The 57,671-nt window shown below is 58.9% G+C and carries 46 protein-coding genes and 1 pseudogene; 23 read left to right on the top strand and 24 right to left on the bottom strand.

The window, feature by feature from the left end; all coding sequences use genetic code 11:
• The first annotated feature begins 366 nt into the window (after positions 1-366).
• A complete protein-coding gene (locus D8U18_RS15815; protein WP_131107963.1) occupies positions 367-1,332 on the top strand; it encodes a TerC family protein in 966 nt (321 codons plus the stop codon).
• Positions 1,333-1,388: 56 nt separating this feature from the next.
• On the opposite strand, the gene D8U18_RS15810 is transcribed toward D8U18_RS15815, so the two are convergent.
• A complete protein-coding gene (locus D8U18_RS15810; protein ID WP_131107962.1) occupies positions 1,389-1,757 on the bottom strand; it encodes an SH3 domain-containing protein in 369 nt (122 codons plus the stop codon).
• A gap of 373 nt (positions 1,758-2,130) precedes the next feature.
• On the opposite strand from D8U18_RS15810, the gene D8U18_RS15805 reads away from it, so the two are divergent.
• Positions 2,131-4,032, top strand: a complete 1,902-nt coding sequence (locus D8U18_RS15805; protein WP_131107961.1) for a potassium transporter Kup — start codon at positions 2,131-2,133, stop codon at positions 4,030-4,032.
• Positions 4,033-4,209: 177 nt separating this feature from the next.
• On the opposite strand, the gene D8U18_RS15800 is transcribed toward D8U18_RS15805, so the two are convergent.
• The 3 genes from D8U18_RS15800 to D8U18_RS15790 form a co-directional block, all read right to left on the bottom strand.
• The gene (locus D8U18_RS15800) at positions 4,210-5,136 is read right to left on the bottom strand and encodes a MurR/RpiR family transcriptional regulator (RefSeq protein WP_131107980.1); all 927 of its coding nucleotides are present in this window, start codon (positions 5,134-5,136) and stop codon (positions 4,210-4,212) included.
• A gap of 69 nt (positions 5,137-5,205) precedes the next feature.
• Complete coding sequence (locus D8U18_RS15795) at positions 5,206-6,318, bottom strand: succinylglutamate desuccinylase/aspartoacylase family protein (protein WP_056856795.1); 1,113 nt, start codon at positions 6,316-6,318, stop codon at positions 5,206-5,208.
• Positions 6,319-6,376: 58 nt separating this feature from the next.
• Positions 6,377-7,153, bottom strand: a complete 777-nt coding sequence (locus tag D8U18_RS15790) for an ABC transporter substrate-binding protein (protein WP_056856794.1) — start codon at positions 7,151-7,153, stop codon at positions 6,377-6,379.
• A gap of 381 nt (positions 7,154-7,534) precedes the next feature.
• On the opposite strand from D8U18_RS15790, the gene D8U18_RS15785 reads away from it, so the two are divergent.
• A complete protein-coding gene (locus tag D8U18_RS15785) occupies positions 7,535-9,208 on the top strand; it encodes a cyanophycinase (RefSeq protein WP_131107960.1) in 1,674 nt (557 codons plus the stop codon).
• Between the two features lie 497 nt (positions 9,209-9,705).
• On the opposite strand, the gene D8U18_RS15780 is transcribed toward D8U18_RS15785, so the two are convergent.
• The 8 genes from D8U18_RS15780 to D8U18_RS15745 all read right to left on the bottom strand — a co-directional run bounded on the left by D8U18_RS15780 (position 9,706) and on the right by D8U18_RS15745 (position 17,744).
• On the bottom strand, positions 9,706-10,599 hold the full coding sequence (locus tag D8U18_RS15780; RefSeq protein ID WP_056856791.1) for a LysR family transcriptional regulator: 894 nt from the start codon (positions 10,597-10,599) through the stop codon (positions 9,706-9,708).
• Between the two features lie 82 nt (positions 10,600-10,681).
• Positions 10,682-11,737 carry an alpha/beta hydrolase gene (locus tag D8U18_RS15775; protein ID WP_056856790.1) on the bottom strand — a complete coding sequence of 352 codons (1,056 nt, stop codon included), beginning with the start codon at positions 11,735-11,737 and terminating at the stop codon, positions 10,682-10,684.
• 49 nt (positions 11,738-11,786) lie between these two features.
• Positions 11,787-12,731 (bottom strand): alpha/beta fold hydrolase, encoded by a 945-nt coding sequence (locus tag D8U18_RS15770; protein WP_177435027.1) that lies wholly within the window; start codon positions 12,729-12,731, stop codon positions 11,787-11,789.
• Positions 12,732-12,858: 127 nt separating this feature from the next.
• Positions 12,859-13,632, bottom strand: a complete 774-nt coding sequence (locus tag D8U18_RS15765) for a carboxymuconolactone decarboxylase family protein (protein ID WP_131107958.1) — start codon at positions 13,630-13,632, stop codon at positions 12,859-12,861.
• A gap of 232 nt (positions 13,633-13,864) precedes the next feature.
• A complete protein-coding gene (locus D8U18_RS15760; RefSeq protein WP_131107957.1) occupies positions 13,865-14,338 on the bottom strand; it encodes a cupin domain-containing protein in 474 nt (157 codons plus the stop codon).
• Between the two features lie 59 nt (positions 14,339-14,397).
• Positions 14,398-14,976 carry a flavodoxin gene (locus D8U18_RS15755; protein ID WP_131107956.1) on the bottom strand — a complete coding sequence of 193 codons (579 nt, stop codon included), beginning with the start codon at positions 14,974-14,976 and terminating at the stop codon, positions 14,398-14,400.
• Positions 14,973-15,962 (bottom strand): aldo/keto reductase, encoded by a 990-nt coding sequence (locus D8U18_RS15750; protein ID WP_131107955.1) that lies wholly within the window; start codon positions 15,960-15,962, stop codon positions 14,973-14,975. The genes D8U18_RS15755 and D8U18_RS15750 overlap by 4 nt, the downstream gene beginning before the upstream one ends.
• 168 nt (positions 15,963-16,130) lie before the next feature.
• Positions 16,131-17,744 (bottom strand): mechanosensitive ion channel domain-containing protein, encoded by a 1,614-nt coding sequence (locus tag D8U18_RS15745; RefSeq protein WP_131107954.1) that lies wholly within the window; start codon positions 17,742-17,744, stop codon positions 16,131-16,133.
• Positions 17,745-18,100: 356 nt separating this feature from the next.
• On the opposite strand from D8U18_RS15745, the gene D8U18_RS15740 reads away from it, so the two are divergent.
• Positions 18,101-19,930, top strand: a complete 1,830-nt coding sequence (locus D8U18_RS15740; RefSeq protein ID WP_131107953.1) for an amidohydrolase — start codon at positions 18,101-18,103, stop codon at positions 19,928-19,930.
• Here the strand turns inward: D8U18_RS15740 and D8U18_RS15735 are convergent.
• From D8U18_RS15735 to D8U18_RS15725, 3 genes and pseudogenes are all read right to left on the bottom strand, one after another.
• Positions 19,924-20,328, bottom strand: a pseudogene (locus D8U18_RS15735) (AraC family transcriptional regulator); the annotation flags it as partial. The gene D8U18_RS15740 and the pseudogene D8U18_RS15735 overlap by 7 nt on opposite strands.
• Before the next feature lie 66 nt (positions 20,329-20,394).
• On the bottom strand, positions 20,395-21,558 hold the full coding sequence (locus tag D8U18_RS15730) for a serine hydrolase (protein WP_241664332.1): 1,164 nt from the start codon (positions 21,556-21,558) through the stop codon (positions 20,395-20,397).
• Positions 21,559-21,738: 180 nt separating this feature from the next.
• On the bottom strand, positions 21,739-23,556 hold the full coding sequence (locus D8U18_RS15725; RefSeq protein ID WP_347237905.1) for a DUF1302 domain-containing protein: 1,818 nt from the start codon (positions 23,554-23,556) through the stop codon (positions 21,739-21,741).
• Positions 23,557-23,899: 343 nt separating this feature from the next.
• On the opposite strand from D8U18_RS15725, the gene D8U18_RS15720 reads away from it, so the two are divergent.
• From D8U18_RS15720 to D8U18_RS15710, 3 genes are all read left to right on the top strand, one after another.
• A complete protein-coding gene (locus D8U18_RS15720) occupies positions 23,900-25,447 on the top strand; it encodes an AMP-binding protein (protein ID WP_131107951.1) in 1,548 nt (515 codons plus the stop codon).
• Between the two features lie 13 nt (positions 25,448-25,460).
• Positions 25,461-26,624, top strand: coding sequence for an acyl-CoA dehydrogenase family protein (locus D8U18_RS15715; RefSeq protein WP_130905058.1), 1,164 nt, complete (start codon positions 25,461-25,463; stop codon positions 26,622-26,624).
• 110 nt (positions 26,625-26,734) lie between these two features.
• Positions 26,735-27,991: an MFS transporter gene (locus D8U18_RS15710; RefSeq protein WP_130905131.1), complete on the top strand. Its 1,257-nt coding sequence runs from the start codon at positions 26,735-26,737 to the stop codon at positions 27,989-27,991.
• A gap of 36 nt (positions 27,992-28,027) precedes the next feature.
• Here D8U18_RS15710 and D8U18_RS15705 read toward each other — a convergent pair whose 3' ends face one another.
• Positions 28,028-28,981 carry a LysR family transcriptional regulator gene (locus D8U18_RS15705; RefSeq protein ID WP_130905057.1) on the bottom strand — a complete coding sequence of 318 codons (954 nt, stop codon included), beginning with the start codon at positions 28,979-28,981 and terminating at the stop codon, positions 28,028-28,030.
• A 256-nt stretch (positions 28,982-29,237) separates the two neighbouring features.
• Here D8U18_RS15705 and D8U18_RS15700 point away from each other — a divergent pair, with 256 nt between their 5' ends.
• From D8U18_RS15700 to D8U18_RS15690, 3 genes are read left to right on the top strand one after another with little or no spacing between them, the layout of a single operon-like run.
• Entirely contained in the window at positions 29,238-30,566 is a 1,329-nt protein-coding gene (locus D8U18_RS15700; RefSeq protein ID WP_131107979.1) for a DUF1329 domain-containing protein, read from the top strand.
• Positions 30,566-30,952 carry a DUF202 domain-containing protein gene (locus tag D8U18_RS15695; protein ID WP_130905055.1) on the top strand — a complete coding sequence of 129 codons (387 nt, stop codon included), beginning with the start codon at positions 30,566-30,568 and terminating at the stop codon, positions 30,950-30,952. The genes D8U18_RS15700 and D8U18_RS15695 overlap by 1 nt, the downstream gene beginning before the upstream one ends.
• Entirely contained in the window at positions 30,945-31,238 is a 294-nt protein-coding gene (locus D8U18_RS15690; RefSeq protein WP_130905054.1) for a DUF202 domain-containing protein, read from the top strand. Before D8U18_RS15695 ends, D8U18_RS15690 begins: the two co-directional genes overlap by 8 nt.
• A gap of 18 nt (positions 31,239-31,256) precedes the next feature.
• Here D8U18_RS15690 and D8U18_RS15685 read toward each other — a convergent pair whose 3' ends face one another.
• Together D8U18_RS15685 and D8U18_RS15680 are read right to left on the bottom strand one after the other, a co-directional pair.
• A complete protein-coding gene (locus D8U18_RS15685; protein WP_131107950.1) occupies positions 31,257-33,218 on the bottom strand; it encodes an alkyl sulfatase dimerization domain-containing protein in 1,962 nt (653 codons plus the stop codon).
• 100 nt (positions 33,219-33,318) lie between these two features.
• Positions 33,319-34,236, bottom strand: coding sequence for a LysR family transcriptional regulator (locus tag D8U18_RS15680; protein ID WP_131107949.1), 918 nt, complete (start codon positions 34,234-34,236; stop codon positions 33,319-33,321).
• Between the two features lie 80 nt (positions 34,237-34,316).
• Here D8U18_RS15680 and D8U18_RS15675 point away from each other — a divergent pair, with 80 nt between their 5' ends.
• Genes D8U18_RS15675 through D8U18_RS15655 form a run of 5 tightly spaced genes read left to right on the top strand, consistent with a single transcriptional unit; the run spans position 34,317 to position 40,167 of the window.
• A complete protein-coding gene (locus tag D8U18_RS15675; RefSeq protein ID WP_131107948.1) occupies positions 34,317-35,555 on the top strand; it encodes a 3-hydroxyacyl-CoA dehydrogenase in 1,239 nt (412 codons plus the stop codon).
• The gene (locus tag D8U18_RS15670) at positions 35,552-37,327 is read left to right on the top strand and encodes an acyl-CoA dehydrogenase C-terminal domain-containing protein (protein ID WP_131107947.1); all 1,776 of its coding nucleotides are present in this window, start codon (positions 35,552-35,554) and stop codon (positions 37,325-37,327) included. The genes D8U18_RS15675 and D8U18_RS15670 overlap by 4 nt, the downstream gene beginning before the upstream one ends.
• Positions 37,328-37,358: 31 nt before the next feature.
• Positions 37,359-38,522, top strand: a complete 1,164-nt coding sequence (locus D8U18_RS15665) for an iron-containing alcohol dehydrogenase (protein ID WP_131107946.1) — start codon at positions 37,359-37,361, stop codon at positions 38,520-38,522.
• On the top strand, positions 38,522-38,986 hold the full coding sequence (locus D8U18_RS15660; protein ID WP_130932139.1) for a thioesterase family protein: 465 nt from the start codon (positions 38,522-38,524) through the stop codon (positions 38,984-38,986). Before D8U18_RS15665 ends, D8U18_RS15660 begins: the two co-directional genes overlap by 1 nt.
• Complete coding sequence (locus D8U18_RS15655) at positions 38,983-40,167, top strand: acetyl-CoA C-acyltransferase (RefSeq protein WP_131107945.1); 1,185 nt, start codon at positions 38,983-38,985, stop codon at positions 40,165-40,167. The genes D8U18_RS15660 and D8U18_RS15655 overlap by 4 nt, the downstream gene beginning before the upstream one ends.
• A gap of 109 nt (positions 40,168-40,276) precedes the next feature.
• Here the strand turns inward: D8U18_RS15655 and D8U18_RS15650 are convergent, their stop codons facing one another.
• Entirely contained in the window at positions 40,277-41,191 is a 915-nt protein-coding gene (locus D8U18_RS15650) for a LysR family transcriptional regulator (RefSeq protein WP_131107944.1), read from the bottom strand.
• 228 nt (positions 41,192-41,419) lie between these two features.
• Between D8U18_RS15650 and D8U18_RS15645 the strand changes: the two genes are divergently transcribed.
• Together D8U18_RS15645 and D8U18_RS15640 are read left to right on the top strand one after the other, a co-directional pair.
• Positions 41,420-42,760: a nucleobase:cation symporter-2 family protein gene (locus D8U18_RS15645; RefSeq protein WP_131107943.1), complete on the top strand. Its 1,341-nt coding sequence runs from the start codon at positions 41,420-41,422 to the stop codon at positions 42,758-42,760.
• Positions 42,761-42,792: 32 nt separating this feature from the next.
• The gene (locus tag D8U18_RS15640; protein WP_130905044.1) at positions 42,793-43,302 is read left to right on the top strand and encodes a nucleoside deaminase; all 510 of its coding nucleotides are present in this window, start codon (positions 42,793-42,795) and stop codon (positions 43,300-43,302) included.
• 78 nt (positions 43,303-43,380) lie between these two features.
• Here D8U18_RS15640 and D8U18_RS15635 read toward each other — a convergent pair whose 3' ends face one another.
• Positions 43,381-43,935, bottom strand: a complete 555-nt coding sequence (locus D8U18_RS15635; RefSeq protein ID WP_131107942.1) for a YdeI/OmpD-associated family protein — start codon at positions 43,933-43,935, stop codon at positions 43,381-43,383.
• A gap of 649 nt (positions 43,936-44,584) precedes the next feature.
• Between D8U18_RS15635 and D8U18_RS15625 the strand changes: the two genes are divergently transcribed.
• From D8U18_RS15625 to D8U18_RS15605, 5 genes are all read left to right on the top strand, one after another.
• On the top strand, positions 44,585-46,147 hold the full coding sequence (locus D8U18_RS15625) for a sensor domain-containing diguanylate cyclase (RefSeq protein WP_131107941.1): 1,563 nt from the start codon (positions 44,585-44,587) through the stop codon (positions 46,145-46,147).
• Positions 46,148-46,265: 118 nt separating this feature from the next.
• On the top strand, positions 46,266-46,964 hold the full coding sequence (locus D8U18_RS15620) for a potassium channel family protein (protein WP_130906504.1): 699 nt from the start codon (positions 46,266-46,268) through the stop codon (positions 46,962-46,964).
• Between the two features lie 924 nt (positions 46,965-47,888).
• Positions 47,889-48,671 (top strand): enoyl-CoA hydratase/isomerase family protein, encoded by a 783-nt coding sequence (locus tag D8U18_RS15615; protein WP_241664331.1) that lies wholly within the window; start codon positions 47,889-47,891, stop codon positions 48,669-48,671.
• Between the two features lie 207 nt (positions 48,672-48,878).
• On the top strand, positions 48,879-50,450 hold the full coding sequence (locus tag D8U18_RS15610; RefSeq protein ID WP_131107940.1) for a gamma-glutamyltransferase: 1,572 nt from the start codon (positions 48,879-48,881) through the stop codon (positions 50,448-50,450).
• Between the two features lie 113 nt (positions 50,451-50,563).
• A complete protein-coding gene (locus tag D8U18_RS15605; protein WP_131107939.1) occupies positions 50,564-51,256 on the top strand; it encodes a GntR family transcriptional regulator in 693 nt (230 codons plus the stop codon).
• Here D8U18_RS15605 and D8U18_RS15600 read toward each other — a convergent pair.
• The 4 genes from D8U18_RS15600 to D8U18_RS15585 are packed head-to-tail and all read right to left on the bottom strand — an operon-like array spanning position 51,253 to position 57,034.
• Positions 51,253-52,482, bottom strand: coding sequence for an amidohydrolase family protein (locus D8U18_RS15600; RefSeq protein ID WP_131107938.1), 1,230 nt, complete (start codon positions 52,480-52,482; stop codon positions 51,253-51,255). The genes D8U18_RS15605 and D8U18_RS15600 overlap by 4 nt on opposite strands.
• Positions 52,479-54,971, bottom strand: a complete 2,493-nt coding sequence (locus D8U18_RS15595; RefSeq protein WP_131107937.1) for an ATP-binding cassette domain-containing protein — start codon at positions 54,969-54,971, stop codon at positions 52,479-52,481. Before D8U18_RS15595 ends, D8U18_RS15600 begins: the two co-directional genes overlap by 4 nt.
• On the bottom strand, positions 54,968-55,837 hold the full coding sequence (locus D8U18_RS15590; protein ID WP_130931509.1) for a branched-chain amino acid ABC transporter permease: 870 nt from the start codon (positions 55,835-55,837) through the stop codon (positions 54,968-54,970). The genes D8U18_RS15595 and D8U18_RS15590 overlap by 4 nt, the downstream gene beginning before the upstream one ends.
• Positions 55,838-55,840: 3 nt before the next feature.
• Positions 55,841-57,034 carry an ABC transporter substrate-binding protein gene (locus tag D8U18_RS15585; RefSeq protein WP_131107936.1) on the bottom strand — a complete coding sequence of 398 codons (1,194 nt, stop codon included), beginning with the start codon at positions 57,032-57,034 and terminating at the stop codon, positions 55,841-55,843.
• Positions 57,035-57,221: 187 nt separating this feature from the next.
• Between D8U18_RS15585 and D8U18_RS15580 the strand changes: the two genes are divergently transcribed.
• Complete coding sequence (locus D8U18_RS15580; protein WP_056856778.1) at positions 57,222-57,620, top strand: nuclear transport factor 2 family protein; 399 nt, start codon at positions 57,222-57,224, stop codon at positions 57,618-57,620.
• Positions 57,621-57,671: the final 51 nt, after the last annotated feature.

The raw sequence follows: 57,671 nt of genomic DNA, 5'->3' as shown, positions 1-57,671 counted from the left end.
GGGTTGTTGGCCAGCGCCCCCAGCACTTTCGCTTGTCCCACCATTGGCGATCTTTTATCGCCTCACTACCTGGATCGACACTATCAATATACGCCTGCATCACCGGCTTGCCAGTTGCCAGGGCTGGTGAAGGATGTAGCAGACCTTTTCATCACGACCGCGCAGTAAACGGGGCTGCTGGAACCGCGGGCCATGCCACCCGCCTTGACCATGGAGCACAACCAATGCGATTGCCGGCAGTTCAGCACCTGAATCAACACTTCGTAAAAAACGAACTATTGGCAATGAATAAACGATTTTTGCTGATGTAACAGGCTCGTTAGCATGACTCCTCCAGCCTATTGCTGCTTCATGCGGAGACAGTCAATGACCGCCATCAGCGTCGGCCAATCCTGGATGTGGGCCGCCTTCATCGTATTCGTCCTTGCCATGCTGGCCCTCGATCTGTTCGTCTTCGGCGGGCGCAAGGCGCATCGTGTTTCGGTGCGCGAAGCGCTGGCCTGGGTCATCGCCTGGATCAGTCTGGCGCTGGTCTTCGCCGTCCTGCTCTGGTGGTATCTGCGCAGTATGTTCGGCGCCGAAATCGCCCAGCGTACAACGCTCGAATTCCTGACGGGCTACCTGATCGAGCAGTCGCTGTCGATCGACAACATGTTCGTTTTCGTGATGATCTTCGGCTACTTCGCCGTGCCGCCAGAGCTGCAACGCCGCGTCCTGCTCTATGGCGTGCTCGGCGCCATCATCATGCGCGCCGGTATGATTTTCGCCGGTGTCTGGCTGGTGCGGGAGTTTGCCTGGCTACTCTATGTCTTTGGTGCTTTCCTCATCATCACCGGCATCAAGATGCTGATCTTCGCCAACCAGCAGCCAGACCTCGAAAAGAACCCCTTGCTGCGCTGGCTGCGTAGCCATCTTCGCATCACCGATGGCTTTCATGGCGAGCGCTTCTTCGTACGCCAGAACGGCCTGCGCTGGGCGACGCCGATGTTCCTGGTGCTGGTACTGATCGAGGCCAGCGACCTGGTCTTCGCGGTCGATAGCATCCCGGCTATCTTCGCCGTCACCACCGACCCCTTCATCATATTCACCTCCAATATCTTCGCCATCATGGGCCTGCGCGCACTGTATTTTCTGCTTGCCGACCTGGCCTACCGCTTCCACTTGCTCAAATATGGCCTGGCCATCGTACTGGTGTTCATCGGCGGCAAGATGCTGGTCGCGCCGTGGTGGCACGTGCCGATCCAATGGTCGCTGGCGACCGTCGGCGGCATCATATTGGTTTCGGTCCTGTTGAGCCTGACTATGACGAAGAGCAAAACGCTGCTCGACTGACCGAGCGTTGTCGCGCAAGGCAGCGAGCCCGTGGCAGCGCTGCTGGAAGTGACACCTTATGGTGGGCCGGCGGCTTCGCGCAGATACCTGCCGTTTACCCAACCGGTAAACTTCTGCTTGAGGCCAGCCTCGATTTGGCACCAACGACTGGAACCCACCGGTTTGCAGCCCAGGTTGCGTACCCGGTCGCCGATCACTAGCGCGCCGACGATCTGCTTGCCGACACCGGGCTCGCTGCGCACGTTGAGAGTTTCGCCGCTTGAGAGGTTTGCGACGTCCCAATAATCGGGGCCACCGGAAAACCCGTCAGCGTAGTCGGTCGTGATGTCCGCCTTGGGTTGCCGGGGTTCCTGGTGAACACCTTGGGCAACCACGCAGGTCGCACCGAAGAGCGCCACAACCGCCATGAACCCGATAATTCGCATCCCCGTACTTCCTCATTTAGTTTGAGTGGACATCTGGTCTGTGGGGCAACGGCAATCAGCGTACCGCGATCAACTGAAGAAATTAACCGGCCTAGCCACTGCATGGATTTCCTCGACGCGGTGTGACATCTGCCATTGAGAAAATGAACCCTGCGCGATGGTTTCGTTCCGCGAACCGGGAGCGCATAAAGCCAGATTCCTGCTGTGGTGCTGCAACTTTTTTACGCTTTCTTTACGGTCAGCATTTCTGCCCGCAACGATACTGGCGGCGTCTTTTATAACGTCCATGAGCCCGGCTTTTTCAAGGGCCGTGGAAAAGTGTATTGCCCAAGGATGGCGTGCAGATATTCCCTGTTAATTGAGAGATGCCGCCTTGAGTGAAACAGCGACCCTTGCACACGAAAACTCTTCAACCAAAACGTCAGGCGTGGGCATGCTCGTCGCTGCTGTCGGCGTCGTTTACGGAGACATCGGCACCAGCCCCCTTTATACGCTTAAGGAAGTGTTTTCCGGTCACTACGGTGTTCAGGTCAATCACGACGGCGTGCTAGGCATTCTGTCGTTGATCTTTTGGTCGCTGATCTGGGTCGTCTCGATCAAATACGTGTTATTCATTCTGCGAGCAGACAACCAGGGCGAAGGCGGCATTATGGCGTTGACCGCCTTGGCTCGCCGTGCGGCAGCGCCGATTCCGCGCATGAGTAAGGTGCTGGTTCTGCTCGGTCTGTTCGGGGCAGCACTGTTTTACGGGGATAGCATGATTACCCCGGCAATTTCGGTGCTTTCTGCGGTTGAGGGGCTTCAGCTGGCGTTTGACGGAATAGAGCACTGGGTGGTGCCCTTGTCGGTGATCGTGCTGGTGGCACTGTTCCTGATCCAGAAGCATGGAACGGCGCGTATCGGCATCCTCTTTGGCCCAGTGATGGTGCTGTGGTTTGTGGTGTTGGGTGCACTTGGAATCTACGGGATTTTGCAACGCCCGGAAGTGCTACAAGCCCTCAATCCTGCTTGGGGCGTGCAGTTTTTCATGGTTCACCCAGGCATCGGCGTTGCGATTTTGGGTGCCGTGGTGCTGGCTTTGACCGGTGCAGAGGCACTGTATGCCGACATGGGTCACTTTGGCCGCAAGCCGATTTCCCGTGCCTGGTTCCTTCTGGTGTTGCCAGGGCTGGTGCTCAATTATTTTGGCCAGGGTGCCCTGATCCTTGAGAGTCCGGAAGCTGTACGCAATCCGTTCTATCTGCTCGCGCCGAGCTGGGCACTGCTGCCGATGGTGGCGCTTTCGACACTGGCGACCATTATCGCTTCTCAAGCCGTGATCTCCGGCGCTTTCTCCCTTACGCGCCAGGCCATCCAGCTAGGCTACGTCCCTCGGATGTTTATCCAGCACACCTCAAGCCAGGAGCAGGGGCAGATCTACATCGGCACGGTTAACTGGGCGTTGATGGTTGGTGTGGTGCTGCTGGTGATCGGTTTCGAGTCGTCCAGTGCATTGGCAGCTGCCTATGGGGTCGCTGTGACGGGCACCATGTTGATCACCACCATTCTGTCTTCGGCTGTCGTGCTGCTCCTCTGGAAAACGCCACGTTGGCTGGCCATCCCGATGCTGCTCGGCTTTCTGCTGGTCGATAGCCTGTACTTCGCGGCCAATGCGCCGAAAATATTCCAGGGGGGCGCGTTTCCGGTCATTGCCGGTATCGGCCTGTTCATCTTGATGACCACTTGGAAGCGGGGGCGAAAGATCATCGTCGAGCGTCTGGACGAGACCGCGCTGCCTCTGCCGTTGTTTATCAGCAGCATTCGTTCACAGCCTCCGCATCGGGTGCAAGGCACCGCGGTTTTTCTGACGGCAAGGGCCGATGCGGTTCCCCATGCACTCTTGCACAACCTGCTGCATAACCAAGTGCTGCACGAGCAGGTGGTGTTGCTCACCGTAGTGTCCGAAGACAGCCCTCGGGTACCCGCTGATCGACGGTTTGAGGTAGAAGCCTATGGCGAAGGGTTCTTCCGTGTCAGTCTCCATTTCGGTTTTATGGAAGAGCCTGACGTACCCTTGGCCTTGAGTCTCTGTCACTTGAATGAGCTGGATTTCAGCCCGATGCGCACGACCTATTTCCTCAGCCGGGAGACGGTGATCCCCACCAAGCGCATTGGTATGGCGCGCTGGAGAGAGAGCCTGTTCGCGTTTCTGTTGAAGAACGCCAACAGCAATTTGAAGTATTTCAAATTGCCACTGAACAGAGTGATTGAATTGGGAACTCAGGTAGAAATGTGAGGGAAGGGCAGCAGGTGCTCGGATTTACTGCTAGTGCATTAAAGTCCATGCAATTGCGCACAAACGACCCGATCCTGACTGTCGTCTCTATTGCGACCAATTCACTCGCCGAGCTTTCGCCACTTAAGTTACATTGCTGAGCGTCAATTGTGCCGCGACGGCCATTTCTCACAGGTATTAACGGCTGAGCGGCTTTCTCTTCGAGCTTGGCTTGCTATTGGCAGAAACATGCAGGTAGGACAGCACGCTTTCAGTCAGCTCGGCAGAGAGCCTGACTGCTTCCTTATTTCGCGTCATGACGGCGGCAACCAAGCCCTCGATCAACGCCAAAACAGCCGAGTTTGAGCTGATGAGTACTGGATGATTCGCCGCAGCAAACAGTGCGTGATGCGCGATGTTGGCCAAAGGCGATGCTGGCGAGTCGGTGATGGCTAGCACCGAGGCTCCCCGTTCTTTGGCAAATCTCGCTAATTGCAGTGTGTCTTGGGAGTAACGGGGCAGCGAGATCGCCAGAAGGACGTCGGCGGGCGTGATGGATGCCAATCGATAGGCTGCGTTCTCGTTGCCACCTTCCATACTGATTGCCTGCGCATCGGCAATAAAGGGAATCAGGTTGGAGGCGGCAAGTCCTGCCATGTAGGCACTGTTTCCAAAACCAAGGATGTAGATTTTACGCGCCTGGATGAGTGCACTGACAAAGGCTTCGAACACTTCTGAGGAATTGTTGGTGTTGGTCGTGCTCAGGTTACTGGTTGCGATTTGAAGTTGCTCGGTCAAACCGAATTCCCCCAAGGGCCGGTGGGCCATTTCATTGCGCAACTTGTCGACGGGCGAAACCATGTCTTGCAACGTAGCGACCAACTCGACTTTTAATTGCGTGTAGCCCTTCAGGCCTATCGCCCGAGCAAGTCGATTGACTGCTGCCGGCGAAGTCAAAGACTCCTGGGCCAGCTCTTCGATGGTCAGGGTTGCGGCCTTCAGTGGATGACGCAGGATGAAGTCAGCCACCTTGCGCAGTGACGGTTGCAAATCCGGCACAGCCTCGGCGAGGTTGCGCATGATGGGCGCTGTATAAACGGCGGCATTGCGAGGAGTTTGAAGCATAAGTTGGGTCGGCCTATCGATCAGTTGCCCCAGTGTATCTGAAGCGAGCGAAATCACGGGAGTGCCGCCTCAATCGGTCAAGAGTCGGCCATGACGAATGGGGTCGCTGCCTGTGACCTTGGCCAGCCACAGGCCGGGTTGGGCAAATCGCAGGCGCTCACGGGCGTAGAGCACGCCGTTGGTAGTAGCGCAAACCCGTGTATGAAGGTCAGTGATTGGATCGAAGACTTCAAAGAGCGCGTCCCCTTTGTTTACTCGTGCACCCAACGGTTCCAGGAATGAAACGACCCCGGCGTGTGGTGCATAAGCATATTGCGCCCCTGCAAATGGCGTGGCTTCACAGTAGGAGGGGGGGACATATGGCCATTCGCCGCTGATCATCTTCAGGTCGCCCAGGTACGCCAGAATGGCTTCTGCATGGGCTTGGGCAGCGACGTGACCGGTGTCCGCCATACCGCCCAGTTCTATGGTCGTTGCCATGCAAGCCATCGGAATGGATGCGTCTGGAAATTGCCTGGCCAACTGGAGCCAAGGGGTGGAGCATGCTTCGTCAAAGGAATCGCCGCCGGCCGCTTCGGCCAGTAAAGCCGCGCCGGCGCCGAGTCGGTTTGCTAATGGCTCAAGTGAGTCCCAAAGCTGCGGCAGGCTATAAAGCAGAAGAATTGACTCGAAGTCGCAATGCAGATCAAGCACTACATCGGCATCACAAGCGTGAGTCAACAAAAGGCGTTGCAACCCTTCAAGCGCTGAGGTCGCTTGAGGCAGTTCGTTCAGCGCTTCGTGCATGGCTGCTCGAATGACTGCCACATTATCCTTGGCCTGTCCGCCCAGGCGCCCGGTAACCCGAGCAGCCACCGGTTCCCCGAGTGAGGGGAAATCCCGATTGAAATTTTTGCCGCTGGCAAAGTCGAATCGCCCCTGATGAGTGGCTTGAAACATCTGTGACAACCCGATGGGATTGGCTACCGGAACCAGTTCAATCGTTGCGTTCAGCCGACCTTCTTGCTCCAACTCGCGCAAGCGCTTTTTCAGCTCGACCGCTACGCGCATGCCCGGCAATTCATCCGCGTGCAGCGACGCCTGAATGTAGGCTTTGCGAGGGCCGCTACCAAAACGAAAAACCGACAGACGTCGTTCGATACCCGGGCTGCCCCAGGGTAGCAAGTGCTCAATGTGTTGCATGGAGAGTTCCTGAAAAAGGCAGGCAGGAGTCGCTGAAACACGACTCCTGCGCAAGTGATCAGCCGCCGTAGATGTCGTAGCTGAAGTACTTGTTCTGAATCTTCTGATAGGTACCGTCTGCGCGAACGGCGTCGATGGCGGCGTTCAGTTTTTCAGCGGTTGCAGAATCGCCTTTGCGTACCGCAATACCCGCGCCGTTACCGAAGTATTTCTTATCGGTGAAGTCCGGGCCTACCAATGCGAAACCCTTGCCTGCATCGGTTTTGATGAAACCTTCATCGATGTTGACGATGTCGGCAAGGGTGGCGTCCAGGCGTCCGGATGCCAGGTCCAGGAACGCTTCACCCTGGGAGCCGTAGCGCACGACTTCAATACCCGCTGCGGCGAATTTGTCACTGGCATAGCGATCGTAGGTAGACGCTCGCTGAACGCCCACTCGCTTGCCTTTCAGGTCTACAAGCGGGTCGTTGATAACGGTACCGGCCTTCATCGCCAGCTTGCCGGGGGTGTGATAGTACTTTTTGCTGAAATCGACCGATTTAAGCCGATCGGGGGTTATCGACATGGAGGACAGGATTGCGTCGATCTTGCGTACCTTGAGGGACGGAATCAATCCGTCGAACTGCTGCTCAGTCCATACACATTTGACCGCCATTTTCTCGCACAGCGCATTGCCGATGTCGTAGTCGAAACCGGAGATCGCGCCGTTTGCTGTCTTGGACGCAAAGGGTGGATAGGCCGCTTCGATACCGATGCGCAGCGGCTGTTCCTCTGCCATCGCGAATGCGCTCATGGCGGCCAACGCCACAGCGCCGAGAAGTGTGATTGTTTTCATTGTACGACTCCTTATAGCGGGTATCAGGGTAAGTAGAACGGGTCGACGAGCACGTATGGCGCTTGACTTGAATCGGGAGTCACCATGACGGCAATGAAACAGTTATTTTCATACAATGTAAAACAAGAAAATAATAAAATCACTATGCGTGGAAAAAAACTGATCTTGTAGATTCTACAAATCATTGAAATAAAACGATTAAATTAGATTTTGTGGCCTGAAACCGGTTTTTTAAGCGCTGATCAAAGCCCTTGATCAGCCAAAAAATGCGGCGTATAAACTTTCATATGTAATGAATCTGAAAGAAAAATTTACAGGTCGGCGCTGTAATGGTCGGTTGTGAAGCCAGTGATGTTCTCCCCACAAAAAGAGCAAATGCGGATGAGCAAAGTGAGAAAGGGCAGGGTTTTGGTCGCGTTGGCTATCGCTTCTTCAGCGACGTCGGTGCTCGCGGATGGCCATTTACTGGCGGTAGGGGGCATGCTGAGGGCCAGCAATTTGCCCGTGTATCACAAATTCGTGGATCTGGCGGGCGGGTCTGGTGCGGCGAGGATTGTGATTTTCCCCACTGCCAGTGCAAGCCTGGGTTCAAGTAAGCGCTTTCAAACCGAGCTGGTGGCGTTGGGTGTGCCAGCTTCTCACGTCACGATTGCGTCGATCGACAGCAAAAATTACGCACAAACAATGAATGATCCCGAAGCCGTCAGGCCGATCACTGAGGCAAGTGCCGTGTGGTTTGTGGGTGGCGATCAAGCGCGAATTGCCAAAGCGTTGTTTAACGCTGATGGCAGTGATTCGCTGGCGATGCAAGCCGTGCGCAAATTGTATGAGCGGGGCGGAGTCATTGGTGGCACGAGCGCGGGGGCGAGTATTCTCGGCGCAAAGATGCCGACGGCTTACGGGGTTGTCATGGACACGCTGGACTTCGGTGTAGCGAAGTCTTCCGGGCAGCGTGGTGCGGCATTGCTCAAGGGCTCTGGCCTGTTCAAGGCCGGGATAATCGATCAGCACCTGGATCAACTCGAAGAAACCAGTACCGGGCGAACCGCGCGCATGGCCAGTTATCTGGTCGACGACCCACGCGGCAAGGGTTTCGGGTTAGATACCAACACCGCCATGTGGGTGAAGCCTGACGGTCGGATCGAGGTCATTGGCGAGGGTTATTTGACGGTGATGGATGCCAGCCATGCGACCAAGCGGTTCGGCGTCTATGGCACTGAATTGCATAACGTGCAGCTCGCGATGCTGGGCAACGGCGATCATTACAACCTTTCGACAAATGCAGTCTTACCGGCTGAAGGCAAGGAGGTCATCAAGCCGGGCGATGAGTATCTGGTGGGTAACCAATTGATTACAGACCTATCGGCAGTGGCGGCGATGCGCCGGGCGGTGCTGTATGGTCTGGCGGACAACACAGCTACCCGTCAATCGGGGCTGATGACTCGATACAATCCTGCCAATGGATACCATTACGGGTACCGGTTTGATTTCACCAAGGCCCCGGGTTTTGTTGCACACAGCAAGACTTATGACTCATTGACCAACTACACCGCACAGGGCGTGAGTCTGGATGTCACGCCGGTTGATGCGAGATTGAGACCTGCGCAAAAAAACGTACCCGCCGACATCCCGGCCAATCAGGCCTCCGATGCGGTGCGGGCAGTAGTTTTCCGCGGGCTGATGACCTGTAACGAAGCAAATGCCTTTGAGCCGGCCCGTGCCATTACCCGAGGCGAGTTAGCCAACACGTTGCAGATGACGTTGGCCGGTGAGATGAAGGTCGACACACGCGCTGGCTTCACGGATATGCCGGCGGATTCCCCATTGTTTGATCAAGCCCGGATTGTGGTTTCCAATGGCTGGATGAAAAGTGGACCGGCGTTCGAAGCGAGCAAACCGGTCACCCGGGCTGAGTGGGTTGAAGCTGCCAGGTTTTTGGTTGCGCAAGGTCGTGTCACAACGGTGGTACCTGACTCGAGTAAGGCTTCGACCGTACGCCGTGATGAAGTGGCCGAACTGATCGCCCGGGCTTACGATCTTGGAGATAAATCTTGAAGTCGGCTGTCATTCGGCTACGCAGTCCATGCGCGCTGACTAAATGAATTGACTCAGATGCCCCTCGACCAGATTGAGATTTTCGCGCTCTCTCACCTGTTTGCCGGTGAGGAAATAGGCTCGGCATTAGCCAGGTCTGATAACCGAATGTTTCGAGTGATTGCGCGAGAGAAAACCAATGCTGGCTTTTACTCGATCATTGAGTATTCGCTAGAGGGGCGATGGGCAAATGAAGTGAAGGAGCGGTGCTGGGCATTCAATCATGCCGCCCTGAGTCCGCGGGGCGTCTTTGTCTGCTGGTCCGAGGACAACCGGACTCTGTGTCTGGAAGCGTTCAGTTGTTCGGGCGGATGGCCTTCGGAGTTGTTGCCCGAGCAATTGTGTCTTGCGACCTGCGCTTGAAGTACATTCCAGCAGTTAGCATCCGGGATGTCAGGCGCTCAGGTCAAAGTGACAAACACCGTTGGTAAAATTGAGACGGCTTGAAGGTCGATGACTCAGCGCTTGTAGAGCAACGCTTCAACTACAACGCCAAACGCTGATGAGTGTTCACGGCGATTGGGGTAATAGAGATGGTAACCGGCAAAGGGCTGGCACCAATCTTCCAACACTCGCACCAGGCTTCCGTCAGCCAGCTCTTTGGCGACCATATCTTCTGGCAGGAACCCCAAGCCGCATCCCGCCACAGCCGCACGCAGGATCGGCACGCTGCTGTTGAACGTCCACTGTCCCTCGACGCGTGCCTTGAGTTCGTGTCCGTCCTTTTCAAAATCCCATTGCATCAGGCTCCCGTGGGTGGGCAGGCGTAGATTGATGCAGTTTTGAGCGGCCAGATCTCCTGGTTCCCTGGGAATGGGTCTGTGTTTGAAATACTCGGGGGATCCTACGACGGCGATGCGTAACGGCGGACCGATAGGCACGGCGATCATGTCCTTGGCTACCTGGTCCCCCAGCCGCACGCCGGCGTCATAGCGCTGCGCGACGATGTCGGAGAGGGCGTAGTCGACGGTGATTTCGACCTTGATGTCCGGGTAGTCGGGCAGGACCTTCATCAACTTGGGCCAAAGAATATTGTTCGCCGCATGTTCGGAGGCGGAGATCCGCACATTGCCTGCCGGGGTATCGCGAAACTCGCTGACCGCGGCCAGTTCAAGCTCGATCTCGTCAAAGCGCGGTGCCATGCTTTGATACAGGCGTTGCCCGGCTTCGGTAGGGGAGACGCTGCGTGTGGTTCGCGTCAGCAGACGAACCCCAAGCCGGGTTTCGAGCGCACGCATGGTGTGGCTCAGCGCGGATTGCGAGACGCCCAGCTGCGCCGCCGCGCGGGTGAAGCTGCCTTCGCGGGCGATGACCACGAAGGCTTGCAGATCGTTGAGATTGGCGCGGGACATTGATGAGAGCCTCTCATGGGGCAGCGCGTGATTATGCCATCTAAGCAGGTTCCGGCTGGATGCGCGACCCCCGAAGAGCCTGTCAAAGGGTTCGTGCGTAGAACGCTGTCAGTTTGCCAATGGCCGCGTCGACATAACGTGGGACCCAGTAGGTTTCGATGTGGGTGGCGCCGTCGATGATGAACAATTCCTTGTCCTGGGTGCCGGTGGCCTTGGGAAATGCATCCTGGCTCATGTACAGGCTGTCAGCCTTGCTGCCGGCGATCATCAGCAATGGCTGATTGATCAGCTCGATCTGATTGGTCGCGTCAAAACGCATCAGGTCCAGCAGGCTGCTCGTGGTGTATTTGAAGGTCGAATTCGGATGCGCATGGGTCTTCCAGTAGTACTCGTAGCCTTGGCGATACAGTTCGAAGGGCAGCTTGGCGATCTGCTCATCGGTGAGGTTGGCATCACCCGAATACAGCACCGCGCCACCGGCGGCTTCCTGCGCGCGGGCAGCCGACGCTTGTTGCAGGCGTTGCTGGATGCTGTCCAGTTGCGAGTCGTTATAGCCGTTGCGGCGCACGCGTCCCGAGTTGAACATGCTCACCGTCGCCAGCGATTTGAAGCGCTTGTCGGTTTGCGCCGCGGCCAGCGAGTAACCGCCACCGCCACAGATGCCAAGCAAGCCCAGGCGCGTGCTATCGACGCCCGCATATTGGCTGATGAAGTCTGCCATGCCGTGGATGTCTTCGATGCGATACGCCGGCTTGTCGATGCTGCGAGGCTGTCCGCCACTTGCGCCCTGGTAGGCCGCATCGGCGGTGATCGTGATGTAGCCCTGTTCGGCCAGGCGCTGGGCGTACAGACCGGCGACCTGCTCTTTGACGCCGCCGTTCGGATGCGCGACCACAACGGTCGGGTAGACCTTCTTCGCATCGTAGTTGGCCGGGGTGTAAACGTTGGCAGCGATGTCCAGGCCATTGAGCTTGTAGCTGACCGGGTGGATGTTGACCTTGCCCGGTTCGTTGCGGGTCAGGGCGCCGTCGTACGCCAGGGTGAACGGGTTCTTTTTGTAGTCCGCAGCGCCAGCTTCGCCCGCAGAGAGACCGACCAGCGCCGACATGAGCGTGGCTTTGAGAAGGGTGTTTTTCACGTGAGGCTCCTGAGTAATAAAAAGGGCGGCAGTGCAATAGGGAGAGGGGTTAATCCAGCTGTTTTTCTTTGAGGAATTGCGACACCAGGTCGGCGATCTGCACGTTGTTCAAATCCGACATGGGGAAATGGGTATTGCCGTTGATGCCAATCTCCGGCAAATGGATCAGTCGCACGTCGCCCCCATGCCGATTGACCGCATCACGCCATAGCCGGGCCATCTTCAGGCGGGCGCGCCAACTGTCCTGGGCGGGCAGGTCGACGGCCTGTTCCGGGATGTTGTCGCCGTAGAGGATCAGGATCGGAATGCGCGTCAGTGCCATGAATTGTTCCATTGGCACCGCCGAGCCTTGCACCGTGTCGAACGCACTGGGAATCGGCGCCGGCAGTTCACCCTGCGGGAAGACGAAGCTGCTACCCGGCTCGAACGCCACAATGGCCTTGACCTTGTCGTTCTTGATTGCCGTCAGCCAGCCCGGCCCGCCACCTTGCGAGTGCGTAAACAGAATGCCCGGGCCGATCTTGTCGAAGACCGCCGACACACCATCGGAAACCACGCCCATGTCGAACGGCCCGGTGTTCGGTGTCATCGCACGGAAAAACTGATCACGGGTCTGCGCGTCCTGAGCTACTTGCACGCCGTTGAAGTAGTTGGGCCACAGGCCGATACGGAACTGGTTGAACCACAGTTGTTCGTCCGGCGTCGGTTTGACAGTCGCCTCGACCATGCTGCGCCCGGCATCGCCACGCCGAGGCTGATCAATCAGATAGACGCCGTAGTGACGGCGCAGAAAGATGTTCTGGAAACCTTCGCGGCCATCGGCGGTGGTTTCCCAGGTCTTGGAAAACTGCCCCGCGCCGTGCCACATGACGATGGGCAGTTTTCGCGCATCGACCGGGATTTGGTAGAACGCGTAGGCGTGGTCACCGTGGTAGGTCTGGCCGTCGGGTGTCATCGGTTTGCGCGGATTGAATGTGCCCGGCGCGGTGGTCATCGTTCCCCCGGCGGCGAAGCTGCCTTGCGCCTGAATCAGCAATGGGCCTGAGCCATCGGGCTGGTTCGCACAGGCTACCAACAGGCTCAGCAGAGTGATGCCCAACAGTTTTTTTGCAGATTTCATGTCATTTCCCCGACGCAGCAAGTGCCTGGTTCAGCGCTGTGTTTGCACGTTCGGCGGTCTGTGCATCTGCGTGCTTTTTCAACTGCTCGGTGACTTGGCGCAATTGCGTTGCGCTGAGCCCGACGCGCAGGCTCGCCAGCATGTGCGAACGCAATTGCGATTCCACCCCCGGCGTCGCCGCCAGCGCTCCGACGGTCGCCAGTTCGCGGCTTTGCCAGTCGAGGTTGTCGCGCTCGAAGATGTCGCCAAACAGGTGGGTTTGCAGAAACCGGTTGATCACCGGGGCGAATTCGAACACCGGCCCTTGGACCGGACCACCGGAAATTTTCGTTTGATTGGCCGTGCCGGCCGTCAGCAACTCATCTCCGGTTGGAATGGCCTGGCCCGGCTCACGCCCCGGCGCATCGTCGATGCCGCGTTGTTTGCGCGCCTGCACCACGGTCATCAGCTCATTCAAGGCATTAAGGCTGCGCGGGAAACCGACGTAGGCGTAGAGCTGCACCAGAACTTCCCGGGTTTCGCTGATAGTCAGGCCGGCATCGAGACCCTGGTTGAGCGCCGTGTTGAGATTGGGCATGTCGCTGGTCGCCATGAACGCTGCGATCAGAGGAATGGCCTGTTGCTTGCTCGACAGGGTTTCTGCGGTGGCTTGCGTGCTGGTCATGGCTGAGGTGGCCTCGGCTGTTTGTGTGGTAACGCTGAACATCGCCCCAAGGCTCAGGCAGAGCGCCATCAATACGGGGAGGGGAGTGGTCTTGTGAGCATCAGTGGTCATCGTGAAAGACTCCGTCCATTGCGGGTCACTGCGGTGTCGCTGGATCGTACGGAGGATGGTTGTGGCGATTAACCCCGATATTGCGCAAGGACTCCTGAGCAGAGCTCATGAGTCGGTTGTGCAATGAGCGTTGGAAACCGGACGCCGACTCGCAAACACTGGGCTTGAGGCGCTGTGGGGGGATTCGGGAAAAGTGTCGAGCGCCAGGTCCCGACACATTCCGTAACTTCATTTACTGCGCTTGCGCTGCGTATTGCGCATCCGAGACTTTTTCCGCCCAAGTCACAGTCTTGCCGTCCTCGGCTTCAGCGATCGCGATATGGGTCATGCCGTTGCTGGCCGTAGCGCCATGCCAGTGACGTGTATGCGGCGGGATCCAGACAATGTCGCCCGGACGGATTTCCTGGCGCGGGCCACCCTCTTGCTGGACATAGCCGACCCCGGCGGTGACGATCAATGTTTGGCCCAGCGGATGGCTATGCCACGCGGTGCGCGCGCCAGGTTCGAAGGTCACCGTGCCGCCGCCGATGCGCGCCGGCAGGTCCCCCTTGAACAGGCCATCAACGCGTACGGTACCGGTGAAGTTTTCCGCCGCGCCCTTGATTGAGGGCTGAGCGCCATTTTGGGTGATGCGAATTTCGTTGGCCGCTTGGGCTTCAGCGGTCAAGAGCGATAGGGCGAAAAATGGCGCGATCAATTGATTCATTGGATGAACTCCGCAGAGAAAGTGAATTCAGTCTGAAAACAGGTCGGCACGGGGTAGATTCAGCGCACGCTCAACCATTCATTGACGCGTTCCATGGTCTTGCGCTCCTGCTCACCCTCCATCACAAAACCCTTCATCAGCCTGGATTTCGGCGCATGTGTCTCGAGGACGCGGCGGCTATTGCCCAACCCGTATCCGCCGTGAGTATTGAAGGGGATGAGGGTTTTACCGGCCAGGTCGTGGGTGCTCAGAAACGCACGCACGATCGGCGGGGCGGTTTCACCCCAGATCGGAAAGCCGAGATAGACCGTGTCGTAGTCGGTCAGCGCGCGAACCCGGCCTTGCAGCTCGGGTTCGAAGTCGCTGTCGCGCTCCTGGCGTGCCTGTTCCACGGTTTGCAGATAATCCTCGGGATAGGCGTTGGCCGGGCGAATCTCGAAGAGATCGGCACCGAGTCCGCGCTGGATAAGCCCGGCGACCACGCGGGTATTGCCCGAGCGCGAAAAATACGCCACCAGAATCCGCGACCCTGAACGCGGCATTTCGCTGTCGGCTTGCGTGTCGGCAAGCGACAGCAGCGGGGCGCTTGCAAGCGCCGCAATGACCGTGCGCCGCAGCGGATCGTGATTGTTGCTCATCGCCCGACGCGCGCCTTGAGGGCCTCGGGATAACGCTCGCCTTCGATGCGGATCTGCGCCAGTGCGGTGTCAATGGCCTGGAGTTCGGCCGCGTCGAGGGTGATGTCCGCGCCGCCAAGGTTTTCTTCCAGTCGATGCAACTTGGTCGTCCCGGGAATCGGCACAATCCACGGTGCCTGGGCGAGCAACCAGGCCAGCGCAATCTGCGCCGGTGTCGCTTGTTTTTGCGCGGCGATCTGGCGGATCAATACCACCAACCCTTGATTGGCTTGTAGTGCCGACTGGCTGAAGCGCGGCACGATGCTGCGAAAATCGTCGCTGCCGTATGTAGCGTCGGCCGCTACTGTGCCGGTGAGAAAACCCTTGCCCAGTGGACTGAATGGCACGAAGCCGATCCCCAGTTCCTTGAGCGTCGGCAGGATTTCCTGCTCGGGCTCGCGCCACCACAACGAGTATTCGCTTTGCAGCGCCGTGACTGGCTGCACTGCATGAGCACGTCGAATGGTTTGCGCACCGGCCTCCGACAGACCGAAGTGCTTGACCTTGCCTTCGTCAATCAACGCCTTTACTGCACCGGCGACTTCCTCGATAGGCACGTGCGGATCAACCCGATGCTGGTACAGCAAATCAATGTAATCGGTCTTCAGTCGGCGTAATGAGCCTTCGACGGCGACCCTGATGTGCTCGGGGCGGCTGTTGAGAATCTGCTGTTTATTGTCGTCGCCGAAGGTAAAGCCGAACTTGGTGGCAATGACCACCTGATCGCGAACCGGTGCCAGTGCATCGCCGACCACTTGCTCATTCAGGTAAGGACCGTAAACCTCGGCGGTATCGAAGAACGTGACGCCTCGGTCGACTGCCGAGCGGATCAACGCGATGGCTTGTTGCGTGTCCGTCGCCGGGCCGTAGCCATGGCTCAAGCCCATGCAGCCCAAGCCCAGGGCTGACACTTCGAGTGAACTGTTTCCGAGTATGCGCTTGTGCATTTCGATCTCCCGACGTTAGCGTTGGGGAACAGTAAGCCAGCTAACGAGTGGGGACTAGATGGGTAGATCGGCAAGGGTTCATGAGGTTTGCTCATCAATCCGAAAAGAAGGGACGGTGGCGACTGTGTACATTGCGGTCCGGCCTGGATTCAAACCGCTCACTAACTCTTAGAGCTTCTTCGATTCTTGCGCGGGCGCAGTAAACCACTTGTCCTTGGGCACTCGTTTCTCCTCGATGGGATCGCCCAGGTAGTGAGGGGACATGATCTGCACGCCGTACTCGTTAAATACGTCTTGAATATTGGCGTGCAACAGGCTGAGCAATACCGCGCGCGGTCGGGGTTGACTTGGGATGGCTTGGGCCACCAGTCGATATTCGGGATAGAAGTCGGACAAAGCGGTTTGAAACACCTGTGCCGGCGGGTCTTCGAGTATGCCCGGAGTGCGGCTGGCTGCTTCCAGTAGCATCGCCTCCACCTGACGCCACGGTGTGTCATAGCCAATGGTAACTACGGTATCGACCAAATAACCGGGGCCTTGCACGGTACGCGAGTAGTTCTTGGTGACGGTGCCGGTGATCATCGAATTGGGCAGCGTCAATACTTCTCCTAGCCCTGTTCGGATACGCGTAGTGAACATCCCCAACTCTGTAACCGTGCCTTCGTATTCACCTATGCGCACGTATTCCCCGGGACGCAAGGTGTGGGTGTACGTGAGGATCAATCCGGCCGCCGCCTGCCCGACCACACTGGAGGCACCGAGCGAAATCATCAAACCGATCAATACCGACAAGCCTTTAAAGGCATCGGTACCAGAGCCGGGCAAATAGGGGTAGGCCATGGCCAATGCAAACAGCCAGATCGCCAGTGAGGTGAGGCGCTGGGTCGGTTGCAGGGTTTCCTGATTCAACCAACTGAAGGTGCCGGGGACGGCGATGCGTCTCAAGACCCGGCGGGAAAAGGCCGTGATGCCACGGGCGATGAAAAAGATGGCGACTACGACGCCGAGACCGGGAATTGCACCGAGGATGCCGTGGAGTAGATAACCGGCAACGTCCAGTAGATAGTTGTTGAGGCTTTCACCCCAGGGCCGGGTATAGGGAAACTGCGATAGGACAAAGCCCAGCCATTCATACGTCAGCAACAGGACGACGAGCCAGCGCAGCATTCCCAGCACACGACTTGCCAGCGGGTAGAGGTAGTTGGGATCGATCACCTGCACACGCCCGACTTTCAGCGCTTGAGAGTGCCGAAGCATCAAGTCAGGCAGTTTCCTCAGTAATCTGCGGCGCAGATACGCCATGCACCAGAGCAGGGCGATAAAAATGCCGGTGGCAAGCGCTGTAGCCGCCAATGACCGCAGAATCAGGCGAATGCTGCGAGCTTCCTGGGTTTCGGCCACCACCTGACGAAGTTTTTCAGCTGCCGCTTCGGCGGCCTGCTGCACCGACTCGTATTCAGTAGCATCGACGTCTCTGGGCGAAACGATAAAGGCACGCTTGGCGCCCAGCAGCACGAGGTTACTGTTCTGAATCGAATCGAGAGTGACACGCAGATCGTCGGCATCTTCCAGCGCTTCATTGATTGCGCTTTTCGCCCTTTTGACCCGGGTTTCTGGCGTCTCGCCGAGCAACGTGGCGCGGAACACCATGATGCTGCGATTGGCGATTTTCAGTTCGGCGACTGGGGTATCAAGCGGTTTCTCGTTGTCCTCGGCCCATAGAAGTACAGACCAAAACAATCCCGAAACAACCATTAATGTTGCGAGCAACCTGCTGCGCATGCGCCATTTCCTTACTTCACAAAGTTCAGGTCAAGGGTACGTATCGCAGCGTAGTTCAGTGCTCAATGGTTGCCAGATTTGAGCGGATCCAGTGGCTGTTGATTGCTCACAGCAATACTACGTTTACTTATTGCAGTCTTTACTTGATCTACATCAAACCTGTCGCTTTGGCAGGAGCTAGTGTTTTGCATCCGCCACTTGAGTACACAGTCGCAAGACGACTCTTGGATCTGCCTGAAAAGTCAGGAGCGATCCAGTCCAGATTATTTACACAAAGCGGCAAGCCCGTCACACCGGCCTGCTAGTCTTCCGCGAACATCTACCACTCGTCATTTCTCAGTGCGAGAGAGCCAACAATGAAATTGACAGCTAAAGCGATTGGATGCGCCTTACTTACCTTAGTTGTCACGCACACATTGGGAGCGCGCGCGCAGACTGGGGCGAATACCACCGCCGACACCATCTACACAGGTGGTCACATCATCACCGTCAATGAGCTTCAGCCGCAGGCTGAGGCTATTGCAGTCAAGGATGGTCGTATTCTCGCCGTTGGATATCGCGACGAAATCGTGAAGTACAAGGGCCCCAAGACGCTGCTGGTCGACTTGGCTGGTAACACTCTGGTGCCCGGCTTCATCGACCCCCATGGCCATGTGTTCAATACAGGCATTCAGGCGATCTCCGCCAATCTGTTGCCGCGTCCGGACGGTGCAGTGAACGACATTGCCCAATTGCAGGCTGCGCTAAAAGCCTGGGCCGAGCAGAACCAAAAGCTCACCGCCGAGTACGGCTGGATTGTGGGGTTTGGCTATGACGATGCACAACTCAAAGAACAGCGCCATCCAACGCGCGACGATCTAGACCAAGTATCGAGCACGTTGCCAGTGGTGATCGTGCACCAATCCGGTCATCTGGGGGCCATGAACAGCAAAGCCCTGGCGATCCTTGGGCTTGATGCGAGCACAGAAAACCCTCCCGGCGGCGTCATTCGACGCAAGAAAGGCACTCAAGAACCTGATGGGGTACTCGAAGAAAACGCTTTTTTTAGCCAGCTCTTCAGCCTGATGGGCAAACTCAGTCCGGATGCCAACGAGGCGCTATTCGCAGCAGGCGTCAATCTATACAAGAGCTTCGGCTACACCACTGCACAGGAAGGCAAAGCATCGCTCGCCTCGGTGGCTACCATGGAAGCGGTGGCCAACAGTGGCAAGCTGGGCATCGACGTCGTGGCTTATCCAGATATTACCGTGGGCGCGGAGGCAATGAAGGCGCCCTGGCTGTCACGCACCTATTCAGGTCATTTCCGCCTCGGAGGAATCAAACTCACGCTCGACGGTTCGCCGCAGGGTAAAACAGCATGGCTCACTCAACCTTATTACAAAGTGCCAGCCGGACAGCCACCGGATTATCACGGCTACTCTGCGTTCACTGACCAACAGGTCAACGGCTTCATTGATCAAGCTTTCAACAATAACTGGCAAGTTCTGGCGCATGTGAACGGCGATGCCGCCATCGACCAGTTCATTAACGCTGTAGGTGCGGCTGAAAAGAAATATGGCATGGCTGATCGCCGCCCGGTCGCCATACATGGGCAAACCGCTCGCCTGGATCAGGTCGAATCATTCAAGGCGTTGGGCATCATTCCATCTTTTTTCCCGATGCACACATACTACTGGGGTGACTGGCATCGAGACTCGGTATTGGGCCCTGATCGTGCGGCCAACATCTCACCGACTGGCTGGGCCATCGAGCGGGGCATGATTTTCACCTCGCACCATGACGCGCCGGTGGCGATGCCTGATGCGCTGCGGGTTATTTCTTCTACGGTCAATCGCGTGACACGCAGCGGCAAAGTGCTTGGTCCCGAACATCGAACGACACCATTGGTGGCGCTAAAAGCCCATACGCTCTGGTCGGCCTATCAGTACTTCGAAGAGCAATCGAAGGGCTCGCTCGAGGTAGGAAAGCTCGCTGACTTTGCAGTACTTGACGGTAATTTGCTCACTGTAGATCCGCTGAAAATCAACGAAATCAAGGTGCTTGAGACGATCAAGGAGGGCAAGACCGTTTACCGACGCGATACCGCACTGAAGGCAGACGCGATAGCCGGGTGTGTCGAATCAGATACTTGCTCCATGGTCGCAAGTCGAGCGCTTGGTCTGGCAGGGCTTATACATACTCAATAAAGGGGACTGTCAATAAAGGGGACGGATCTATTTATTTGGTGTGATGACACGAAGGGCGACGGGGTTGTCGGTGCCGGCAACGCATAGGTCCGTTTCATCCACGCCACTTCCGCTATCGGTGTGCGACCGAAGAGGCGTTTGAAGTCGCGGCTAAATTGCGAAGCACTTTCATAGTCCACCAGAAATGCCGATTTGGCTGCTGTCAGGTCGTTACGCAGCATCAATAATCGAGCCTGATGCAACCGTGTCGACTGGAGGTACTGCATAGGCGAGGAATCGGTCACTTTGCGAAAATGCAGATGAAAACTGGGCACGCTCATCTGCGCTTCCTGGGCCAGGGCTTCTACATCCAGATGCTCGTGGTAATAGCTGTGGATTTTGTGAATGGCGCGCGTCACCCCGCAACCGACCAATGGCTACCTGCCGAAAAAGCAACACCCCAACCCATCATCCATACCCGGATTTCAGTCCCTCAACTGCGCCAATACCGCATTGACCATGTTGTTGAACGTAACCGGTGAATCGATCACCCGGGCAGCAACCTTTGCTTCGCCATCGGCACTGGTGGCACGCCTGGCTTGGTCGGCGGTGGAGGACAATTTTACGATGACGACCTCGCGCTTCGGGTTGATGTAGATTTTTTGTCCAAAACGTCCACTGGCCTCCACCGATCCTTCACCATCATTTCGCTGAAACCAATAGTTGCGGTAGGCGTAGCCAGGCCGGCCTGGGGCGAGGTTGCCTTGAGCGAAAATCGTTGGGTCACCCGGCTGGAAAGTACTGCGCACGGCCTGGTTGAAACTGTCGCTGCTCGGCGTTCGGGCCAGCTCTCGGCGTACCAGTTCGGCGAAGCGCGCAGTATCGCGAAGGTTACTGCTGATGCCGCCGCTGGCCATCTCGGTGCCCAATTCGTCGATCTGGACATAGGCATCTTCCTCGGCGAAGCGCGACCAGATGCGTTGCTCGACCAGTTGCGCCCAATTCATTCCGGATATACGCCGCATGGCCCAGGCCATCGCCTCGGGCGAACCGTTCTGGTAAAAAAATCTGCCTTCGCCAGGGGCCATTTGCGCGATTTTCAGAAAGGCATAGATATCGCCGGGCATCGTTGCGTTACGCGGGATCAACCCGGTCGCGGCGAACAGGCCGAGGTCAGGTGGCACCGCTTCGGGGTATGCCACGGCTACCTGCATATCAAGGTTGGCCTGTACCGTGGCCTCGCCGAACGGCGTACCGCTCAACTCAGGGACATAACTGGCCAGTTTCGCCTGCGGATCGAGCGTGCCTTCGGCGATGAACTGTGCCGCTAAAAGGCCGGTGACCGATTTGGTCATCGAAGCCCAGATGTGTGGCTGGCCGGGTTCGAATCCTTCAAGGTAACGCTCAAAGATAACGTTGCCGCGCTGTAGCACGATCAGCCCATCGGTCGAGGTATCTTGCAGGTAACGGGCGAGTGTCAGGTCCTCTTCGCCGGCCTTGAAAGTGACCTGGTCGAGATCGCGCGATGCAGCGTCGAGCAACGACAGGGGGTGGGCAGCACGACCGATGTTGCGCGTCGCGGACACTTCACGGGCGTGACGCATTGACCAGCGCAGGAAGGGCGGTTGGAAGGCGTTGACTTTGTTCACACGAAACTCCAGTGCAGGTGGAAAACCTTGCATGACGCCGTTATCGGTCGGGCCATTTGCCGCGAGGGCCGGACAGGTTGCGCTGCTGAGCAGAAGCGCTACCCCCAGTACGAGATTGGCTGTGGACTTGGCAGATGCGGGCCGGGTGGGACATTTGGGCATTGTGGTTATCCTTTATGCTTAGAAGGTGGCACCGACACCGATCGAAACGAAGTCGCGATCGCCACGCGTACCGTAGGTGCCATCGATGTAATCGGTGTAAGACAGGCTCATCGAATACTTGCTCATGAACGTAGCGTCCAGGCCGAGGCTGACGGAGCGCGAACCTTCGTTGAAGGCCGAGCCGTCGCCTGGCGAGTAACCCTTTACGTCATGCGACCAGGACAGGTTGGGTCGCAGGTCCAGCCCCTGCATCACGCCCGAATAACTCCAGGTCGCCCGCATCCGATACCCCCAGGAAAACGGTGTGACGAAGCCTTCATCGTTGCAATATTCAGGGCTGTTCGAGATCGACAGGCAGACGTTGTTGTCTATCAGCTCGCCATTGTTATAGGCCCCGGAGCGGCCATAGCGTGGTCCGTTATTCCCCTCAAGGCCGCCGACATAGGTGGCGCCGATCTCACCGACCAGCAGCACTTGATTGGCGCCCATGACCTGGCCGAAAGAGTGCATCGCCGAGACCTGCGCCTGGGTGACTTCCTTGCGCCGATAGCCATTGAACAATGTTGAGTCGGTGGTTGGTCGCTGCCCGGGTTCGGACAAAGGGCTGCGACCGTTGGCGTTAAGCAGCGATTGCAGCACGTCAGTGCCATTGAGTTGCACGGGCATATTCGGGCGATAGCTCAGCTCGCCCTGAAGCGCCGTGCCGGTGCGCAGGGTGGTGGAAAATGTCGCGCCGTACAGGCGGATATCCTCAGGGTATTGTGCGAGATACTGGGACGTGCCCATGCGCAACGCGCCTGCCAGGGACTGGCCTGAACTGGAAGCCAGAAAGGCGCCGCAGCCGGCCGATGACACCCCAAGGTTGCTGCACAGCTGGGGAGCGAAACCGGTATTGCTGTAATAGGGGCTGCTGACCGTTCCCAGATAAGGCGATCGGCTGTGATAGTTGGCGGCGTAAACACCGAACTCGGCATCCAGCGGCGTGACGTACCAGCGAATCGACAAGCCCCATTGGCCGCTGTCGCGAGCATCCTGATCACCCGCTCGAGGGATGCGTACACCTTCCTCGTTCATGACCACGCCGAATGGCCCGAGGCCTCGATTTGCCGCTGAGAGGTTGACCTGCCGACCGCCGACGTCAAGGCTCTCGCAACCTTCGGGTATGAAATCATTGCCCGAAAAGAATGTGCCGCAGTTGTCCAGTTGCGTCTGTTCCCAGTCCAATTGATAGAAGGCGTCAAAGGACAGTGCTTCGTTGATGTTCTGTGTCACGTACAGCAAGTTGACCGGCACCAGCGCGTCCTTGACCTCCGAACCTGGTCGGCGCAGCGCGGCCTGGTTAAAGGGGTTCACGACGTTCAAACCGCCCTGGATAAAAATGCTCTCGCCCCAGTTCACCACTTGTTTACCCAAGCGTGCCGAGCCTGGCTCACCGTTTATGTCGTAGAAGTAATAGGCGAATGCATCGAGCAGTTGGGAGCCTGCGGTCTTTGCCGATGTCTTGCGATTGTTGTCGTCGATGTTCTTGAAGCGTTGGTTGTGATCGCGCTGCGCCGTGTCGTACCAGTAGGTTCCGCGCACGAATATGCCCAGGTTGTCGAGTTTGAGTTCCAGGTCATGGGTGCCTTTGAATATCGTCGAGAACACATCCCCGGATCGATAATTACGCCGCCCGTCATTGCCGTTGGCGGCCGCCACCTGCAGCTTGTCCGGATTGGCTGTGCTGACGCCGACACCTAATGCCAGTGCCGAATCGAATTGGCCTTCAATTTCACCGAGTTCAAATTGCATGGCATCAACGGGTGCGACGAGAAGACTGCACGACAGTAGTAGCAGTGATGAGCGAAACCGGTGGGCAAGGATAGCGTTCACTCTTAACCTCTTATTGTGCTTATTAGAGAGTGAGGGGGTGGGACAACTGAACGAACATCCGGGCTATTGACTGCCGTTGGCTGGTTCGTTGTCGGTCGCGAGGGATAATAGGTAGGCGGCGGATCCGCTCACAAATAGCGTCTTTGGATTGTTGCCATAACACTTTGGCATGGCTGACGCGGGCGTTTGAGACGACAAGTAGAGCCAGCTAAAACCGCTATACCCGGCATCAAGAACTGATATTACGTTTGCCGTTGCGCCGCTGTTTAGGATCGTTCCGGTCTTAACTGTCGACGAGAACAACAACGTGAACCTTGGAAAAATAATCAGTCGAAGTGCCAAGTATTGGCCTGAGCGAATGGCCGTCATTGATGTCAACACGCGAGTGACCTTCGCTCAGCTTGAACAGCGTACAAACCAGCTTGCCTCGGCATTACTGGGCCAGGGCATCACCCTTGGCGAGCACGTCGCCATCCTCGCCGAGAACCGGGTTGAACTGGTCGAAGCCGAAGTCGCGTTCTATAAGGCCGGCCTGGTGAAGGTGCCCGTCAATGCGCGCCTGTCACTGGACGAGGTCATCCAGATCATCAACGACTCTTGCAGCGTCGCGCTGATCACCACGCCTGTATTTGCCCAGGCCTTGACTGCCCGCCGGGCTCAGGTCCCCGCGTTGCGTCTGATCGTGGCGCTGGGAGATGAGGGCGGTGATGTCGCCTACTCGGCACTGCTGAGCCAAGGCGACAATAAACCGGTCAGTTGCGACCCGTCGGACGACGCCCTGGCCGTGTTGCATTACACCTCCGGCAGCTCCGGTGTGCTGAAGGCCGCCATGCTCAGCGTCGGTAATCGCAAGGCGCTGATCCGCAAGAGCATCGCCAGCCCCACCCGGCGTGCCGCGCCGGGCGATGTCATGGCCCACGTCGGGCCGATCACCCATGCCAGCGGCATGCAGTTGATGCCGTTGCTGGCGGTTGGCGCCTGCAACCTGTTGCTGGAACGCTACGACGATCAACTGCTGCTCGAAAGCATTCAGCGTGAACGCGTCACCCGGTTATTCCTGGTGCCCGCGATGATCAACCGAATAGTGAATTTCCCGGGCGTGGAGTGCTACGACCTCAGCAGCCTGAGCCTGGTCATGTACGGCGCTGCACCGATGGCACCTTCTCTGGTCAAGCGCGCCATCGAAGTGTTCGGGCCGATCCTGGCACAAGGTTATGGTGCCGGCGAAACCTGTTCGCTGGTCACGGTACTGACCGAGCGGGACCACCTGTGCGAAAACGGCGACTATCGACGCCTCGCCTCCTGCGGGCGCTGTTACTTCGAGACCGACCTGCGGGTGGTCAACGAGGACTTCCAGGATGTGAAGCCGGGCGAAATCGGCGAGATCGTGGTCAAGGGACCGGACATCATGCAGGGCTACTGGCGCGCGCCAGAGCTCACCGCCGAGGTCATGCGCGATGGTTACTACCTAAGTGGCGACCTGGCGACGGTGGATGATCAGGGTTATGTGTTCATCGTCGACCGCAAGAAGGAAATGATCATTTCCGGGGGCTTCAACATTTATCCGACGGAAGTCGAACAGGTGCTCTACAACTTGCCTCAAGTCTTCGAGGCGGCGGTCGTCGGCGTGCCGGACGAGCAGTGGGGCGAGTCGGTGCGAGCCGTCATCGTACTCAAGCCGGGCACCGCACTCAGTGAGCTCGAGGTTATCGAACACTGCGCGCGAAACCTGGCCGGGTTCAAGAAACCCCGTGCTGTGGATTTTGTCAGCGAACTACCGAAGAACCCCAACGGCAAAGTGGTTCGCCGTCTTATTCGCGATGCCTACTGGCAAAACTGCGACCGTCGCATCTGAGGAGGAGATCACCATGTATCAGCCAAGTGAAAAAGCCAGCCAAATCATCGAGGCCATCGGTGGCTTCATTCGCGACGAAGTTCTGCCCCTTGAACAACGCGCAGGCCTGAGTTGGGCCAAGCCCCATCCTCGCGATGTGCTGCAAGAGGTCTGGCAGCGCTCCTGCGACCAGGGTTTTTACAACATCATGCTGCCCGAGGCCATCGGCGGCGCCGGGCTGAACGTTTCAGACCTGTGTGCAGTGAAGGAGGCCACGGTACTGAGTGGTTCCATGCTGGCTCCGCACATCCTTGGCGAACTGTCCGGTCCGCCGCGCATCGGGCATCTGTTCAAGGTCGCCAGCCCCTGGCAGATCGAGTCTTTCCTGCAGCCGGTGTGCCGTGCCGAGAAGGCCGTGTGCTTCGCGCTGACCGAGAGTGAAGCCGGCTCCGATGCAACGGCGATCAAGACGATTGCACGCCGTGACGGTGAAGAATATGTGCTCAACGGTAGCAAGCGTTTCATCTCGGGTGCGCCCTATGCCGATATCGCGGTGCTGCTCGCCGTTACCGGACCAGGCGGTGGCGCCCAGGGGATTTCGGCGTTCTTCATCGATCTGAAGGCGCCAGGCGTGCGCATAGAGAGCGACTATGCGGTGATGTCCGGCGGTGGCGCCCATGGCGATATCTTCCTGGACGAAGTACGGGTGCCCGTGGCCAACCGCATTGGCGAGGAGGGGCAGGGATTCAAGCTGGCGATGGGGCGGATCACCCTTAATCGCTTGCTGCATTGCCCGACTTTGCTGGGCCTGGCAGGCTTGGCGCTGAACCTGTCGATCGACTACGCCCGAACGCGCAAGCAGTTCGGCCAGCCGATCGCAATGTTCCAGTCGATCAACCACATGATTGCCGACATGGCGACCGAGTTGCATGCTGCGCGCAGCATGGTCTATGCGACAGCCGCGGTGAATGATGCCGGTGGGGATATCCGTACTCAGGCACCCATGTGCAAGCTATTCGTGTCCGAGACGGCTTTCCGTATCGCCGACCGCGCGGTGCAGATTCACGGCGGAGCGGGGCTGCTGCGCGGCAATCCGGTTGAGTGGATTTTCCGCGCGACCCGTATGATGCGCATCCTCACCGGCACCAGTGAAATTCAGCGTAACACCATTGCCAAGGGCGTTCTGATGCCTGGCTAGCAGTGCCCGCCGCACGTCCGGCCGCACCTGGCCGGACGCTCTGACAAGAACAATAACGAGAGACAATCATGACCCACACTCAAACCCCCGCACGTCTGGGCACGGCCTGGATGGTTGCGGTACTGCTGGCACTGCTGATGCTGGTCAACTTCCTCGACAAGGTCGTCATTGGCCTGGTTGCAGTGCCGATGTCCAAGGAGCTTGGCCTGTCACCGACCGAGTTCGGTCTGGTAGGTGGCGCACTGCACTGGTTCTTCGCGATTTCCGCAGTGATCGGCGGCTTCGTCGCCAATCGCCGCCCCACGCGTACCCTGCTGTTGGGCATGGGCGCGTTCTGGGCGCTCATTCAACTGCCGATGCTGTTTGTCACCTCCTTGTGGGCAATCGTCGCCTGTCGTGTGCTGCTGGGCATCGGCGAAGGGCCGGCGTCGCCGGTAGCCACCCACGCCTTGTACAAATGGTTTCCCAACGACCGTCGCAACCTGCCGGTCGCACTGCTGCATACCGGCAGTGCCTTTGGTTTGCTGGTCGCCGGTGCGATGATCCCGTGGATCAGCGTGCATTACGGATGGCGCATGAACTTCATCGTCCTCGCTGCAATCGGCGCAGTCTGGTGCGTGTTGTGGTGGCTGCTGGGACGTGAAGGCACGCTGGATCGCATTCGCCCCGGCCAGCTTGCGCAGGACGAGGAGCGCGTACCTTATAAAAGATTGCTCACGGACAGCACGGTACTGAGCAATTACCTCTGTCATTTTGCTGCCAATTGGTCGTTGGCGCTGACGCTGACCTGGGTGCCGAGCTATCTGGAGAATGGCCTGGGTATCGATCCGATCATGACCGGCCGGGTGTTTGTGCTGTTCGTAGTTGTCACCACGCCGCTGAGCCTGTTCATGGCCTGGTTATCGCAGCGCATGATGCGCGGCGGCATGGCGACGCGCTGGTCACGAGGTGCGTTCGTTTCGATCTGTCTGATTGCCAGTGGTCTTCTGAGCGCCGCGCTTTTCCTGCCGGGGCTGTCGAGCATCGAGCGGATCGTCTGCCTGACATTCAGCGGCGGCCTGGCACTGGTGATGTATTCGGTGGGGCCGGCCATGCTCGCCGAGTTCACGCCCGGCAGCCAACGCGCAGGCATTCTGGCGATTGGCAACGGCATCGCTTCGCTGGCCGGTTTGTCGGCGCCTGTGGTCACCGGGATTTTGGTGCAGGGCGCGGGCGCCGAGCACCCGGCCGGCTACGGGGAGGGGTTCCTGGTCTGCGGCGCGGTGTTGGTGGTCGCGGGGCTGATCGGGTTGTTCCGGATGGATCCTCAGAAAACCCGGGAGCGGCTGCATCAGGTTGTCGGTGTCGCAGCGCCGCGGGTCAGTTGACACCGCCGGGCGCTGCGCCATTGAGGCGCAGCGCCCTCAGCGATGGACCTGGCTCAAGTCTTCCTCGGGCGTGCGCTCGATCAAGCTGCCTTTCCAGCGGGCGTCGACCACAGCCTCGATGAGTAGACCGCGCACCAGATCACGCATGCACGTTGCCGCAAACGACAGCGGCTTATGCTGCGAATAGGCCAGGGAAATGGTTCGGGTAATCCGTGGTTCCACGATCAGCCGGGCCGATATCGGTTCCAGCAGTTCCGTCAGCGGCGGCCAATTGCTGATGGTCGCCGCCAACCCGGCGCGCACCAGGCTGCTGATGCCGGGCGCTGACTGCTGTTCATAGCTTGAATCGAGCGTCACCCCGGTTTCCATCGCCGCTTGCTCGATACGCCGGCGCAGGTGCAGGGCGCGCGGCGGCATTACCAGTCGGGTCGCCGCGGCTTCAGCCAGAGTAATGGGCGAGTTGTCAGCCTCTTGCGCAGGTGTGCCTACCCAATACAGGTCTTCGGTGAACACCGGTTCGGCAATGACATGTTCCAGCTCTTCAGCGTTTGGCACGACCCCGAAATCCACTTTGCCCAGTTCGATCGCCTGGCCGCCTTCGCGACTCAGGCCATCCCAAATCGTTAGCTTGATCCCCGGAAACTTGGCCTGTGCCTGCGTGATGATAGTGGGCAGCAGCAGAGCCGACGCTGTCGCGGGTATGGAAATAGACACATGACCCATCGGATTGCCCTGGCTCGATTTGAGTTCGTCCTTCACCGAGTCGAGCTTCTGAATCACCGATCGAGCCACTTCGTACAACTGTCGGCCGGCATCGGTCAATTCGATGCCGTCGTGCTGGCGGGCCAATAACTGCATGTCCAGTTCGCTTTCCAGTAAACCGATCTGGCGGCTCAGGGCAGGCTGGGCGATGAACGCCCGGCGTGCGGCATTGGAGAAGCTTCCCGCTTCTGCAATGGCGATCAAGTAACGCAGCTGTTTCAAGGTCATGGGCAAATCTCTGGCTATGCCGAACTGATATGGCAACTATCTGAAGACGCTATTTGTCGGGGCCAAAGGCCCTACTTAGTATCCATTGATACTCAACAAGAGGCTATCGGAACACCCATAAAGATTGACCCTTCCACCTGCCCCGTCATGCGTTTGAAGCTTCATCGGTGGGGCATGCATTTGTTCACTCTCTGATAAACACAATAAGAGGTTAAGAGTGATGACAACCCGTACCCGAGGTTTTTTCCGGTCGTCGATGGCCCCCGTTTCCTGCTGTCTGCTGCTGGGAATGTCATGGGCGACGACAGCGCTGGCCACAGGCGAGTTGCCCCCGGAACTGACGCCCATAGGCGCCCAACGAGGCGCTTCTCCTGACGGTCGAATCCCGGCCTGGCAGGGCGGACTCACGGCAGCACAGCAACGCTTGGAAAGTAACGGCACGCCGATCGACCCCTTCGCCGACGAGCGACCTCTGTACGAAATCACTGCGCGCAATTACAAGCAGTATGAGGACCAACTGTCGGCCGGGCAGATCGCTTTGCTCAAGAAGTTTCCCGAGACGATGAAACTGCCGGTCTATCCCACCCATCGCAGTGTCGCCGTCCCTGCGCCGCTTGCCGCATCGGCCGCTCGCAATGCTGAGTTCGCGCAACTGGCGGATCAGGGCAATGGCCTGCACGGCTTTGCCGGGGCGATCGCTTTCCCTGTTCCGCGCAATGGCCTGGAGGTCATCTGGAATCATCTGACGCGCAACCGCAACGCCAGTTACAGCCTTGTCTCGGACAGCGTGACGCCGTTGGGCAACGGACGCTTCACCCTGATGAGCGCACGTCAGGAATTCGCCCGCCCGGACGGGCTGCCGGACGCAGGGGCCGACAATATCCTTTACTACTTCACTTACCGCATGACCGCGCCGTCGCGGCTTGCCGGAGATGCAATGGTGGTGCATGAAACGCTCGACCAGGTCGCCGAGCCGCGACTGTCCTGGGTCTACAGTTCCAGCCAGCGACGGGTCAGGCGTGCTCCGGGTATCGACTATGACACCACCGGACCCGGGACGGCGGGCCTGCGCACGGCCGACAGTCGTGACATGTTCAACGGTGCGCCGGATCGTTACGACTGGCATCTGGCAGGCAAGAAGTTGCTGCACGTTCCCTATAACAGCTATCGCCTGGCTTCACCCCACCTGCGCTACAGCGAGCTGATTCGCCCAGGGCATGTCGACCCCGTACCTACCCGCTACGAATTGCACCGGGTGTGGGAGGTCGTGGCGACCCTCAAACCCGGTGCCCAACACATCTACGCCAAACGTCATTACTACATCGACGAAGACACCTGGGCGATTCTCGAGGCTGACCTCTACGATCAACGGGGAACGTTGTGGCGCACGTCCGGGGCGCACAGTTTTTACCACCCCGGTGGTGAGGCTGCAGTCAATGCCATGGAGGTCACCTATGATTTGAAGAGCGGCCGTTATCACGTTTCGGGTTTGATCAATGAGCAGCGCAAACCTTATGTCTTCAATCTGCCGACCAGCCTTTCATACTTTTCACCGGGCGCATTGCGCAGCTTCGGTGTGCGCTGATGGGCATGCAGCAAAAGCGCCGTACCTTGACTGAAACCCTGTTGGGCGCAGGTGAGTCGCCTGATCCGCGATTCACGCTGGCCAATGAGCGCACCTTCCTCGCCTGGATTCGCACCTCACTGGCGCTGCTTGGGGGAGGGATCGCCGTCGAAGCACTCGCCGGGGAGGTCTTCGAACCTCGGCTACGCATGGTCATGGCGATCAGTTTGATGTTACTGAGTCAGTTGGTGAGCATCGGTGCATGCGTGCGCTGGCTGAAGGTGGAGCGAGCGCTGCGTCAGCGCCAGCCGCTGCCTCTGCCGGCGCTCGCACCGCTGCTGGCATTGGGCTGTTTAACCGCGGTCGTGCTGATCGCCAGTGTGCTTTGGCCCCGTTGGCATGGGTGACCCTGGGCTGCAGGCGGAGCGTACCGAATTGGCATGGCGAAGGACGCTGTTGGCGTTGCTGGTGGTGCTGGTTCTGGCGGGGCGGGCCGGTGACCAGGTGTCGGTGGGGATGGGCGGTGTCGTCGCGCTGACTTTGCTTGCAAGGCAAGGCCGCCGTTATCGTCAGGGATTGGCGATGCTCCAGTCGGAGCGAGCAGCGCCAGCCTCGCGGGCGATCCTGGCACTAGGCATGTCGGTGTGTTTGCTCGCGCTCATCGGCATCATCGGGCTGCTGAGCGGCGCCTGAGGCGCCGCCCACGCGGGCTCAAGGTGTGACGATGTTGAAACGCGCGTCCGCTTCCTCCAGTCCACCCATGAAGCGCAGGAATTTAACCCGTTCACCCTCGATCGTGATATCGCCCAGCGTTGCTTCTTTCAGGAAACCCGTCTGCTTGAGTGCGATGCGATCCAGCGTCGATTTTTTCATGCTGATTTGCACGTCGGCCTGGTCATGTCGTGCAAGGTCGCGATGGGTGAGTACACCATTGCGCAGGGTCAAGGCGTAATCCTCGTTCAGATCGGTGAAGCGCCAGTTGATGGTCAGGTCGTTGTCGGCCGCTTTCAGTGCATCGACTCGAACGCCGAGATATTCGAAAAACATCGTCGGTGTCAGCGCCCGCACCATGTCGTCGGTATTGCCGCCGCTGCCGGTGGCGGCCGCTACGCCATCGCGCAGTTCCTGGGCGCCGCTCAGGTAGGCATTGCGCCAGGTGGCGTTCTCGCTCTGATAGCCCAGTTGCTCCAGTGCATCGGCCTGCAATTGGCGCGCAGCGGCGTTGTCGGGCTCGGCAAAAACCAAATGGTTGGTCAGTTGCGCCACCCAGCGATAGTCCCCTTCGTCGAAGGCTTTTTGCGCGTGGCTCAGGACCTGGTCGGCACCGCCCATGGCAGCGACGTATCGCTTGCCAGCCGCTTGGGGCGGCAGCGGATTGAGGTTCGCCGGGTTGCCATCATAGAAACCCATGTAACGCTGGTAGACGGCGCGCACGTTGTGGCTCAACGAGCCGTAGTAATCGCGGCTGTACCACTTGCTGGCCAGGCGTGGCGGCAACGAGCTCAGGGTCTCGGCGATTTCCATTGGCGTCTGGCCCTGATTGATCAGGCGCAGGCTCTGGCTATCGATGAATGCATACATGTCGCGCTGGTCAGCCAGATAATCGCGTATCTGTGCGCTACCCCAAGTGGGCCAGTGATGCTGGGCAAAAACCACCTCGGCCTGATTGCCGTAACGCACCAGGGACTCGTCAAGGTAATGCGCCCAGATCTTCGGGTCGCGAACCAGTGCACCGCGCAAGGTCAGCACGTTGTGTTGGACGTGAGTTGCGTTTTCGGCCATGCACAGCGCCTTGAACCGTGGGAAATAGATGTTCATCTCGGCCGGCGACTCGGTGCCAGGCGTGAGTTGGAATTCGACTTCAATGCCCTCCAGGGTCAGGCGTTCCAGCGGCTTGCTGATTTCCCGGGTGGGGGCGATCAGGCTGACCGTCGCGTTCGCCGGCACGCCCTTGCCCAGCCCGGCGTCGACCTGGCCCCGCTCACCGCGCGGCAGCCCGGCGCCGTACATGTATTGGGCACGACGTTTCATCGCCGGTCCGGCCAGCACGTTTTCGCCGATGGCGTGCTCAAAAAAACCGTGGGGTGCGATGACCTGAACCTTGCCGGCCTTCACGTCCGCTTCGTCGATCACCCCACGCACCCCGCCGAAATGGTCGACGTGCGGGTGGGTATAAATCACCGTAGTCACCGGTTTGCGCGGACGGTGTTTGAAGTACAGTTCCAGGCCGGCTCTGGCGGTTTCCACCGCCAGCAGCGGGTCGAGCACGATGAGCCCGTTATCCCCCTCGACAATGGTCATGTTTGCCAGGTCCATGCCACGAATCTGATAGATACCCTCGGTGACCTTGAACAGACCGGCAAGCGTATTGAGCTGCGCGATGCGCCACAGACTCGGGTTGACGGTCGCAGGCGCGTCTGTGCGGTTCAGAAACGCGTATTGCTTTAAATCCCAGACTGTTTTGCCCCCCGCATTACTGACGACCTCCTCATACCGCTCGATCAGCCCCCGCTCAGCGGCCTCGAAATCTCCACGATCGGCGAAAGGCAGTCGCTGCAGCCATTGCTGGTTGTTTTGCAGGGTATTGGTTGTCGCATCCTTGGCAGGCGTGGCGGCGAGACTCGTCAGCGGTACCAGCAGGGCGAGGGTGAGCAAAGGCTGTGAAAAACGCATGGAGCAGTCCTTGTTATTGTTCGGGCGATCCACTCTAAGGAGCGGTTCGAGTCGCAGCCAATACCAGAGCGGCATGCCAGCCATCGCATTGGGTAATGGCTCAGCCCGGTTGAATGGCCAGGATTTGCGCCTCGAGCCAGGTCAGCGCCGGGTCGTGCTGGCGATGGGTCAGGCGTACCAGCTCTAGATCGAAGGGCGGTAGCGCGAACGGCAGTTCATACAGCTTCAGCGGCAGCAGCCTGGCGAACTGCTGCGCCAGCAGCGTCGGCAACACGACACAGAGTTCGGTCGCGGCCACCAGGTGCGCGGCTTGCAGGTAATTAGGCGTGGTGTAGACGATCTGTCGCACGAGGTTCTGCTCGGCCAGCCATTGGTCGACCATGCCGCGGGTCTGGCCACCATGAACCCAGACGTGGCGCAATTGCAGGAAACGCTGCAGGTCCAGGCCGTCACTCAGTCGCGGATGGTCCTGACACACCGCGACTCGCAGGGTTTCGCTGCGCCAGAGCTGGCGAGTGAAACGTGCCGGTACGTGATCGAAACGACCCAGCACCATGTCCAGTTCGCCTCTGTCCAGCGCCTCGGCGGGCAGGCTGGGACTTAGGTGGGCGACATCGATGCGCAGGTGCGGCGCCTGCGTCTGCAGGCTTGCCAGCAAGGACGGCATGCACAGTTGTTCGACGAAGTCGGTCAGGGCAATTCTCAATTGACGATGGCTGCGCAGTGGGTCGAACGCGTCACCGGTGGACAGCGTTTGCTCGATTTGTTGCAACGCGGCGCGAATAGGCCCTTCCAGCGCGAGCGCTCGAGGGGTCGGGCACATGCGCCGACCGACGCGCACCAGCAGGGGGTCGCCCAGCATATCGCGCAAGCGCGCCAGGGCGTTGCTCACCGTGGGTTGGGTCAACGCCAGGCGTTGCGCTGCGCGCGAGACATTCTGCTCACGCAGCAACATGTCGAACACGCGCAGCAGGTTCAGATCAAAGTTTGAAGTATTCATACGCAGAATATATGGCATATGAAAATGAAATTTCAAAAATACTTGAAGCCTGCTTAGGGTGTCGGCTGTTCATTTTTCCCAATGCAGGAGCACCGCGTGTGAGCACCCCTTTCGATATCCAGCAGGTCGCCGTGATCGGCGCCGGCACCATGGGCCGGGGCATCGTCATCAGTCTGGCCAGCGCCGGGTTGCCGGTGCTGTGGCTGGAGAGCAATACCCAGACACTCGACGCGGGCCTGTCGATGATTGAGCAAACCTGGTCGCAGCAGGTGGGTAAACAACGCATCACGCAGGTCGAGGCGCACGCCAATCTCGAGCGAGTACGCCCGGTACAAAGTTACGCGGCGCTGGCAGAAGCGGACCTGGTGATCGAAGCGGTGTACGAAAGCCTGGAGCTCAAACAGGAAATCTTCCGCGCGCTGGACGCGCACCTCAAGCCCACGGCGATCCTGGCCAGCAACACCTCGGCGCTGGACATCGACGCGATTGCGGCGGTCACCGGGCGTTCACCGCAGGTGTTGGGTCTGCATTACTTCAGTCCTGCCCACATCATGAAACTGTTGGAGATCGTTCGTGGCAAGGACACCGACAGCCAAGTGCTCGAAGTGGCCCGCAGGCTCGCGCAGCGTACCGGCAAAGTAGCGGTGGTGGCGGGCAATTGCCCCGGTTTCATCGGCAACCGCATGCTGCGCAGCTATGTGGCCGAGGCACGAAAATTACTCCTGGAAGGCGCATTCCCTCAGCAGGTGGACGAGGTGCTGCAGCAATTTGGTTTCGCCATGGGCCCGTTCCGCATGTATGACGTGATCGGCATCGATCTGGAGTGGCGCGCGCGTCAACTGGCCGGGCAGGGTATGGACGCCCCCTTGGTGCAAGTCGACAACGCCTTGTGCGAACTCGGGCGGCTGGGTCAGAAAAGCGGTGCCGGGTATTACCGCTATGCTCCCGGCAGTCGCCAGGCTGAGCATGACCCTCTGGTGGACGAATGGGTGCTCAAGGTATCTCAGGGGTTGGGCTACCGCCGCCGCGACATCGACGCACGGGAAATCCTTGATCGCTGCCTTTTGGCACTGGTCAATGAAGGCGCGAAGATCCTCGAAGAAGGCATTGCGGCCAGCAGCCATGACATCGATCAGGTATGGCTCAACGGTTATGGCTTTCCGATTGAAACCGGCGGACCGATGCGCTGGGCGGATGGGCAGGGCATGAATTCCCTGCTGGCTCGACTGGAACGTCTGCAAGGTCTTTTCGGCGAGCATTGGCATCCCGCCGGACTGATCTCCCGATTGATGGCCAGCGGCAAACACTTTGCCGATGTCGGGGAGGGCCGCGTATGAACTACCAGGCACCGCTGCGCGATATGCGCTTCGTATTGCATGAAATGTTCGATGTCACCGGGCACTGCCAACACCTGGGGTTGGACCTGGACCGCGACACCCTTGACGGCATTCTGGAAGAGGCGGGGCGCTTCACCGCAGAGGTGATAGCCCCGCTCAACCGCAACAGCGACGAGCAAGGCTGCCAGTTGCTCGGTACTGAAGTCCGCACGCCGGATGGCTTTCGCGAAGCCTATCGTCAATACGTCGACAACGGTTGGGCGAGCATGACCGGGCCGATGGCCTACGGGGGACAAGGCTTGCCGCAAATGGCGTCGGCTTGTTTCCACGAGATGTTAATGGCGGCGTCGTTGTCGTTTCGGATCTATTCCGGGTTGACCGAAGGCGCGGTCCTGGCCGTGCATCGCCATGGCAGCGAAGCGCTCAGGCAAACCTGGCTGGGCAAGATGGTCAGTGGCGAATGGACCGGCACCATGTGCCTTACCGAGCCGCAGGCCGGCACGGACCTGGCGTTATTGCGCACCCGCGCGCAGCCTCACGCCGACGGCAGCTATCTGATCACCGGCAGCAAGATTTTCATCAGCGGTGGTGAGCAGGACCTGACTGACAACATCATTCATCTGGTGCTGGCACGCTTGCCCGATGCCCCGGCGGGTGTGAAAGGCATCAGTCTGTTTCTGGTACCCAAAATCCTTGCCGATGGCCGGCGCAATGCGCTGAGCTGTGGCGCGCTGGAACACAAGATGGGCATCAAGGGCGCTTCGACTTGCGTCATGAATTTCGACGGTGCCCAGGGCTGGCTGGTCGGCGAGCCGAATCAAGGCCTGTCCTGCATGTTCACCATGATGAACGACGCACGATTCCAGGTCGGGTTGCAGGGACTGGGGATCGCTGAAGCCGCTTTCCAGGGCGGCCTGGCCTACGCCCGTGAACGTCTGCAGTCGCGCTCGCTGACCGGTGCAGTGGCGCCAGACAAGGCTGCCGATCCGATCATTGTTCATCCGGATGTGCGTCGCATGTTGCTGACGCAGAAGTCCCTCACCGAGGGCTGCCGGATGCTGGGCGCCTACACCGCACGGCAACTCGATCTCGAGCACGGTGCGCCAGAACCCGATGATCGTCGCGCAGCCATGCGCCGCGCTGCGTTTCTGATTCCGATCGTCAAAGGGTTCTTCACCGATGTCGGCCAGGAGGTCGCCAGCCTCGGCGTGCAACTGTATGGCGGGCATGGCTACATCCGCGAATGGGGCATGGAACAGTTGATGCGCGACAGCCGCATCACCCAGCTCTATGAAGGCACCAATGGCATCCAGGCGCTGGACTTGGTCCGGCGCAAGCTGATGGGCGATGGCGGTGCCGAATTGCACGCGCTGATTGATGAGCTCGCTCAGCACGTCGAGGCTGCTGGCCACCAACCCCAGCTGCAGGACATGGCGGGTGCAGTCAGTCAGCGTCTTGAGCAATGGCGAGAGTTGGGCAAGACCATCATCGACGCCTGCCAGCGTGATCCGCAGGAAATCGGCGCGGTCTCTGTGGACTTCCTCGCCTATTCGGCTTACGTCCTGCTGGCCGGGCTATGGCTGCAGGCCGCGGTTCGAGCGGGTGAAACCCTGGCTAACGGGACGGGTGAAAACGCCTTTTATCAAGCCAAGCTACAGACTGCCGAATTCTACTGGCGGCGCGTATTACCCCGTGCAAGCGCACACCGGGAAGCCTTGTTGGGTGGCGCGAACTGCTTGATGGCCATGCCAGCGAGCGACTTCAGTTGCTGAAGACGCATAACAATAATCAGGAGGCGCTGACATGCAGCCTTTCAGCTTTGCCACTACAGCGCAGATTCTCTGCGAAACCGGCGCCGCGCAGCGCCTTGCCAATCTGTGCAGGGAACGCGGCGCGCGCCGTGTATTGATAGTCACCGACCCGGGTATTGCTCGCCTGGGCATGCTTGATGATGTGTTGCCCGGTTTCACCCTCGCAAAAGTTGCTGTGGCGATCTTCAGTGACGTGTCGGCGGATCCGAGTCAGGCCTGCGTGCTCGCCGCTGTTGAACGGGCCCGGCATGTCGGTGCCGACCTGATCGTCGGCTTTGGTGGCGGCAGTTCGATGGACGTGGCCAAACTGGTCGCGCTGCTGGCGCATCCGCAGTGCACTCAACCGATCACCGAGCTGTATGGCGTCGACCAAGCCAAGGGCCAGCGCTTGCCGCTGATTCAGGTGCCGACGACTGCCGGGACCGGCTCGGAGGTGACCCCCATCGCGATCGTCACCACCGGTGAAACCACCAAGATGGGCGTCGTCTCGCCGTTACTGTTGCCGGATCTCGCCGTACTCGACGCCGTCTGTACGTTAGGTTTGCCGCCTGCCGTGACGGCGGCCACGGGCATTGATGCCATGGTGCATGCGATCGAGGCCTACACCAGCAAGCTCAAACGCAATCCGCTGTCCAGCCTCTTGGCGCGAGAGGCGCTACGGCTTTTGGCCTGCAACCTCGACCAGGCCGTGTACAACGGCGGCAACCTGGGCGCGCGCCAGGCGATGTTGCTGGGTGCCTGCCTGGCCGGCCAGGCATTCGCCAACGCGCCGGTGGCGGCGGTGCATGCGCTGGCGTACCCGCTGGGCGGGCACTTTCACATTCCTCATGGGCTGGCGAATTCGCTGGTGCTGCCTCATGTGCTGCGCTTCAACCTGCCGGTAGCGATGGCGGACTACGCCGAACTCGCTCTGCCTTTGCTGGGAGAAAGGTTGCAGGCAGGTGATCACCATTCTCGCGCCGATCAATTTGTCTCTGAGTTGGCGCAATTGGGATCTCGTTGCGAATTACCGACCACGCTGCGTGCGGTTGGTGTTCCCAGAGAAAGTCTGGCCCAACTGGCCAGTGACGCGATGCAACAGCAGCGTCTGCTCGTGAACAACCCGCGCACACTCACCGAAGCCGACGCGTTGGCCGTTTATGAAGCGGCATATTGATGACCGACCTCAGGCAGCGTGCCGGCTATCGGCACTTCACAACGATCAACACCCGTTGGCACGACAACGACGTGTATGGACACGTCAACAATGTCGTCTTTTACGGTTTCTTCGACACTGCCGTGAACAGCGTCCTGATCCAGCAGGGAGGGCTGGATATCCACGCAGGTCCGGTGATCGGCCTGGTGGTGAGCTCCGGCTGCGATTACCACGCGCCGGTTGCGTTCCCGGAGCCCATCGAAGTGGCACTGGCGGTCAGCAGACTGGGTAACAGCTCAGTGCATTATCAACTTGCGGTGTTCCGTGAAGGCCAGGCACTGGCCTGTGCGACCGGGCGTTTCGTGCATGTGTTTGTTGACCGTCAGCAAAGGCGCCCGGCGCCGATTCCCGAACGGCTGCGCCTGGCACTGACTGAGCTGGTCAGCGACTGCCAGCCCTCATCGAACAAGGAACTTGAACCATGAAAGACGCCGTGATTGTTTCCACCGCTCGCACACCGATCGCCAAGGCGATGCGTGGCGCATTCAATGACCTCAAGACGCCCAGTATGACGGCCGTTGCCATTCGCGCAGCAGTCGAGCGTGCTGGCATCGAGCCGGGTCAGATCGAAGACCTGGTGCTGGGTACAGCCATGCAGAGCGGCACTGCGGCCATCAACCCGGCGCGTTTGTCGGCCCTGGCCGCAGGCTTGCCCATTTCGGTCAGTGGGCAGACGATCGACCGCCAGTGCGCATCGGGCCTGATGGCCATTGCCATCGCCGCCAAGCAGATCATCGTCGACGGCATGCAGGTGACCGTTGGTGCCGGGCAAGAGCAGATCAGCCTGGTGCAGAATGCTCACAATCAAATGGCGAGCGAGGCGTTCGATGCCAACGTGCTGCGCATGAGCGAGCATGCGTACATGCCAATGCTACAAACGGCCGAACTCGTTGCGCGCCGGTATGGCATCAGTCGGCAAGCGCAGGACGCCTATGCGCTTGAGTCTCAGCAACGCACCGCGGCGGCGCAGGAAGCTGGTGTTTTCGCCGACGAAATTGTTCCGGTCAAGGCACGCAAGCGAGTCGTCGATAAGGAAAGCGGGGCGGTGAGCTATCAGGATTTCACGCTCGTCCAGGATGAAGGCAAAAGGCCGACAACCCAACTCAGCGATCTGCAAGGGCTCAAGCCGATAGTGGAGGGCGGTAGTGTCACGGCCGGCAATGCCAGTCAGTTGTCCGACGGCGCCAGCGCCTGCGTTTTACTTGAGGGGGCAGTGGCTGCGCGATCAGGCATTGCACCCTTGGGCCTGTATCGAGGGATCGCAATCGCCGGGCTAGCCCCGGAAGAAATGGGTATCGGCCCCGTACTGGCAGTGCCCAAGCTGCTCCGTCAGCACGGGTTGAAGGTGGACGATATCGGCTTGTGGGAATTGAACGAGGCGTTTGCCTGCCAAGTGTTGTATTGCGCACAACAGTTGGGGATCGATCCGGCGAAACTGAACGTCAATGGCGGCGCAATTTCCATTGGGCATCCCTACGGCATGAGCGGCGCGCGAATGGTTGGGCACGCGTTGCTGGAAGGAAAGCGGCGGGGGGTGAAGTTCGTGGTGATAACAATGTGCGTGGGTGGTGGCATGGGAGCAGCGGGATTGTTCGAGGTTTTGTAACCCAAACCCGAACATCGGCTGCCAGCATCAGCAACCAAGCCGATCAGTTGGATCGGCTTTTTTGTGTGCTTTAGTAAAACTGTTCAAGTCAGCGGCCGTTTCAGATTGGTCACAGCGTGGTGGTCTGTCCATTGCGATCCAGTTCATACACTTTATTGCCCTGCAGTTTCTCTTTCAGCCAGCGTCCAGCCTTGCCCAATGGCCGTTGGCGCATCCATAAAAGGTCGACGCCAATTTGCCAGTCGGTGTGCGGGTAGGCCGAGAGGGGTAGTTCTACCAGTTCGCCCCTGGCCAGTTCGCGCTGGATGAGTTGACGGGGCAGGGTGGCCCAACCGAGCGCAGCGCGGACCATTTCCAGCAACGCGAGGTAGTTCTCCGCTTGCCACAATTGGGTCGAGCGCAGGTATTCACTGCTGGGCAGTTTGTTCGCGTGCGCGCTGAATGCCAGGCGTCGATGCACGTGCAGGTCCTCGAACGTAACGGTGTCAAGCTGTGCCAGCGGATGATCGGGATGGCAAACGTGCAGCATGATCAATTTGCCCAGTTGCTGGAACGCCAGTTCCTTCGGGTAGCCAGGTTGTGAAAACGCCACGCCAAGCTCCGCCTCTCCACTGCTGACCAGTTCACTGACGTCACCGTGCACCGGGTGGCGGACGATCAGGTCGACGAAGGGAAACGCCTGTTCGAAGGCCTTGAGCACCGGCATGACCGGCCCGTAGGGCGTTTCAATGGCCAAGGTCAGGCTGGGCTCGACGTTATCCGACAGGCATTCGGCATGTGCCTCGAAGGTCATGCAGCGTTCGAGCACGGCTTCGGCCTGGATCAACAGTTTTTGGCCGCTGGCGGTGAGGGCAGGGCTGCGGTTGGTGCGGTCGAACAGATCAACGCCCAAATCGGTTTCGAGATTGGCAATCGCTGCGCTGATGGTCGATTGCGTCTTGCCCAACTTGCGTCCAGCGGCGGAGAACGAACCGCTTTTGACCACTTGGGCAAACATCTGCAGTTGATCGAGTGAGAAGCGCAATCGGTTTACTCCTGGTCGAACGTGGGGGTTTAAACATCAACAAGAGTGCTTGAGTGTGCCGCTTGTACGCCATCGAAAAAAGCGATGGTTGCTAATTTGTTTCATCGTTAAAAACGCTCGAGTATGGCCCTGCGTCAATCGATCACCGGGGTTGGAGCAGGCTTGCGACCGCCCCTGAGAATACCGCGATCACTCACACCCTATGCCGTACCTTCAGGAGCCTGTGACATGAATACACAACGCATTCATCCGGTGGACGAGGTTTTGCCCTTGCGGCAGCTGGTCACCTTTGGCTTGCAGCATGTGCTGGTGATGTACGCAGGGGCGGTGGCGGTGCCACTGATTCTGGGCAGCGCGATGGGGTTGTCCTCGGCGCAGATCATCTTGCTGATCAACGCCAACCTGCTGACGTCCGGCGTGGCGACGCTGATTCAGACCATCGGGTTCTGGAAATTTGGTGCGCGCTTGCCACTGATTCAAGGCTGCTCGTTCATCGCCCTTGCGCCGATGATCATGATTGGCAAGGAGTTCGGGCTCAGTCAGATATTCGGGGCGGTGATTGCCGCAGGCTTCATAACCATTGCGCTGGCACCGGTATTCAGCCGTCTGTTGCGATTCTTTCCGCCAGTGGTGATCGGCAGTCTGATCACCATCATCGGTATCTCGCTGATGCCGGCTGCCGCGATCTGGCTGGGCGGCGGCAACCCTGAGGCGGCAGATTTCGGCAGCCCCGCGAATCTGCTGCTGGGCCTGGCCACGGTCAGTGTCACGCTAGTGATCTACGCCAAATTCAAAGGCTTCATCGGCAACCTCAGCGTACTCATCGGTTTGTTCGTCGGTAGCTTGATTGCCGCAGCCTGCGGTATGACCCATTTCACCCGAGTGAGCGAAGCGGCGTGGTTTGAACTGAGTGCACCGATGGCATTCGGCGCGCCGGAATTTTCGCTCGTGCCGATTTTGATCATGACCCTGGCGATGCTGGTGATCATGGCCGAAACCACTGGCAACTGCCTGGCCATCGGCAAATTGACCGGCAAGCCAACCACCCAACAATCCCTCGGCAATGCGTTCCGCGCTGATGGCCTGTCGACCATGCTCGGTGGCTTGTTCAACAGTTTCCCCTACAACGCCTTCACGCAGAACACCGGTTTGATTGCGCTCTCCAACATCAAGAGCCGCTTCGTCGTGGCCGCTGCCGGGGCAATCATGGTGCTGATGGGGTTGTTCCCCAAACTGGGTGCGTTGATCGCGGCGGTGCCGACTCCGGTGCTCGGTGGTTGCGCGATCGTGATGTTCGGCATGACCACGGTGGCAGGGATTCAGGAACTGTCACGCGTGCAGTTCGAAGGCACCCGCAACGGCATCATCGTCGCGGTGTCGGTCAGTGTCGGCGTGTTGCCGATGTCTTTTCCTGCATTGTTCGAGCACGTCGGCCCTACGCTGAAACTGGTGCTGGACAGCGGAATCTTTCTCGGTGCGATCACCGCCATTGTGCTCAACGTGCTGCTCAACAATGAAAAAAAATCGACCGACAGCGTCGGCGTCTCAGCGGCTGAATGGGTCGACTGATCTTTTGTTTTTCCACTGCCCAGGAGTTACCCATGAATCAATTCACTCAGCTTGTTCCGGCCGGCGTCAGCGATCTGGATCTGGCGTTGCTGCGCCAGACCATCGCCTTGTCGCAGGCATCAAAACAGCGCGGCCGTCATCCGTTCGCGGCGTTGGTGGCTGACCGCAACGGCAAGGTGATTGTCGAAGCGGGCAACAATTCGATGCCGCCGGAGGGCGATCCCACACAGCACGCCGAACTGGTCGCGGCGGCTGCCGCTGCCAGGCTTTTGTCTGCGCAGGAACTGGAGCAGTGCACGCTGTACACCAGTGCCGAACCCTGCTGCATGTGTGCCGGTGCGGTGTATTGGACGGGAATCGGGCGAGTGGTTTATGCCTTGTCGGAGCACTCGTTACTGGGGCTGACGGGGGATCATCCCGAGAATCCGACGTTTGCTTTGCCGTGTCGCGAAGTCTTTGCCAAGGGCCAGCGCAAGGTCAGCGTATTGGGACCAATGCTGGAAGCCGAGGCTAGCGAGCCGCATATAGGATTCTGGTCATAAAGGGTTTCGAACCGAAACTCGATCGTTCCTGGCGCTGCTTTCCGTCAAGGAGTGCAGCGCACCAACGTAATGCCCCATTCAAGAATTATCCGCCTCGGGCGCACGGAAGGCCTTACTGTAGTAACCGGACGGGTCGAAACAGCAAACGTGCTTCTTGCCGCTGGCGAGCATATCGCAGGCATCACCGATTCGTTTCGCGCGGGTCTTGAGTTGCTTGGCTGAAGTAATCCAGTGTATCCAGTCTACTCGTGCGATGGTCGTCGTATTGTTCCAGACTTTAAGCGCCTCAGGAGTAGCTGCGAGTGCCTCTTGAAAATCTGCCGGGATGTCAGGCTCGGGTTCCTTCTTCACAGAGGCTAGCTCCAGCGTAACGATGTCCCCCACAGCTGCGCCTGCGGCTTCGAGTAGCTCTCTGCCGACCGGCAGCCAATGGCTCAGCTGACCATCAGGCTCAAGGGTTGCCTGGAAGGGGTGCCCATTGATTGTGCCTTCAACTGTCGTTCTTCCTCGCCTTGGAAGCTGTTCACTCGCGTCTGCTGGCAATATCAGGAACGCCCAGGACGTATCATTACCAGGCTTTGCCGGGCGGAGAAGCTTTGCTTCGAATCGGAATTTCATATCGATTGTTGTCATTGCAGCGTCTCCAACCAATACGCCTGACGACTCAACTACGGGACAAATTCAGTGTCGAGGGTCGACGTTACCGATTAGCCACTAGTGTGTCCAGCGGCTGCCTGTGGCCGTTTTTTTGCCTGTCGCAGCCTGGATAGCCGACTTTATGTGCGATGCGAACCGCTCTCAGGCCGCGGTGCTTGTCATCGGAAACACTCGCCAGTCACTTGTCGTGCTGGCAAATAGCCGCTAAACCTTAGGGTGTGTTAGGAGAGGGCCTGAAGATGATTTCCAGATTCGTTGTTGTCCCTGCAATCCCGACAGAGACTGGATCAATGCGTGATGGAATGCGCTTCTATTGTGAGACTGCGCCATCGGTTTCAACATCTATGACAACGAAGAAAAACATCGCTTGAAGACGACCTATCAAATTCGAGAGGAAGTTCGGGACGAGTGTCAGCGGCTTAACCACAAGCAGTTGCTGGAGGTTCTTACGGAGCGACAATCCATGACCGTGGTTTAGGCGCTTGCCCACGTGATCAAAATTTTCACCTGACGAAACGAGACGCTACAGTCAGGGGCATGGAAAAATACAAGTTGTTTCGCTGAAGGCTGAATGCTTGTAGAGCGTGACAGTAATTTGGACGCACCGCGAAATCGGAAGATCAGGATGATATGGACAAAGCGGCGCAATTCGCTGATGGGCTTTATTTTTTTAGCGGTCGGTCTGGTGGTTTTTTCGGCGTTACTACTGCTGAAGTCCGAGACTCAGCGAAGGGAAACGTATTTTTCCGAGTACGTGCAAAACATCTCTGGGATTGTGCGCAATCAGCTTGATACCAATGAAGCTGTGCTCTCGGGCTTCTCTGCATTCCTGCAAGCCGTAGACCAGAGTGATACCGAAGCGACGTCCCGATATGCGGCAGTCGTATTGTCGGCCTACCCGCATATCTACATGCTCGAGGCAGCCCGCTCCGTGCCTGTCGCCGAGCAATCCGCCTTTGAGGATCTGTTGCGGCGCACATGGCGCCCAGACTTTGAGCTCAAGGATTTCCCAAGTCTCACTGGGCAGCCAACCCAACCTCAGGCCTTCCTCAAAGAGACCTGGCCCGTTTTGTTTATGTACCCCTTGCTCCCTGAATCCAGTTCGATTTACGGGGTGAGGTTAGAAACGGTCGCTTACCTTTCCTACGCGCTGGCACGCGCCCAAAGCAGCCAGAAACCCGTGGTTTCTCCCGTTTTTTCCATGTACGAGGGCGGTAGTGCTTACATTCTGATGCAGTTAGTCAGCCGGCCTGACCAAGAGCGAACGAGCCCCAGCCCCAATTTTTTTGGTAGCACTATGGTGTCATTGCTGTTGATCAAGACGGGCTCTCTTCTTGATGCCGTCAATCACGCTAACGTCGACCCACTGGTTCATATAACTGCCGTGCTGAAGACCGCAGCCGGTTCTGAAAGCGATGTTTTTTCCACGCACGTTCAACAGGCTGGCTTCCTTGATCGCCTGTTTTTGCCGCAATTGAACGACCGTGTCGAGATCCGCAGTACATCGCAGCCCATGACGCTGGTATTCGACCGGCAACTTCGTTTCGGGGATGTCCTTACTGAAGAAATGTTGATGATTCTTTTGGTACTCGCCGGCGCTCTGGTGCTGATGCCGATGGTATTGATCACGCATTTCAAGGCGATAGAAAGAGCCGAAGTTGAGCACGAACGCTCAGCCTATCTGGCAACCCATGATGTACTCACGCAACTGCCTAACCGTTACCTGTTCGCTGAGCGTTTTGCCCAGGCCATCTCGGATTGGGAAGTGAAAGGGATTCCGTTCGCTGTGCTTTTGATCGACTTGGATCATTTCAAGGAGGTCAACGACAAGTACGGTCATGAAGTCGGCGACCAGGTTTTGCAAGCGGTTGCACGCCGCATGCTTCAAGCCACCCGGTCATGTGACACGGCTGCCCGATACGGCGGCGACGAATTTGTGATGCTGATCTCCAATCTTTCTGACCCCCAGAGCGCTGAGTCGCAAGCGGCGAGGGTATTTGACACCATCGCCCAGACAGTCGCGACGAGTGCGGGGGAGCTTTCAGTGTCGTGCAGCGTCGGAGTTTCGCTGTGTCCTGTTCATGGGCAATCTCTCGACGCATTACTTAAAGCAGCGGATCAGGCCATGTATGGTGTCAAGCAGCTAGGGCGCAAGGGGGTAGGGATGAGGGAATCCCCCCTTGCATGAGGCTTGCGCGGGCATTGGACAAGTCAGTTGTGTTTCTGGGGCTATCATGCACAACTGGACCCCGTCGCGCTTGGTCTTGTCAGGTCACGTGCGTTACTTCAACCTCTGGGAATCTGGTATGACAAGCCCGCAAGATAAAGCCGAATCCGACGCGGATTTAGCTCAGATGGTAATAGGGCTAGGGCCCTGCACTTATCTGTTGCTGCTTTTACTGGGATTGATCCTCCTGTTCCCCTTTCTTGAGGAGGGGCTGATTGCTCGCATGTTGCTCGGCATTCTGTTTTCGGCTGTGCTGCTCGTGGGCGCTTTCGCCACCCGGCAGACCCGACCCGGATTCATCCTCAAACTGTGCCTGGCGTTGCTCGGGATTGGCCTTCAATGGGCGGCCTTGTGGACCGAGAGTATCTCGACTCTTGAACTTGCAGGGATAACCTATGCGGTGTCTCTTACGGTTTCGTTCAGCGGGGTACTGCGCTACCTTCTCAAGCGCGGGCCGATTACAGCGGACAAGCTGCATGGCGCACTTGCGGGCTACATCATGCTGGTCTTCGTTTGGTCCTTCATCTATGCCCTGGTCGAGATTTCCGCCGCTGGCTCATTCGGCCCTGGCAACTTCGATTTCAGACAGCCCGGCACTTTCTTCAAACTGATCTATTTCAGCTTCACGACGCTCACGACCACCGGTTACGGGGATATTATCCCGATCACCAACCATGCCCGCTCACTGGTGATGGTCGAAGAATTTTCAGGCGTCTTTTACGTGGGGGTCGTGATAGCGCGGCTTGCCGGTATTTATCCGTCGCATCAGGCCAGATGACGCCCGATTTGCCTGAGCCACCCAAGGCGTTTTTGGTTGACTCTTCCCTGATTTATCAGACACCTCCGAACGACTGCTTTTGGCTGTGGATTCAACCGGTCGATGCAACAGATTGGCTAAATCGTTCAGCGGGCGTTTCGTACGTTAGCGATTTCGGCTTAACGCCCTAAACCACGAGCATTGGTACAGACGAGCATGGCCTATCCAAAGGCGTGCACCGGTGCGGTTTCCCCCTTGGTCTGCGTTCATATTCACTGCATAGCCGCCTCGCCTTGAAGATCAAATGCAGCCTGTCGAGCAAGCTCCGTGAACCGCACTACACTCGTAGACACACATCACAGGCAGCTTTCTATGAATTGGGGCAGCTGCACTGAGCAGAACAGCAGCGCTTAGGCAATTCCCCAATCGCCACTTCGGATTCGATAGCCCATCGCTCCTGAAGTTTTAGCTGATTAGTTACGCCATGTATTAACTGATATTTCAGATCGTCCGTTTATCTTGATGATCATCATAAATATAGTGACCCCATCGTTCTCCTGAAGCACAGCCAAGTTCAACTTTCCTAAAAAAACCGGCGATGTTGGCTGGCCGGCAGAAGGGGGTATCACCAAGTTGCACATAAACATGACCACGTCGCGCCTATATTTGCCAAAACGGTACTGCTAATTCGAGCATCAACCGGTGCTCGTGGTCCTGAACAGAAATCAGGTCAATTCATCGTTGTTCATTCCATAAAATTGGAGTTCCACCATTATGAAATCACGACGTATCGTAAGCGCCACTCTCGCCTTTAGCATGCTGTTGGGCGGGAGTACCATAGTTGGTCAAGCCCTTGCCGCCGACCCTGCTACCAGTCCCCCAAAATCCGCCAGTTCCTCCCCCAACCAGTTTCTCATTGACAAGATCAGTCCGGAATACTGGCGAGTGCAGATCAACAACCCGCCTTTCAACATATATGGTCCGGATTCTACCTTGCAGTTCGAGAAGGTGGTCAGCGCGATAGAAAACGACACCAAACTCAAGGTGGTGGTTTTTGAAAGCAAGGTGCCTGGCTTTTTCCTAACCCACTACGACTTCGCCGAGCCTCTGGAGCGGACCCTGGAAATGCCCAACGGGAAGACCGGCCTGCCGCCCCTTCCGGACATGTTGGTACGCCTGAGTAAGTCCCCAGTGGTTTCCATCGCGATGATCAACGGCCGCGCCTCTGGCGTGGGCAGTGAACTGGCCTTGGCCAGCGATATGCGTTTTGCCAGCGACAAGGCAGTGCTTTCCCAATTTGAAATTGGCGCCGGCTTTGTCCCAGGCGGAGGCCCAATGGCGCGCCTGCCACGCCTTATCGGCCGCGGCCGTGCATTAGAGGTCCTGCTAAGCGGTAACGACATCGACGGCAAGCTGGCCGAGCGTTATGGTTACGTAAACCGCAGCTTTCCCGAAAACGAGCTGAACAGCTTCGTCGATGCTCTGGCCCGCCGTATCGCCACCTTCGACAAGCAATCTCTGGGCGAGATCAAGGAACTGGTGAATGTAGCTTCCCTCCCTTCAAACGAAGACGTCGGGAAAGAATGGCCCGCTTTTCTCAACTCTGTTCGACGCCCTGCCGCCCAACACCATATCGGCCGCCTTATGGAACTAGGCCTGCAACAAAAAGCTGATGTGGAAATTAATCTGCCCAAGTATACCGGCCAGGTCAGTGCCGAGAAAAACTAAGGCGCAGAAAACTGCATTTCCGAGGTGGCGGTTCAAAAACTGTTGAACGACGCCGGATCTCTTCAATAGCTTGTTTTGGGGGGCCTGGTTGACGTTCAAAAGGGTTTGACGCTGGACGCCACCCCGTCTGCCGCAGGGTAAAAGGCATACATCTTGCTTTGCTAACAATATTCATATCGATAGCTAGCAAAAAAGAGGCCTTGAACCATGATCGCTACCTCCAGTCGTGCCGTGATCTGTACGCCCCATGCCGATGCCAGCGCCACCGGCATGCGGGTTCTGGAGGCGGGCGGAACGGCCATCGATGCGATGCTGGCCGCCAGTGCCATGCTTGCAGCGGTTTTCCCGCACATGACCGGTCTGGGTGGCGATGCCCTGTGGATGATCCACGACAGCAAGGTGCGCACCATCGTGGGGATCGGCCAGGCCGGGCAGCGTTTGCCTGAGGGCGGATCCATCACCGTGCGAGGTCCGGCTTCGGTGGCCAGCACCGCGGGCGCGATGGCGAGCTGGAAGACCGCAGCAGACATCAGTCGTCATGAGTGGGGCTCCAGGCTGGGCTGGGCTGATCTGTTGGTAGACGCAGCGAGCGTGGCCGATGCCGGTGTCGTGGTTTCGCAATCGCAATTGTTCTGGCAAACCCTGCGCCAGCCGTTGATCGAGCAATTGCCGGACCTGCATCACCTGTGCAAGACCGACGGGCGCTGGCTGCGCGAGGGCGATAACCTGCGCCAGCCCGAGCTCGCCAACACCCTTCGCCATCTGGCGAAACACGGCGTCGAGGATTTCTACCACGGCGAACTGGCTGAGGCTTTCGGGGCTGCGTTCGATCGCCTTGGGTGCGGCTTGACCGCTGCCGATCTGGCCGCGACCCGCGCCCCTGAAGTCGCACCGATTTCGGTGCGTTACCGCGATGGACGACTCTACAATGTCGCGCCGCCGTGCCAAGGCCTTTACACGTTGCAGGCCATGGCCGCGCTGCAACACAAGCCGCTGGCGCAAGTCGGCAACGGCAGCGCGCTGTACTATCACTATCTGGTCGAAGCCATCAAGCAGGGGTTGCTGCGGCGCAATGCGCAGTTGTGCGATCCGCTGAGCAAGCCCTGGGATTTTGCCGCCAGTCTCGAAAGCGTGCAGATTCAAGCCTATGCCGATGCCATCGACGACCAGCGTGCTGCACCCTGGACCGAGCCGGGGCGCCCGGCCGATACCGTCTGGATGGCCGCGACCGATGCACAGGGGCGTACGGCCTGCCTGATCCAGAGCCTGTTTCATGACTTCGGCTCGGGCTGCGTTCTGGGTGACACCGGCGTGCTGTGGCAGAACCGCGCTGCCGGCTTCAACGCGAATCCCGGGCACGTCAATGGCTGGGCTCCCGGCAAGCGTCCGGCGCACACGCTCAATCCGTCCTGCTATCTGGCTGACGATGGCCGACGCTGGTTCTTCGGCACCCAGGGGGGCGATGGTCAACCGCAGACCCAGATGGTCCTGGCGACCCAACTGATCGACTACCAGCAGCCCATTGACCAGGCCCTGCAAACCCCGCGCTTTTTGTTGGGTCGCAGTTTTTTCGACAGCACGGACAATCTCAAGCTGGAAGGCGACATGGCGGTCAACACGATTGAGGGCCTTGGGATGCTGGGGCATGAGGTGGAAATCATCCCGGCCCGCAGCCCCATGACCGGCCACGCCGGGATCATCGCCATCGATGCCGATGGCCTGCGCAGAGCCATGCATGACCCACGGGGCGAGGGCGCGGGCCTGGGTCAGGCGGGCTGAGCCGTGAGCGGGGCATTTGCCGGGTTCATGCCGCTGGCGGATAATGCCGCCGATTGCCCGCCATCCGCAGCCTTGCGTATTGGCCTGAGGCTTTCTGGACAACAGAGGAATGGATGGGCTTGAGCACTGTCACCGCCAAACAGCTTGAAGTGCAACGCATCGTCGATGCGCTGTTCAAGGCTATCGCCCAGCATCGCCTGCCGCCTGGCACTCGATTGGTAGAAGCACACATTGTCGAAACCCTGCATGCCAACCGCAATCATGTGCAGGTGGCGTTGCAGCGGCTGGCGATGCAAAAGGTGGTGACCATCGAAGCCAATCGCGGCGCCATGGTTGCTCAGCCGACGGCAAAGGAAGCGCGGGATATCTCCAGCGCGCGTCGCGCCATCGAGCGGGCGATCGTCGAGGCCATCACCCCGGCAGTGATGCGCAAACACCGGCAGCGCATCGCCCGGCACATGAACAACGAACGCAAAGCCACCAACGACACCGATCGACGTGCCATCGTCCGCGAGCTGAGCGAGTTTCACCTGCTGCTCGGCGAGATCAGTGGCAATGCCGTGCTGAGCGATATCCTCGCCAACCTGATGGTGCGCAGTTCATTGATCGTCGCGCTGTACCAGCGCAATGACGTGCCATCCTGCGCCTCGGATGAACATCAGGAGATCATTACCGCGCTGGAAAATGGCGACAATGAAAGAGCCGTCGCCGTCATGCTCGAACACCTGGATGAACTGGAAGGGCAGTTGGCCCTGGAAGAAAGCGTGCCCGAGGAATTCAACCTCAAGCAGGCGTTGATCGATTAAGCACTCGGCTTCAGCAACGTTCCCGCCGGCCGGCTGAACGTCTGAAGCCCTCCCTTGAAGCCCATGACCGGTGCGCATATTTCAGCGATGACCGCCGCCGGCGAGGGCGCGTCGAACACAATGAAATCGGCGCGGCAGCCTGGCAGCAGACCGTAATCGGACAACCTCAGCATACGCGCCGCCTCGCTGGATACCCACGCCAGGCATTGCCGCAGTTGCGCCGCCGTGCCCATCTGGCTGACGTTGGCGAACAGGTTGGCCTGGCGGATCAACGACGCGTCGCCATAGGGCGTGAACGGGTTGCCGATGTTGTTGGTGGACACCGAACAGGTCACGCCGCAAGCGTGCAGATGCGCCAGTGGCGCCAGTCCTCTGGGTTTGTTGTGAAACGCCTCGCGGCCCATCAGGAACAGATCGGTGCTGGGCAGGCAAGTCACCTGCACGCCCGCTTGCGCCAGGTGCAGGCCAAGCACCGTCAGGGGTTCCCGGGGCAAGGTCGACAGCTTGGTCGCGTGGCCGACGGTGACGCGTCCGCCCCAGCCATGCAGCTGCGTGCAGCGTGCCACCTCCATGACGGTCATGCCTTCGGGATTCAGGTCGAAATCCAGGTGCAGGTCCAGGTCGCAGTCGTAGCGCACCGCCAGTTCGAACAGGCGCTGGATCTGCCCGTTCGGGTCACTGTCCATATAGGGACAGCCGCCGAGTACGCTGGCGCCGCTTTCCAGTGCCTGGCACAGCAGCGCTTCAGTCCCCGGATTGTTCAGCAAACCCTCCTGGGGGAACACGCAGATTTCCAGGCTGATGGCCCAGGCATAATCGGCTTGCAAGCGGCGAATGGCATTGAACCCGGTCAGGCCAATCTGCGGGTCCAGCTCGACATGGGTCCGGATATGCGTCGTGCCTTGGACAATCGCCTTGTCCATTACCCGGGCACCGCGCCGATAGACATCGTCTTCAGTGAATTCGGCTTTTGCTGCCCGGGTTTGCGCCACGGCCTCAGCCAGCGTGCCTTCATGCAGCTGGCAGCGTTGCATGATGCAGGCCTTGTCCAGATGCAAGTGGGTTTCGATCAGGCCCGGCATCATCAATTGGCCCTGCAGGTCAAGGGTTTGCCAATGGCGTGTGTCCTTACTGAAGGCGGCGACGAAGTAGCCGTTCTCGACATGAAGCTCGCTATTGGCGCGCTCGTCAGGCAGCCGGGCATTGATGACTTTCAAGGCGCTCATGCGACCGCTCCTTCACCCAGGTAAGCGGCAGCCAACGCCTGATCGTCGCGCAATTCTGCGGCGCTGGCGGCTTTGACAATGCTCCCGGTTTCCAGCACATAGGCGCGATCCGCCACCTGAAGGGCCAGGTTGGCCATTTGATCCACCAGCAGGATGGTCACGCCTTCGTCGCGCAGTGCGGCCAGTGCGTCGTACAGCTCGCCGATCATGGCCGGTGACAAGCCCAGTGAAGGTTCATCCAGCAACAGGACTTTTGGCTTGGCCATCAGGCCGCGACCCACCGCGACCATTTGTTGTTCGCCACCGGAAAGCAGCCCGGCCGGGTTGTCGATGCGGTCTCGAAGGCGCGGGAAGCGCTTGAGGATCGCCTCGATTTCCGCGTCGGCGTCGAAGGCTTCGCGGCGTGAATACCCACCCAGCAACAGGTTGTCGCGCACACTCAGGTAAGGGAATACCTGGCGGCCTTCGGGTACCAGCGCCAGGCCTTTTGCCGCGACGGTGCTGGCGTTGGCCTGTTCGATGTTTTCGTTGTCCAGCAGGATGCTGCCGCTGCTGGCGCGATGCAGGCCTGCCAGGCACTGCAGGATGCTCGATTTGCCCGCGCCGTTGGCGCCGAGAATCGCCACCAGCTCGCCGGGATTGACCAGCAGGCTGACCTTGTCGACCACCGCTGACGCGCCATAGTCGATGACCAGGTCCTTGACGAACAGGCGCGCATCGCGGCTGCCATTCCAGGCCTGTTCGCGCGGCGTGGCCTGATACTCGGTGCCGCCCAGGTACGCGGCGATCACCTGCTGGTTGCAGCGGATTTCAGCCGGCGGACCGGCGGCGATTGGCTTGCCCGCATCGAGTACCAGCAGGTGCTCGGACACCGACATGACCAGCGCCATGTCGTGCTCGACCAGAATCACCGTGAGGCCAAAATCCGCCAGCTTGCGCAGCAGAACGGCCAGATCATCGGTGTCGCGGCGGCTCAGACCCGCTGCCGGTTCATCCAGCAACAGGACCGCAGGCGCGGTGGCCAGTGCCCGGGCGATTTCCACCAGGCGGCGATCCACATGGGGCAAGTCTTCGGCGGCAATGTTCACCTCGCCGCGGTAGCCCACCAGTGCCAGCAGATCCAGCGCCAGGCTTCGCTGCTCGTCGGTGGCAAGGCTGAACGGCAGGCCCAGGCGACCCTTCTGCATCGCCACCAGCAGATTGTCCAGCACCGACATTTCGCCGAACAGCAGGGTGGTCTGATAGGTGCGGGCGATGCCGGCCCGGGCGCTTTTCCAGGCCGGCAGGCCCGCCAATGGCTGTTGCAATTCGATCTGGCCGCTGTCCGGTGCATAGAACCCGCTGATCATGTTGAGCACGGTGGTTTTACCCGCGCCGTTGGGGCCGATGATGCTGGTGATGCTGCCGGCAGGTGCATGCAGGCTGACATGCTGCGCGGCCTGCACGCCGCCGAAGCGAATGCCTATGTCACTGACCCGCAAGCCTGAAGACGGGCCACGACTGCGCAAATGCGCGGCGATGCGTTGCTGATCAATGCGCGTCGGTGGCAGCAAGCGAGGCGGTTTGATCCAGCGTCGGGCGAGGGCGCCGAGCAGGCCGTTGGGCGCGATCCAGAGCACCAATAGCAGGAGCACGGAAAAGATCAGCAGGCGGTACTCGGCAAAGTCGGACAGCAGTTCCGGCACCAGCACGATCAGCAGTGCGCCAATCAACGGTCCGAACAGCATGCCGCTGCCGCCGACGATCACGGCCAGGACAAACAGGATGGATTGGGAGAACGGGAAGGATTCAGGGTTGATGAACATCAGCAATGGCGCGAGCAAGCCACCCGCCAGCCCGGTCAATGCCGCCGACAAGGCAAACGCCAGGGTTTTGCTGATGACCGGATTGAAGCCCAGTGAGCGGGCGGCAATCTCCGAGGCTTTCACCGCGCGCATGGCCTTGCCCCAACTGCTGTGGCTCAGGCGCTGGTAAAACAGCAGGGCGCCTATCATCAACGCACCGGCCAACAGGGCGAGGACAGTCGCCGGATCAAGGCTGGCGAATTCCGGCAGCGGGATACCCATCAAGCCGTTGGAACCGCCCGTCACGTCCCGCCATTCGATCAGGCTGTGATGCACCACAAAACTGAAGGCGATGGTGATCATCGCCAAGTACGGGCCGCTGACCCGAAGGGCGGGAATCGCCAACAGCGCGCCGACCAGTCCGGCTACCGCACCGGCCGTGGGCAGGGCCAGCCACAACGGCCAGCCCGCCAGGGTCAGCAGTGCCGATACATAGGCACCGATGGCGTAGAAGGCGATATGCCCGAAGGAAATCTGCCCACTGAGGCCGATCAGGATATTGAGGCCCACACCGACCACCGCCGCCAGGGCGCAGAGGGTGAAAACCAGCAGCGAGTAGCTGTCCAGCGTGAACGCCAGCACGCCGCAGACGATCGCGAGCAGGGCAATGAAGACCGGTGCGGCCAAGGAGTTGAAGTTCTTCATACTTTCACCAATGCCTGGCTGCCGAACAGACCGTTGGGACGAATCGCCAGCGCGACAATGACCAGCGCAAACGTGAATATCTGGGTGAAGGCGGAGCCGAAATACAACGTGATCAATGCTTCAGTCAGGCCGAACAGCAGCCCCGCCGTGAACACACCGCCCGCGCTGGTGATGCCACCGAGAATGGCCACCGCAAACGCCTTGAGGCCGAACAACATGCCCATTTCCGCATTGACGCTGAACAGCGGCGCAATCAATAAACCCGCCACGCCGGCGAATAACGTGGAGACAGCAAAGGCGATGGCGACCACACGATTGACGTTGATCCCCATCAGCATCGCTGCGCGGGGATTCTGCACGCAGGCTTCCAGCACCTTGCCCAGCCGGGTGTAGCGCCGCACCAGATACAGCGCCAGGGCAATGGCCGCGCCTGCCAGCGGAATCAGCAATTGCAGTGCGCCCACGTTGCTGCCAAACAGCTCGATGTTCAGATTGACCAGGCTGCTTTCAAATTGGCGCGGCTCCTTGCCGAAGGTAAACAGCGCCAGGTTATCCACCAGGATGCCTCCCGCCACCGTTGCCATCAGCCAGGCCTGTGAGCCGCGACTGTGGAAGGGCCGTACCAGCCAGCGTTCGATCACCAGGCCGTACAGCCCGCAGAGGATCAGCGTCAGCGGCAGGGCCAGCCACAGCGACCAGCCCCAGTTGATGCAGAGGGTGTAGCCCAGCACGGCGCCGACCATCATGGCGCTGCCTTGGGCAAAGTTGACGGTGCGCGAGACGACGTAGGTCAGGTGAAAACCCAACGCCAGCAACGCGTACATGCTGCCGAGGCCGAGGCCGGTGATGATGGCGGCGGTGAACATGGCTTACTCCTCAGGCTTGAGCGGCACGATCTGGTCGTTGACGACGTGGGTGAACAGATAGTCGTCCGGCCCCAGCGCGTCATGTTTGGATGGGGTAAACGGTTGCGTGTAGTGCTTGATCAAACCGTCGTATTCGTTGATGGCGTAGAACCCGTCGCGTACGGCCTTGCCCTCGGTACTGCCGGCTTTTTCGATGGCCTGGGCGGTGAGATGCAGCGCGTCGTAGGCATTGGCAATGCCCACTGCCGGCGTGACGTCAGCCAGCGTCTTGATCTGCGGGTATGCCGTTTTCAACGCAGCCAACAGGGCATCGCCCTTGGCGCCATTGTTCTCGGTGAACACGTAGGTCTGGATGAAATGCACGCGAGAGGCGTTCGGCCCCGCCAATTCGCCAAAGCGTCCACCGGCCGGCCCCCAGTGAGAAACGACCGGCACGTCCCAGCCCATGCGGTCCAGGGACTTGACCACCTGTGCCGAGGGACTGACGTTACCGACCAGCAGCAGGGTGTCTGCACCGGCGTTTTTCAATCGGGTCAGTTGCGGCACTACGTCGAGATCGCTGTCCTGGATACGCTCGACACCAGCGTTGGGCATGCCGCGTTTTTCCAGGGCGCGCTTGAAGCCAGCCTCGTTGGACTCGCCCCATGGATTGTTGATGAGGATCATCCCCGGCCTCTTCATGCCGTTGTCGACGCCGTACTTCACCAGTGCCTCATCCACCAGTTCATCGACGGCGGAAACCCGGAACACATAGTTATCGGCTGCGCCGTTCTCGGTGATTTTCGTACCGGCGGCCCAGATGCCCATGAACGGTACTTTCATCTGGTTGACCAGCGGCACGATGGCCAGGGAAACCGGTGTATCAAGACCGCCAAACAGCACCGCGACCTTTTCCCGCTGGACCAGTTCGCGAGCGGCGAGGATGCCCTTGGACGGGTTGCTTTCGTCGTCACGCCGCACCAGCTCCAGCGGACGCCCGAGCACGCCGCCGCTGGCGTTGACCTCGTTGATGGCCATGGTCAAGCCCCGAGTCAGGGCTTCACCGGATTTGGCCGACTGGCCCGAAAGCGCGGCTACCAGACCGACTTTGATCGGCGGCTCGGACGCTTGCGCGCCACCGAAAACAGCCATGTTGAGCGTGACTGCCGCAGCCACGGGAAACAGCAGACGTTGCAGGTTTGGAAGCCGGGTGGCCATAGTTGATTCTCCTGATTGCTAGCAGTTGCATAATTATTGCTAGCAAGTAGGATGCCAGTCGCAGCAGCCCTTGAAATAGGGTGGTTTTGCAGGGGCTGGCAGAGTTTTTCGCGCCAAAAGAAGGCGGCTTGCACCATGCAAAGGCGTCCGAATCAACCGGGTATTCCTAGAGTCAGGAGTTTTAGCGATGTCTGAAATGAATAAAGATGTACAGATTGTTAGCAATTTTCTCGAGGCTTCCATGGCCCCGGATCCCGTCCGGGCGGCGACGTTCATGAGTGCCGATGTAAAGATCACCTTTACCGGCGGCCGGGCCATGCCCGATCCACTGGCGATCACGGCGTTCAATGGCTCACGCTACGCCTGGGTCAAGAAAGCCATGGGAAACTTCGACTGGATGGACCGGGGCGACCATACCGTGGTGTATTCCAATGGCACACTGTTCGGCGAATGGCCGGATGGCCGCCGCTTTTCGGGCAATCGTTATCTGGACCGCTTCGAAGTGCGCGATGGCAAGATCACCCATATGGACGTCTGGAACGACAGTGCTGAGTGGTTGCTGGCACCGGAGATTGCCAAGGAATGAAAGGGCACTTTGTTGTTGCGCACAGTTGAGCCAGGGTTCAGCGCGAACGAA

The organism is Pseudomonas sp. Sample_10, from assembly GCF_004321495.1.
Taxonomy (GTDB): Bacteria; Pseudomonadota; Gammaproteobacteria; order Pseudomonadales; family Pseudomonadaceae; genus Aquipseudomonas.
The sequence above is the reverse complement of the archived record's forward strand: the minus strand, read 5'-3'. Positions and strand labels throughout refer to the sequence as shown.

Coding starts and splice junctions, on each gene's coding strand:
- D8U18_RS15755 (WP_131107956.1), bottom strand. CDS start 14,976: ATGAGCAACAATCACGATCCGCTGCGGCGCACGGTCATTGCGGCGCTT.
- D8U18_RS15600 (WP_131107938.1), bottom strand. CDS start 52,482: ATGAGCGCCTTGAAAGTCATCAATGCCCGGCTGCCTGACGAGCGCGCC.
- D8U18_RS15605 (WP_131107939.1), top strand. CDS start 50,564: ATGGGCTTGAGCACTGTCACCGCCAAACAGCTTGAAGTGCAACGCATC.
- D8U18_RS15800 (WP_131107980.1), bottom strand. CDS start 5,136: ATGCTTCAAACTCCTCGCAATGCCGCCGTTTATACAGCGCCCATCATG.
- D8U18_RS15715 (WP_130905058.1), top strand. CDS start 25,461: ATGTATCAGCCAAGTGAAAAAGCCAGCCAAATCATCGAGGCCATCGGT.
- D8U18_RS15585 (WP_131107936.1), bottom strand. CDS start 57,034: ATGGCCACCCGGCTTCCAAACCTGCAACGTCTGCTGTTTCCCGTGGCT.
- D8U18_RS15620 (WP_130906504.1), top strand. CDS start 46,266: ATGACAAGCCCGCAAGATAAAGCCGAATCCGACGCGGATTTAGCTCAG.
- D8U18_RS15815 (WP_131107963.1), top strand. CDS start 367: ATGACCGCCATCAGCGTCGGCCAATCCTGGATGTGGGCCGCCTTCATC.
- D8U18_RS15590 (WP_130931509.1), bottom strand. CDS start 55,837: ATGTTCACCGCCGCCATCATCACCGGCCTCGGCCTCGGCAGCATGTAC.
- D8U18_RS15610 (WP_131107940.1), top strand. CDS start 48,879: ATGATCGCTACCTCCAGTCGTGCCGTGATCTGTACGCCCCATGCCGAT.
- D8U18_RS15640 (WP_130905044.1), top strand. CDS start 42,793: ATGAATCAATTCACTCAGCTTGTTCCGGCCGGCGTCAGCGATCTGGAT.
- D8U18_RS15595 (WP_131107937.1), bottom strand. CDS start 54,971: ATGAAGAACTTCAACTCCTTGGCCGCACCGGTCTTCATTGCCCTGCTC.
- D8U18_RS15655 (WP_131107945.1), top strand. CDS start 38,983: ATGAAAGACGCCGTGATTGTTTCCACCGCTCGCACACCGATCGCCAAG.
- D8U18_RS15580 (WP_056856778.1), top strand. CDS start 57,222: ATGTCTGAAATGAATAAAGATGTACAGATTGTTAGCAATTTTCTCGAG.
- D8U18_RS15625 (WP_131107941.1), top strand. CDS start 44,585: ATGATATGGACAAAGCGGCGCAATTCGCTGATGGGCTTTATTTTTTTA.
- D8U18_RS15765 (WP_131107958.1), bottom strand. CDS start 13,632: ATGACCACTGATGCTCACAAGACCACTCCCCTCCCCGTATTGATGGCG.
- D8U18_RS15770 (WP_177435027.1), bottom strand. CDS start 12,731: ATGACCACCGCGCCGGGCACATTCAATCCGCGCAAACCGATGACACCC.
- D8U18_RS15780 (WP_056856791.1), bottom strand. CDS start 10,599: ATGTCCCGCGCCAATCTCAACGATCTGCAAGCCTTCGTGGTCATCGCC.
- D8U18_RS15700 (WP_131107979.1), top strand. CDS start 29,238: ATGGCCCCCGTTTCCTGCTGTCTGCTGCTGGGAATGTCATGGGCGACG.
- D8U18_RS15690 (WP_130905054.1), top strand. CDS start 30,945: ATGGGTGACCCTGGGCTGCAGGCGGAGCGTACCGAATTGGCATGGCGA.
- D8U18_RS15790 (WP_056856794.1), bottom strand. CDS start 7,153: ATGAAAACAATCACACTTCTCGGCGCTGTGGCGTTGGCCGCCATGAGC.
- D8U18_RS15670 (WP_131107947.1), top strand. CDS start 35,552: ATGAACTACCAGGCACCGCTGCGCGATATGCGCTTCGTATTGCATGAA.
- D8U18_RS15705 (WP_130905057.1), bottom strand. CDS start 28,981: ATGACCTTGAAACAGCTGCGTTACTTGATCGCCATTGCAGAAGCGGGA.
- D8U18_RS15710 (WP_130905131.1), top strand. CDS start 26,735: ATGGTTGCGGTACTGCTGGCACTGCTGATGCTGGTCAACTTCCTCGAC.
- D8U18_RS15745 (WP_131107954.1), bottom strand. CDS start 17,744: ATGCGCAGCAGGTTGCTCGCAACATTAATGGTTGTTTCGGGATTGTTT.
- D8U18_RS15695 (WP_130905055.1), top strand. CDS start 30,566: ATGGGCATGCAGCAAAAGCGCCGTACCTTGACTGAAACCCTGTTGGGC.
- D8U18_RS15760 (WP_131107957.1), bottom strand. CDS start 14,338: ATGAATCAATTGATCGCGCCATTTTTCGCCCTATCGCTCTTGACCGCT.
- D8U18_RS15665 (WP_131107946.1), top strand. CDS start 37,359: ATGCAGCCTTTCAGCTTTGCCACTACAGCGCAGATTCTCTGCGAAACC.
- D8U18_RS15685 (WP_131107950.1), bottom strand. CDS start 33,218: ATGCGTTTTTCACAGCCTTTGCTCACCCTCGCCCTGCTGGTACCGCTG.
- D8U18_RS15795 (WP_056856795.1), bottom strand. CDS start 6,318: ATGCAACACATTGAGCACTTGCTACCCTGGGGCAGCCCGGGTATCGAA.
- D8U18_RS15785 (WP_131107960.1), top strand. CDS start 7,535: ATGAGCAAAGTGAGAAAGGGCAGGGTTTTGGTCGCGTTGGCTATCGCT.
- D8U18_RS15810 (WP_131107962.1), bottom strand. CDS start 1,757: ATGCGAATTATCGGGTTCATGGCGGTTGTGGCGCTCTTCGGTGCGACC.
- D8U18_RS15645 (WP_131107943.1), top strand. CDS start 41,420: ATGAATACACAACGCATTCATCCGGTGGACGAGGTTTTGCCCTTGCGG.
- D8U18_RS15750 (WP_131107955.1), bottom strand. CDS start 15,962: ATGCACAAGCGCATACTCGGAAACAGTTCACTCGAAGTGTCAGCCCTG.
- D8U18_RS15740 (WP_131107953.1), top strand. CDS start 18,101: ATGAAATTGACAGCTAAAGCGATTGGATGCGCCTTACTTACCTTAGTT.
- D8U18_RS15635 (WP_131107942.1), bottom strand. CDS start 43,935: ATGACAACAATCGATATGAAATTCCGATTCGAAGCAAAGCTTCTCCGC.
- D8U18_RS15680 (WP_131107949.1), bottom strand. CDS start 34,236: ATGCCATATATTCTGCGTATGAATACTTCAAACTTTGATCTGAACCTG.
- D8U18_RS15660 (WP_130932139.1), top strand. CDS start 38,522: ATGACCGACCTCAGGCAGCGTGCCGGCTATCGGCACTTCACAACGATC.